The organism is Mesorhizobium sp. M0571 (genome assembly GCF_040320985.1).
GTDB lineage: Bacteria > Pseudomonadota > Alphaproteobacteria > Rhizobiales > Rhizobiaceae > Mesorhizobium.
Genome location: NZ_JAMYQT010000046.1, coordinates 1 through 40,734, shown reverse-complemented (window position 1 = coordinate 40,734; position 40,734 = coordinate 1). Strand labels below are relative to the sequence as shown.

General features: G+C 62.2%; 36 protein-coding genes and 6 pseudogenes. 26 read left to right on the top strand and 16 right to left on the bottom strand.

Features of this window, described 5'->3' with window-relative positions; translation table 11 throughout:
• Positions 1–223: 223 nt before the first annotated feature.
• From NKI85_RS30915 to NKI85_RS30905, 3 genes and pseudogenes are all read left to right on the top strand, one after another.
• A complete protein-coding gene (locus NKI85_RS30915) occupies positions 224–562 on the top strand; it encodes a DUF3363 domain-containing protein (RefSeq protein ID WP_352779874.1) in 339 nt (112 codons plus the stop codon).
• Positions 511–983: pseudogene (locus NKI85_RS30910) on the top strand (DUF3363 domain-containing protein); the annotation flags it as partial. The gene NKI85_RS30915 and the pseudogene NKI85_RS30910, both read left to right, overlap by 52 nt.
• Positions 967–1,314, top strand: coding sequence for a DUF3363 domain-containing protein (locus tag NKI85_RS30905; protein ID WP_352528446.1), 348 nt, complete (start codon positions 967–969; stop codon positions 1,312–1,314). The pseudogene NKI85_RS30910 and the gene NKI85_RS30905, both read left to right, overlap by 17 nt.
• Positions 1,315–2,129: 815 nt before the next feature.
• Here the strand turns inward: NKI85_RS30905 and groL are convergent.
• From groL to NKI85_RS30880, 4 genes and pseudogenes are all read right to left on the bottom strand, one after another.
• Positions 2,130–3,773 (bottom strand): chaperonin GroEL, encoded by a 1,644-nt coding sequence (gene groL / locus NKI85_RS30895; protein WP_352779873.1) that lies wholly within the window; start codon positions 3,771–3,773, stop codon positions 2,130–2,132.
• Between the two features lie 66 nt (positions 3,774–3,839).
• A pseudogene (hemA, locus tag NKI85_RS30890) lies at positions 3,840–4,844 on the bottom strand (5-aminolevulinate synthase); the annotation flags it as partial.
• A gap of 155 nt (positions 4,845–4,999) precedes the next feature.
• Positions 5,000–5,242, bottom strand: coding sequence for a hypothetical protein (locus NKI85_RS30885; protein ID WP_023718664.1), 243 nt, complete (start codon positions 5,240–5,242; stop codon positions 5,000–5,002).
• Positions 5,243–5,316: 74 nt separating this feature from the next.
• A complete protein-coding gene (locus tag NKI85_RS30880) occupies positions 5,317–5,922 on the bottom strand; it encodes an SCO family protein (RefSeq protein WP_352779871.1) in 606 nt (201 codons plus the stop codon).
• A gap of 196 nt (positions 5,923–6,118) precedes the next feature.
• On the opposite strand from NKI85_RS30880, the gene NKI85_RS30875 reads away from it, so the two are divergent.
• From NKI85_RS30875 to NKI85_RS30835, 9 genes are all read left to right on the top strand, one after another.
• Positions 6,119–6,817: a carboxypeptidase regulatory-like domain-containing protein gene (locus NKI85_RS30875; protein ID WP_502896218.1), complete on the top strand. Its 699-nt coding sequence runs from the start codon at positions 6,119–6,121 to the stop codon at positions 6,815–6,817.
• A gap of 90 nt (positions 6,818–6,907) precedes the next feature.
• A complete protein-coding gene (locus NKI85_RS30870; RefSeq protein WP_352579018.1) occupies positions 6,908–8,053 on the top strand; it encodes a metallophosphoesterase family protein in 1,146 nt (381 codons plus the stop codon).
• An 11-nt stretch (positions 8,054–8,064) separates the two neighbouring features.
• Entirely contained in the window at positions 8,065–8,526 is a 462-nt protein-coding gene (locus NKI85_RS30865; RefSeq protein WP_352779868.1) for a c-type cytochrome, read from the top strand.
• A 146-nt stretch (positions 8,527–8,672) separates the two neighbouring features.
• Positions 8,673–10,115 (top strand): cbb3-type cytochrome c oxidase subunit I, encoded by a 1,443-nt coding sequence (locus NKI85_RS30860; protein ID WP_352528450.1) that lies wholly within the window; start codon positions 8,673–8,675, stop codon positions 10,113–10,115.
• Entirely contained in the window at positions 10,112–11,776 is a 1,665-nt protein-coding gene (locus tag NKI85_RS30855; RefSeq protein WP_352749402.1) for a cbb3-type cytochrome c oxidase subunit II, read from the top strand. The genes NKI85_RS30860 and NKI85_RS30855 overlap by 4 nt, the downstream gene beginning before the upstream one ends.
• Before the next feature lie 151 nt (positions 11,777–11,927).
• Positions 11,928–12,152 (top strand): hypothetical protein, encoded by a 225-nt coding sequence (locus NKI85_RS30850; protein WP_352528399.1) that lies wholly within the window; start codon positions 11,928–11,930, stop codon positions 12,150–12,152.
• A gap of 154 nt (positions 12,153–12,306) precedes the next feature.
• Positions 12,307–12,429 carry a hypothetical protein gene (locus NKI85_RS30845; protein WP_352450399.1) on the top strand — a complete coding sequence of 41 codons (123 nt, stop codon included), beginning with the start codon at positions 12,307–12,309 and terminating at the stop codon, positions 12,427–12,429.
• Positions 12,430–12,459: 30 nt separating this feature from the next.
• A complete protein-coding gene (locus NKI85_RS30840; RefSeq protein ID WP_352528400.1) occupies positions 12,460–13,188 on the top strand; it encodes a sulfite exporter TauE/SafE family protein in 729 nt (242 codons plus the stop codon).
• A gap of 56 nt (positions 13,189–13,244) precedes the next feature.
• Entirely contained in the window at positions 13,245–15,371 is a 2,127-nt protein-coding gene (locus tag NKI85_RS30835; protein WP_352779875.1) for a heavy metal translocating P-type ATPase, read from the top strand.
• Positions 15,372–15,379: 8 nt separating this feature from the next.
• On the opposite strand, the gene NKI85_RS30830 is transcribed toward NKI85_RS30835, so the two are convergent.
• From NKI85_RS30830 to NKI85_RS30815, 4 genes are read right to left on the bottom strand one after another with little or no spacing between them, the layout of a single operon-like run.
• Positions 15,380–16,648, bottom strand: a complete 1,269-nt coding sequence (locus tag NKI85_RS30830) for an NAD(P)/FAD-dependent oxidoreductase (RefSeq protein WP_352528402.1) — start codon at positions 16,646–16,648, stop codon at positions 15,380–15,382.
• A gap of 6 nt (positions 16,649–16,654) precedes the next feature.
• Positions 16,655–16,996 carry a c-type cytochrome gene (locus NKI85_RS30825; protein WP_352528404.1) on the bottom strand — a complete coding sequence of 114 codons (342 nt, stop codon included), beginning with the start codon at positions 16,994–16,996 and terminating at the stop codon, positions 16,655–16,657.
• A gap of 54 nt (positions 16,997–17,050) precedes the next feature.
• Positions 17,051–17,377, bottom strand: coding sequence for a thiosulfate oxidation carrier complex protein SoxZ (soxZ, locus tag NKI85_RS30820; RefSeq protein WP_352779867.1), 327 nt, complete (start codon positions 17,375–17,377; stop codon positions 17,051–17,053).
• Positions 17,378–17,392: 15 nt separating this feature from the next.
• Positions 17,393–17,839, bottom strand: a complete 447-nt coding sequence (locus NKI85_RS30815; protein WP_352779866.1) for a thiosulfate oxidation carrier protein SoxY — start codon at positions 17,837–17,839, stop codon at positions 17,393–17,395.
• Positions 17,840–18,122: 283 nt separating this feature from the next.
• Between NKI85_RS30815 and NKI85_RS30810 the strand changes: the two are divergent.
• From NKI85_RS30810 to NKI85_RS30800, 3 genes and pseudogenes are all read left to right on the top strand, one after another.
• Positions 18,123–18,465: pseudogene (locus tag NKI85_RS30810) on the top strand (sulfite exporter TauE/SafE family protein); the annotation flags it as partial.
• Between the two features lie 537 nt (positions 18,466–19,002).
• Positions 19,003–20,322 carry a DUF2130 domain-containing protein gene (locus NKI85_RS30805; RefSeq protein ID WP_352779865.1) on the top strand — a complete coding sequence of 440 codons (1,320 nt, stop codon included), beginning with the start codon at positions 19,003–19,005 and terminating at the stop codon, positions 20,320–20,322.
• 223 nt (positions 20,323–20,545) lie between these two features.
• Positions 20,546–21,013: a Ros/MucR family transcriptional regulator gene (locus NKI85_RS30800; RefSeq protein WP_352528412.1), complete on the top strand. Its 468-nt coding sequence runs from the start codon at positions 20,546–20,548 to the stop codon at positions 21,011–21,013.
• A 102-nt stretch (positions 21,014–21,115) separates the two neighbouring features.
• Here NKI85_RS30800 and NKI85_RS30795 read toward each other — a convergent pair whose 3' ends face one another.
• The 7 genes and pseudogenes from NKI85_RS30795 to NKI85_RS30765 all read right to left on the bottom strand — a co-directional run bounded on the left by NKI85_RS30795 (position 21,116) and on the right by NKI85_RS30765 (position 27,497).
• A complete protein-coding gene (locus NKI85_RS30795; protein ID WP_352779864.1) occupies positions 21,116–21,541 on the bottom strand; it encodes a DUF309 domain-containing protein in 426 nt (141 codons plus the stop codon).
• A 433-nt stretch (positions 21,542–21,974) separates the two neighbouring features.
• Complete coding sequence (locus tag NKI85_RS30790; protein ID WP_352528416.1) at positions 21,975–23,231, bottom strand: CapA family protein; 1,257 nt, start codon at positions 23,229–23,231, stop codon at positions 21,975–21,977.
• A gap of 69 nt (positions 23,232–23,300) precedes the next feature.
• A complete protein-coding gene (locus NKI85_RS30785; RefSeq protein ID WP_352528418.1) occupies positions 23,301–24,146 on the bottom strand; it encodes a transporter substrate-binding domain-containing protein in 846 nt (281 codons plus the stop codon).
• 1 nt (position 24,147) lies between these two features.
• Entirely contained in the window at positions 24,148–25,314 is a 1,167-nt protein-coding gene (gene alr, locus NKI85_RS30780; RefSeq protein ID WP_352779862.1) for an alanine racemase, read from the bottom strand.
• Positions 25,304–26,034, bottom strand: a pseudogene (locus tag NKI85_RS30775) (ABC transporter permease). Before NKI85_RS30775 ends, alr begins: the two are co-directional and overlap by 11 nt.
• Positions 26,035–26,045: 11 nt before the next feature.
• Positions 26,046–26,705 (bottom strand): ABC transporter permease, encoded by a 660-nt coding sequence (locus NKI85_RS30770; RefSeq protein WP_352528424.1) that lies wholly within the window; start codon positions 26,703–26,705, stop codon positions 26,046–26,048.
• Between the two features lie 13 nt (positions 26,706–26,718).
• Positions 26,719–27,497, bottom strand: a pseudogene (locus NKI85_RS30765) (ATP-binding cassette domain-containing protein).
• A gap of 400 nt (positions 27,498–27,897) precedes the next feature.
• On the opposite strand from NKI85_RS30765, the gene NKI85_RS30760 reads away from it, so the two are divergent.
• Positions 27,898–28,824, top strand: a complete 927-nt coding sequence (locus NKI85_RS30760; protein WP_352779861.1) for a LysR family transcriptional regulator — start codon at positions 27,898–27,900, stop codon at positions 28,822–28,824.
• Positions 28,825–29,201: 377 nt separating this feature from the next.
• Positions 29,202–29,939, top strand: a complete 738-nt coding sequence (locus tag NKI85_RS30755; protein WP_352528426.1) for a hypothetical protein — start codon at positions 29,202–29,204, stop codon at positions 29,937–29,939.
• Between the two features lie 135 nt (positions 29,940–30,074).
• Here NKI85_RS30755 and NKI85_RS30750 read toward each other — a convergent pair whose 3' ends face one another.
• The gene (locus NKI85_RS30750) at positions 30,075–31,040 is read right to left on the bottom strand and encodes a LysR family transcriptional regulator (RefSeq protein WP_352528428.1); all 966 of its coding nucleotides are present in this window, start codon (positions 31,038–31,040) and stop codon (positions 30,075–30,077) included.
• Positions 31,041–31,170: 130 nt separating this feature from the next.
• On the opposite strand from NKI85_RS30750, the gene NKI85_RS30745 reads away from it, so the two are divergent.
• From NKI85_RS30745 to NKI85_RS30705, 9 genes and pseudogenes are all read left to right on the top strand, one after another.
• The gene (locus NKI85_RS30745; protein WP_352779860.1) at positions 31,171–32,604 is read left to right on the top strand and encodes an amidase; all 1,434 of its coding nucleotides are present in this window, start codon (positions 31,171–31,173) and stop codon (positions 32,602–32,604) included.
• A 36-nt stretch (positions 32,605–32,640) separates the two neighbouring features.
• Complete coding sequence (locus tag NKI85_RS30740; protein WP_352528432.1) at positions 32,641–33,939, top strand: ABC transporter substrate-binding protein; 1,299 nt, start codon at positions 32,641–32,643, stop codon at positions 33,937–33,939.
• An 89-nt stretch (positions 33,940–34,028) separates the two neighbouring features.
• Complete coding sequence (locus tag NKI85_RS30735; RefSeq protein ID WP_352779858.1) at positions 34,029–34,850, top strand: ABC transporter ATP-binding protein; 822 nt, start codon at positions 34,029–34,031, stop codon at positions 34,848–34,850.
• Positions 34,850–35,575 (top strand): ABC transporter ATP-binding protein, encoded by a 726-nt coding sequence (locus NKI85_RS30730; RefSeq protein ID WP_352779857.1) that lies wholly within the window; start codon positions 34,850–34,852, stop codon positions 35,573–35,575. The genes NKI85_RS30735 and NKI85_RS30730 overlap by 1 nt, the downstream gene beginning before the upstream one ends.
• 4 nt (positions 35,576–35,579) lie before the next feature.
• Positions 35,580–36,467 (top strand): branched-chain amino acid ABC transporter permease, encoded by an 888-nt coding sequence (locus tag NKI85_RS30725; protein ID WP_352528438.1) that lies wholly within the window; start codon positions 35,580–35,582, stop codon positions 36,465–36,467.
• An 8-nt stretch (positions 36,468–36,475) separates the two neighbouring features.
• Positions 36,476–37,564: a branched-chain amino acid ABC transporter permease gene (locus NKI85_RS30720; protein ID WP_352528440.1), complete on the top strand. Its 1,089-nt coding sequence runs from the start codon at positions 36,476–36,478 to the stop codon at positions 37,562–37,564.
• A gap of 11 nt (positions 37,565–37,575) precedes the next feature.
• Positions 37,576–39,159 carry a GMC family oxidoreductase gene (locus tag NKI85_RS30715; protein ID WP_352528442.1) on the top strand — a complete coding sequence of 528 codons (1,584 nt, stop codon included), beginning with the start codon at positions 37,576–37,578 and terminating at the stop codon, positions 39,157–39,159.
• 8 nt (positions 39,160–39,167) lie between these two features.
• Positions 39,168–40,268, top strand: a complete 1,101-nt coding sequence (locus NKI85_RS30710) for a histone deacetylase-like amidohydrolase (RefSeq protein WP_352528444.1) — start codon at positions 39,168–39,170, stop codon at positions 40,266–40,268.
• Positions 40,269–40,532: 264 nt separating this feature from the next.
• Positions 40,533–40,734 (top strand): annotated as a pseudogene (locus NKI85_RS30705) (ABC transporter permease subunit); the annotation flags it as partial.

Below are 40,734 nucleotides of genomic sequence, written 5' to 3'. Positions count from 1 at the left end.
GCGACGGTGAGCGCCGCAACGGCCGCCCGTCACATCCGTGCGGCGGTTGCCGGGAGACAGCCCGGCATGTTCGCTCGGATGCGTGAGGCGTTCGTCGGATAAACCCGGCGCCGTTTCGCAGCATCATTTTTGAAGCGGCTCGCATGGAAAGCCGCCGCCGTAGCGCAGGCAAGCGCTCCCCACACCGGGCCGGTGGGTCATCTCCGACAGGACCGAAAGCACGTTGCGAGGACTCGGCGAGCGCAACGACATTATCAAGACCATGCAGCGGGCGCTGGAGGAGCACGGCCTCGCCCATGAGCGTGGCGCGGCGCAATACGAAATGCACCGGCGGACCATCACCGAGCCGGTCGTCGGCCGTGTGCTCGCCAAGCGCCTCGCCGGCGACGAGATGAGCGATAAGCTGTCGCTCGTCATCGATGGCATCGACGGTCGCACGCATTATGTCGAGACCGCGGATGCGGCAAAGCTCGACGACATCCAGCGCGGCCATATCGTGGCGCTTGATCCATCCTGCCGAAGGAGGAGCCGCGTGCGGCCGACCGCAACATCGGCAGCGTAGCCGGCGAGGACGGTGTCTATCGGCCGAGCAGACACCTGGAGGCGATCCGCGAGACATTTTTGGAGCAGGGCAAGGACCCGGATGCCTTCGTCCGTTTCCATGTTCGCCGTCTCGGAGCACTGCGCCGGGCCGGCCACGTCGAACGCACCGACGAAGACCACTGGCGCGTTCCGCAAGACCTGTCCGAGCGCGGCATCGCCTACGATGCCCGCAACCGCGGCAAGGACTTCTCCGTCCGCGTGCTCTCGATGCTCGATCTGACGCGCACATCGGCAGCGACGGTGCCACCTGGCTCGACCGGGAGCTTACGGCCAGGACCCCTGTGCCGCTGGTGAGGTCAGGCTTTGGTCTCGACGTCGACAACGCTCTCGACAGACGGGCTGCCCAGCTCGTCAGGATGGGCCATGCCGAACACGATGCGACCAGTGGGACGATCACCTTCTCGCGAGACCTTGTTGCCACGCTGGAGCGCCAGGAGGGTCGCGCGCGTCGGCAAGCAAATGGCCGCTGCGTGCGGCCTCACCTTCGCGCCCGTCCGGCCCGGCAACCATGTCAGCGGCACGCTCCTCGGCCCGATCAGTCTTGCCAGCGGGCGCTTTGCCATGCTGGACGATGGGCTCGGCTTTCGGCTCGTTCCCTGGCAGCCAATGCTGGAAGGGCGCATCGGCCAGCACATCACCGGCGTCGTGCAAAACAGCGGCGGCATCGACTGGAGTTTCGGCAGAAAACGCGGCCTGGGGATCGGGATGTGAGGGCCGGTCCAGCCAAACGCCGCAGGTGGGGCGAGAGCGGTAACTCTTGTCTGGCCCGCAATGAGAAGTTCGCGCCATCTGCAGATCTTCGTTGAGGACTGCGGCGATATGGGAAAGAGGATACAAAGCGGCCCTTGTGGGAGGCGTCCACGGCGTGACGGCCGGATTGAGGTGCGCGCCCGAGACGGCCCAACCGCGTAAGCTAGGGCGGTTACAGCGACGCCGAAGCTGAGGCCGATGCCCAGCGACCGCGCCGGCAGCAGCCCGCCAAAGCCGCCTGTCACCACTGACGCGCAGCCGATGAAGACAAGACAGAAGTGCCGAAAAGCTCGGCGGCGAACGCTTTCATGATCGTATCCCTTGGAATTCTGAGGCCGCACTCTTCACGACTCGAGTCGAATTCAATGCGCCGCTACGGCCATGGACCGGCGGTATGCAGCTAGATTTCTACCCTACACGGACGGATAGAATACCAAGCGACGCGCTCGCAGGGTGGCGTCAGACGCTGTGGGGGATTTTATCGATCGAGACCCGATGATCCTGAACTTCGCGCAGGCCCGGGATATTCTCGGCCAGAACGCGCGATGCAGCCCGGTCCTCTTTGGACCGATAGGTACCCCAAAATGAACCGCCCCGACTGTCACTGTCACGTCGGAATCGCCGACCGATGGCCACGGCGCAGCCCGGAGCGCCTCCAGGAGTTGATCCCGAATACTGCTGTTGTTGGCCGCGGTTCGGACGAGTGGGCTTTCTCTAGCAGTCGCCAGCGGCGATCCAGTCCGGACACTTCGGTGCTTCCGCCGCCCGCAATGCGCTCAGAAATCCATATCCATGTCGTGATGATGATGCTCGTGACCGGGAAGCTCCGGCGGCGGCGGGCCAGGCCCTTCGGCCACCATGACTTCCGTTGTAAGGAGAAGGCCCGCAACCGAGGCCGCGCCCTGGAGCGCCGTGCGCACCACCTTGGCCGGGTCGATGATGCCCTTTGACACCAGATCCCCGTACACGCCCGATTGGGCATCGTAGCCATAGGCGTTGTCGTCGTTTTCGAGGATCCCGGCGATGACGACCGAGCCTTCCAGGCCGGCATTGATCGCGATCTGCCGAGCCGGCCAAGTGATCGCCTTCCTGACGATCGCGATGCCGACCTGCTGGTCCTCGTTGCCGCCCTTGAGCTTCTTGAGCGCCCTGCCGGCGCGCAGCAAGGCGACCCCGCCGCCCGGGAGAATGCCCTCTGCGACCGCGGCTCTTGTCGCGTTCATCGCGTCATCGATGCGATCCTTCTTCTCCCTGACCTCGACTTCGGTGGCACCGCCGACCCGGATCACGGCGACGCCACCGGCGAGCCTGGCCAGCCGCTCCTGGAGCTCCTCGCGGTCGTAATCGGAGGTGGTTTCCGCAAGCTCGAGCTTGATCTCAGCGATGCGGGCCTCGATGCTTGCCCGCTTGCCGGCGCCGCCGACGATCGTGGTGTTTGCCTTGTCGATCATCACCTTCTTGGTGCGCCCGAGCATATCGAGGGAAGCATGCTCGAGCTTGATGCCCAAATCCTCCGAGATCACCGTTCCGCCGGTCATCAGCGCGAGATCCTGCAGCATCGCCTTGCGGCGGTTTCCGTAGGCCGGCGCCTTGACTGCTGCAACCTTGAGAGCGCCGCGCAACTTGTTGACCACCAGCGCCGCAATCACCTCACGCTCGACATCCTCGGCGATGATGAGCAGCGGCTTGCCGGCCTGCACCACCTTCTCCAGCAGCGGCAGTATTTCGTTCAGGCTGGAAAGTTTCTTCTCACTGATGAGGACATAGGCATCCTGCATCTCGACCCGCATCTTTGCGCGATTGGTGATGAAATGGGGCGAGATATAGCCGCGGTCGAACTGCATACCCTCGACGAATTCGAGTTCGGTTTCGAGCGACGTCCCGTCCTCGACAGTGATCAGGCCGTCATTGCCGACCCTCTTCATGGCGTCGGCTAGGCAGCGGCCAATCTCCCTATCGCCGTTGGCCGAGATGGTGCCGACTTGCGCAATCTCGACGTTCGAAGTGACCTTCGTGGCGTTGTTCTTGAGTTCCGCGACGACGGCTTCGACCGCTAGATCGATGCCGCGCTTCAGGTCCATGGGATTCATGCCAGCGGCCACCGCCTTGGCGCCCTCCCGGACGATCGCATGCGCGAGCACGACGGCGGTGGTCGTGCCGTCGCCGGCCTGATAGGAGGTTCTTGTTGCGATCTCGCGCACCATCTGGGCGCCCATGTTCTCGAACTGGTTGTCGAGCTCGATTTCCCTGGCGACGGTCACGCCGTCCTTCGTGACCCGCGGCGCGCCGTGCTCCCTGCCGATCGCGACGTTGCGCCCTAGCGGGCCAAGCGTGACGCTCACCGCATTCGCCAGGGTGTCAATGCCGCGCAGCATTCTGTCGCGAGCCTCGAACGAGAACATGATTTCCTTGGCAGCCATTTTCCTTGAACCTTAAGACCCAATCTTCGGGGAACGTCCGGGCAAGGCGAAGCCTCATTCGGCCGCTCAGGCGAGATTGTCCCGTGGCAGCCCGAGCCGATTCCAGACATCGGACAGAGCTGCCGCGAGCCGATCAATCATGATGTCCTCATGACAGGGTGTCGGCGTGATGCGCAGCCGCTCAGTTCCCTTCGCCACGGTCGGATAATTGATCGGCTGGATATAGATGTCGTGCTCGCTCAGCAGCAGGTCGCTCGCCGCTTTGCAATGCGCCGGATCGCCGACTGCGACCGGAACGATATGGGTGTCGCCCAGGATGACCGGCAGCGCAGCGGCCCCCAGCGCCGCCTTTACCCGCCGGACGCGGTCCTGCTGGCGCTTGCGCTCCCACTGCGAGGTTTTCAGATGCCTGATCGCCGCTGTGGCCGCGGCGCAGATCGCCGGCGGCAACGCGGTGGTGAAGATGAAATCCGGAGCATAGGAACGAACCGCATCGATCAGCACAGCACTTCCCGTGATATAGCCGCCGAGGCAGCCGAAGGCCTTGGCGAGCGTGCCTTCGATCACATCGATCCGGTTCATGGCGCCGTCGCGCGCAGCGATGCCGGCGCCGCGAGGGCCGTAAATGCCCACAGCATGGACCTCGTCGAGATAGGTCATTGCGCCGTAACAATCGGCGATATCGCAAATGCGATTGATTGGCGCGACGTCGCCGCCCATCGAATAGAGACTTTCGAAGACGATGAGTTTTGGCCGATCCGGACCCGCCGCCTTCAACAATTCCGCGAGATGATCGACGTCGTTGTGGCGGAAGATGCTCTTCTCCTTACCGGACCGGCGGATGCCCTCGATCATCGAATTGTGGTTGAGCGCATCGGACAGGATCAGACAACCGGGGATCAGCTTGGCGATGGTCGAGATGCCAGTCTGGTTCGACACATAGCCGGACGTGAAGACCAGTGCCGCCTCCCTGCCGTGGAGATCGGCAAGCTCGCCCTCGAGCTCTACGAGCGGATGGCTGGTGCCGGAGATATTGCGCGTCCCGCCGGCCCCCGTTCCCAGGCGGGTACTCATCGGAGGTCCAAATCGCCGCGGCGCAATGACGTTCTTTACGCCGCCAGGTTTGCCGGTGTGCAACGCTGTGGGTTCCGCCATCGCCCGATTCCCCTGCTTGCATACGAATTATGTCGAAGCGCGATCCGCGCCGATCCCGCTCGCATCGTTCTTCACGACCCGCGTTCAGGAAGGTCGAAGTTGAGCTGCAACATTCGCGCTATGTTTATCAGAATCGTCTCGCAGACCTTATCTTGATTAGGATCCAGATATTTGACAGTCCAGTTTGCCCCGTTCTCCTTGGTTTCGAGCCGCTGAATCACAAAATCGGTGACGTCCCCGCATCCCGGCTCCTTATGAAGATCCGCGAGGATCAATGCCTTAAGCTCCGAAGCTTCCTTTGTATGTCTTTGCATGGCCGCTCTCCTTCCGGAAGACAACTTCTATGGATCGATCAACTGCAAAATCATGATCTCCGTCAGGGATCGTGTCATCGCACCAGTTCACGCAACCTAGCGGCGATGCCGCTGCTTGGTGTGTCAGAGTCTAGCCCCTCCACGAATTGCCCCTGCGGGTTCATGATGTAGATGTGGGTGCCGTGATCCATTAGGTAGTCGCCACCGCCCGCTTCGCCCTGGCGCGCCACGCCATAGGCGCCATATGCCTCCGAAACCGCAGCGATTTGTTGTGGGCTGCCGGTCAGCCCCACGATGCGCGGATCGAACGCCGCGGTAAAGCTTCCCATCACCTCAGGCGTGTCGCGTTCGGGATCGACGGTGATGAAGAGCGGTTGCAGTTTTGCGGCGTCGGGGCCGAGTTCCTCAATCGCCGCGGCGATTTCGGACAGAGTCGTCGGACAGATGTCGGGACAAGACGTATAGCCGAAGAAAACCAGCAGCCATTTGCCGCGATAAGTGTCATCGGTGACCGTCGTTCCGTCCGGCGCCGTGAGCGTGAAGGGGCCACCGACCGTCACAGGCGCCGTGTCAGCTCGCACGAGCGGTTGGCAGATCGACAGGGCCGCTGCGAATATGATGCAGAAGAGGGTATGCGGACCGTAGGCCCAGGGGCGGAGGAGTCCATGCCGTCGCTTCATCAAGTACCTCCGGCACTTCGAGAATGACGCGCCAAAACCCCCGCGTGTGTTTGTGATTAACAAACTCGCCTAAACCGCCCCACTTTATCATATTTTGTTGCTGGATGGCTAGACATGGCACTGGTTTGGCTCTATTTTTAAAAGTTGCCCCTCATCTCTCTTGAAGGAGGTGGCTTTTATGACGATTCGCGAATTGATGAGCGGACTAGCGGCCATCGCTTTCGTGGCGGCAATGTCCGCGCCTGCGCAAGCCTACGAAGTGGGTCCGGTCACGGGAGGCGGAACGATCGAGGGTACGATCGTCTACCGCGGCGATGTGCCGACAACAAAGATCATCCCCACCAAGAATATCGAGGTGTGCGGCGACCCCCGCGAGGAGCCGCTGATCGAAGTCGGCAGCGATCAGGCCGTGCTGAACGCGGCGGTGCAGCTGGTCGACGTGGCACAGGGAAAGGCCTGGCCGCAGCCCGGAAAGCTGCCTGAGCTTAACAACCTCAAATGTCGCTTTGAGCCCGCGGTGCAGATGATACCGGCCGGATCGTTGGAGGTGGTCAACAGCGACCCAGTGCTCCACAACACCCACGGCTATTATGGCAAGCGCACCGCCTTCAACGTGGCGTTGCCCAATAAGGGCCAGCGTATACCGGTCGAACTGAAGCGTGCCGGCACTGTCCGCATCGATTGCGACGCGCATGGCTGGATGGAGGGCTGGGTCTATGTGGTGGACAATCCTTACTACGCGGTCACCGGCGCCGATGGCAAATTCAGCATAACCGATGTTCCGCCGGGGGAATACAAGCTCGTGGCGATCCATCCCTTCACCGGGCCCATCGAGCAGCCTGTAACGGTAGAGGAGAATAAGGCCACCAGTCTGACGATTGAACTGAAAAAATAACAAAATGGGCGACCCACTGATTCAACAGGGTCGCGTTCCTGCGAGAAGACCGACGCTTTAAGAAACGGTCTGCACTGAGGAGGAACCCTGATGTCTGACGAGCTTGACCGCATTCGGCGCGAAATGCATGCGGTGCTGCAGCAGCCTGGCGTACGCCCCGACGACTCGCTCCAAATCACCCGCCGCACCTTCATTCACAGATCGCTGCTGTTCGGCGCTGCTTCCGTCGGCCAGACCTTCGCGTGGTGGCCGCTGCTCAACACCATCGACGTCGCTCACGCCGCCGAAGCGCCCTTCAAGTTTGCCTGGATTTCGGACACCCATCTCTACGAGAGATCCCTCAACACGCGCTTCGTCGACAAGGTGGTGCGCGCCGTGCAAGAGGTCCAGGCCATGGATCCGCCGGCCGACTTTCTGATCTTCGGCGGCGACCTGGCCCAGCTCGGAAAGATCGAGGAACTTGAGCTTGGCGTTGAGCTCCTCAAGGATCTGACGATCAAGAAATACTACATCCCGGGCGAGCATGACTGGTATCTGGATATGGGCAAGAAGTGGGGCGAGTTGTTCGGCCAACCCAACTGGACCTTCGATCACAAGGGCGTGCGCTTCATTGGGCTCGATACGGTCAGCCGGGGACCGGACTACTGGACAGCGAAGAAGATGACGCCAGAGGAGCGCATGGGCCATATGGCTACCCTCGACGGCACGGTTGCCGGCGCGTGGGCCGGCGTCGGCCGCGACCAGCTCGACTGGATGCAGAAGACACTCGCCGACTGGGATAAGTCCAAACCGATCGTCATCTTCAGCCATAATCCGCTGTACGAGTACTACCCGCCCTGGAACTTCTGGGTGCGCGACTGGCGCGAAGTGAATGACGTGCTGAAGCCTTATACCAAAGTCACCAACATCCACGGTCATGTGCACCAGGTGCTCTACAACGAGATCGGCAGCATGCGCTCGATCGGCATGCTGGCGACCTCCTGGCCGTGGCCGTATGCGCCGGAAGGCCTGCCCAAGCTTACCAAGCCGATGATCCGTGTCGATCCGGGCGATCCCTTCGACGGGGTCGGTTGGGAAACCGTGAACGTCAACGCCGACGATAAGGTCGATGTCGAGTACATCATGTGGGGCCGCAAGGAGGTGTTCGTCCAGTCGCCGGAGGACCACGACAAGAGCGTTGCGGAGGTCATACGGTCACGCATCGCCGACAAACAGTACCCATGGGCAAATCCATAAGGGCGGTGGCTATGATAAACACATCGACATTCCTGTGCATTCTGAGGCGTTCCAGCGTCGCCGGAGCAGTCGTCGCAGCTGCCGTCGTCGGGCCGGCCAGTGCCAACAAGGATCCGGTGACGCCAAAGCAGCTGAAACTCTATCAAGAAGCGTTCATGGAGGAGGTCAGGAAAGGAGACCTCCTGTTCCATGGTGATGCGGCGATGAAGGAGCAATTGGGCGTCAAGCTGTCGAACACCGGGTGGGCCTGCGCCATGTGCCATCCGATGGCCTCCGATACCCACCCGCAGGCGTTCCCGAAGTTCCAGGCGTCGATGGCCAAGTTCGCGACACTGCGCGACATGATCAACTGGTGCATCGAGAAACCGAGCCAGGGCGAGAAGATCGATCCCGAATCGGAGGCGATGAAGGCGCTCGAGGCGTACATCACCTGGTCGAACAGCGGCTCGGTGTTGGTGCCAGGCAAATACTAGTCTCGTCGATAGCCGGGGGCACCGGCTTCAGGGAGCGCGAAGCGAGTCCGCCATCGGAGTGATACCTCGATGGGGAACGGTGGGCTTAAAGCAGTCGTGCGGCCCGGGAACCGCGCGGGAAGGGCTATGCGTTGGCAGAGACTGCGATGGTGCTGCGCGGCAAGTTCGCGAATGTGGACCTGGATGCGCTGGTCGACAACCGGGTCGTGCGGACCTGGCTTTATTTCGGCATGTTCTGGCTGATGGTGACGCCATCCGTCGGCGTCATGATTTCGGGCACCTTCAACTACCCCGACTATCTCGGATCGGGGAACCTCGAGCTCACCTTCGGCCGGCTGCGCCCGGTCCACGTCAACGGTGTCATCTTCGGCGCCTTCTCGACGCTTTTCATCGGCCTTTGCTACTATCTCGTGCCGCGTCTGTCGGGGGTGCGGGTGATATGGTCGGAGTGGTCGGTTCTTCTCGCATGGGTCTGGAACGTCGCAACGCTTGCCGGTTTGGTCGGCTTGCTGCTCGGCGACAGTGACGGTTTGGAAGCCGGAGAGCTTCCGCTCTACGCGAAGGTCGCATTCTTCATCGTGGTGGCTGTTGCTACCGCGCAGTTCCTGATCACGATCAGTCGAAGGCTCGAGCCGGCGATCTATGTCGCGCTATGGTACCTGATCGCCACTTTCGTGTGGACGACAATGAACTTCGTGCTTGGAAGCTTCATCCTGCCATACACGATCTCGGGCATCAACAGCGCCGCCTTCCATGGCCTCTATCTCCACTACATCGTCGGGCTGTGGATAACGCCCGCGGGCTACGTGATCATCTACTATTTCCTGCCGGTCAGCGCGCGAAATCCGCTCTATGCCCATAAGCTCTCGCTGGTAGGCTTCTGGTCCCTGGCACTGTTCTACCCGTTCGTCGGCATTCACCATTACCTCTACAGCCCGATCGCGGACTGGGCCGAGACCTTGGCCATCGTCACGTCGATGCTGCTGATCATTCCGGTGTGGACGGTGCTGGTGAACTTCTTCGGCACCATGATGGGCAGGTGGCATGAGTTCGGCAGGAACTTGCCGGCGAAGTTCCTGATCATGGGCTCGCTCATGTATCTCGTCGGCTGCTTCCAGGGCTCGACCGAGGCGCTGCGGCAGCTGCAGCAGCCGACCCATTTCACCGATTTCGTCATCTCGCATTCGCATCTCACCGTGTTCGGCACCTTCGTCGTCTGGGCGATGGGGGGCCTCCTCTATACTTGGCCGCGGCTGTTCGGGCGCGAACTCTGGTCCTTCAAGCTCGGCAACTGGTCGTTCTGGCTGATCACCGTCGGCATCACGACCATGGGCCTGGTCCTCACAGCGGGCGGGCTGCAGCAGGGTTATCAATGGATGAATGGGGTCGAATGGCTCGACTCGCTCGTCTGGATGAAGCCCTACTGGCTGGCGCGGACCCTGGCAGGCATCAGCATGGATTTCGGTATGTCGCTGCTGGTGGTGAATCTGATGCTGACCGCACTGACCAGCCCGGCGACTGAGGCGCGACGCGCCCGCGGGCCGGTGGAGGCGCCTATCCCGGCCCCGGCGGGAGGGCCCGCGCAGTGAACGTTCGCTTCTTCGCGCTGTTCGCCGGCGTCTTCTGTATCACCCTTGCGGTGATCACGCAGGGCGTGCTGCCCTTCGTGGAGCCGTCCTCGCGAACTACGCGCGTGACCTCGGTGGTGCGCACGGATTTCGGCCAGCTGAAATGGACGGTTTCAGAGGCGACGGACTACACCGAGCAGCAGCGTCGCGGCCGCAACATTTACCTGCGCGAAGGCTGCTGGTACTGCCATTCGCAATTCGTGCGGCCGGTGACCGGCGAGATCCGCCGCTGGGGACCGGTCAGCGAGGCGGGCGAATACGCCTATGACGTGCCGCACCTGTTAGGCACACGCCGGATCGGACCGGACCTGACGCGCGTCGGCCTGAAATACAGCGACGAATGGCACCTGGCGCACTTCTACAATCCGCGGATGCTGGTGCCGGACTCGATAATGGCGCCGTATCGCGGCCTCTTCCACGAGCCCGATGCAGCCGTCCGTATCGTTGACGACGGAGCTGGCAATCGGACCCTGGAAAGGACAGAGGCCACCAAAGGCCTGTTCGACTTCGACAGCAAGCAAGCGATCCAGCTGACGCCCAATGCGTACGGGTTGCTGTTCGTGCCGCTGAAGGCGCGCGAAAGAAAGCCGATCATCCTGACGCCGAACGACGAATACACAGGCGAAACCGTCAGCATCGCGGCGGAGACGGAATCGCTGGCGGCGCTTGTTTCCTACGTCCAGAAGCTCGGCACGAACCGGGGTAAATGGCGCGATCTTTTCGAGCCGCAAAGCCTGGAGGTCATGGATGCGACGATGCCGCGCTCCGAGGAATGGATTGCTTATGGCAAGGAAGTCTATGAGCGCCGCTGCATCGGTTGCCACGGTGCCAAAGGCGACGGCAACGGGCCGGCCGCCACCTTTATGTTTAACCAGCGGCCCAGGAACTTCACGTCCGCAGTCTTCAAGTTCAGATTGACAAAGGAGCCCCTGCCCACGGACGGCGACATGCTGCGCACCATTACCCGCGGCATCCGCGGCACGGCAATGCCCCCTTGGTACGAACTGCCGCTCAACGATCGGCTGGCGGTGATCCAGTACATCAAGTATGAGCTAGCGGTTGACCGTTCCAATCCCGCCAGTCCTTACGCTTTCTTCGTCGAGGAACCGCCTGGCCCACCGTTGTATATCGGGCGCCCGCCGACCCCGTCCCAGACGATGCTGGACCGTGGCAAGGAGGTTTGGCAGGTGGCGAAGTGCTGGGAGTGCCACGGCCAAGGTGGCAAGGGCGACGGCGAGAAGGCGGCCGGCCTCAAGGATGATATCGGGTTCGCCACCGTGCCGGCCGACCTCACCAGCGGCCAGTTCAAGTCTGGCCCGGCCGTCGAAGACATCTTCCGGACGATAACTACCGGCCTCAGCGGCACGCCGATGCCGTCCTATCGGGATGCCTTTCCGGACGAGGACCGGTGGGCGCTTTCCTATTTCGTGGTGGCGCTTTCCGCCTATAAAGACCCGCTCTCGCTGCAGCCGCTGTCGATCAAGAAGGAGGCCCGCGCGGCGCTGAACGATCTGGAACTGGTCGCTGACAAGCCGGAGCGAGCCTATGTGCCCGATCCGTCGGTGCCGGCGTCCGGCCCGCCAGCTCCGCCTGGCGAGGAACAGGCGCCCGCCGGAGGTTAGCGCATGCTCGGTTTTGAAGTCACCGGACCCTATGCGGGCGCCATGCTGATGAGCCTGGCGGCCCTGTTCTTGTTCATCTGGGGCGTCCTGTCCGGCGCGTTGAGCGGCACCGATAAAGCCGCCAACGGGTTTTTTGAAAGGGAAATGGAGAATGAGCGATCTGCAGAGCAGCGATCCGGAGAGCCCGACGCATCCGGAACTGGATGTGCGTCAAAGCTCGCACCCTGAACTGGAGGACTATGCCGGCGGCCTGATACAGGCGCGTGTGGGATTCATTCCGCTATGGCTTCTCGTCGTGTACGTGCTGCTGTTCGCCTGGGGGCTGTACTACATGTATGCTTATTGGGGCGGGCTCGGGCCCGGCCGTCTGTTCTAAGTAGGCGGTCCGCAAAGGCTGGTAAGACAGGAGTGATGGAGACCATGATAGCCAAAATTCTCCTTGGGGTCGCCGCATTGAACCTCCTTTTCCTGTGCTTCGAGCTGGCGATAAACGTGCTTCGTCTTTATTTCGGCTGACATAGGAGCAGCGGATGCTACAGGACACCGTCTTCAAGCTTGCTGACGCCGGCTTGCCGCAGATGCTTGGCTTCCTCATCTATGGCGGCTGCACCGTCGGCTTTATCCTCTTTCTTTTATATCTTGTGCGGCAATAGCGCCGCGTCCGCGCCACTGCGCAAACGCCAATGATCTACTACCTCGTGATCTTCACCGCTGGATTTGCAGGCAGCTTTCATTGCATCGGCATGTGCGGCGGCTTTGCCTGCGCGCTGGGCCGCGATCAGCGAGGGGGAGGCGCAACCGTCCTTCGCCACCTGCTCTATAATACCGGCCGATTGACAACCTATTGCTTTCTGGGCGGGCTCGCGGGCGCGATCGGTCAGGTCATCTGCAGCACGCAAGGTCTAACGGCGGCGCCGCTCTTGAACGGCTCCCTCGACATCGCCCAACGAATTCTCGCAATCGTCGCTGGCCTGCTCATGATTGCCATGGCGTTGCAGTTCTTCGGCTTGCTGCAGGTCTTTCATCGCCTTGCGATCGGATTTGGCGGCAGCACATTTGCATTGTCCCTGCGCGGTCTGTTGACGGCCCGGAGCAGCGCCGCACCGCTCGCCTTTGGCGTTTTCAACGGCTTCCTGCCATGTCCCCTGGTCTATGCCTTCGCCGCCCAGGCGGCGAGCACCGCCGGAGCGCTTCCCGGGTTTCTCGTCATGGCATCGTTCGGACTGGGAACCTTCCCCGCGATGTTGATGATGGGCGGCGTTGGCCGGATACTCGGGCCAGCCTGGCGGCGGCGCGGCGTGCGGCTGGCTGGTGGCTTTATTCTTTTGCTCGGCGTCATCACGCTCGGCCGTGGTCTCCTGCCTTCCGACGCGCATATCGGCCTTGCCTGGCTGGGCGGACATCCCGCATGACTGCGCATGGCAATATCCTCTGTAGCCATTGTTCGCTGCCCGTCGGCCTGCGCCCGATGGAGCGCAGGCTCAACGGTGAGGCTTGCGCGTTCTGCTGCTACGGCTGCTGCATCGCCTTTCAGGTGAAGAGCGGCAGACACGAAGAGTGGGAAGCCGCCTGGCTTCTGATCCGGCTCGGCGTGGGAGGCTTTCTCTCCATGAATATCATGATGTTCAGCCTCCTCCTCTATTCGGACGCGTTCACCGGCGTCGATGCGGGCGTGCTGCCGTGGATTCACTTTTTGCTCTGGATCTTCGCCACGCCGGCGGTGGTGGTTCTCGGCGGACCCTATCTGCGCGACATGTGGCTCAATGGCATTCAGGGACGAGTGACGTCGTCGGCACTCATCGTGCTTGGCGTCGCTGCCGCTTACCTCTATTCGGCATTTGCCGTGTTCGAGGGCAGCACGCATGTCTATTTCGACACCGCCGTGATGGTGCTGATGCTATTCACAGTTGGCCGCTATCTCGAGGCTGTTGGCCGCGCCAGGGCGGCGCGCGACCTCGAACCACTTCTGGCCGCAGAAAGCGAGAGCGCGACCGCGGTCGATGGCGCGGCAGAGATCCGCCGTCCGGTGCGGGAGGTGACGGCCGGCATGCTGGTGCGGGTCCGGCCGGGCGAGCGCATTCCGGTCGACGGCGTGGTTGTCGAGGGGGAATCGAACACCGATGAAGCCGTGATTACCGGAGAAAGCCGGCAAGTGACAAAGCGCGCCGGCTCCAAGGTGATTGCCGGTAGTATCAATATCGACGGCCCGCTCCTGATCCAAAGCAGCGGTGACGGAACCGCAACCCGCTGGGCACGGATTTGCCGGTCGGTGCGCGAAGCGCTGGGCCGTCGCAGTCCAACCCAGCGCCTTGCCGATCGCGTCGTTGGCGTGTCCGTGCCGCTCGTCCTCGCCCTCGGCGGGCTGACGATCGTTTACTGGGCCCAGTCATTGCCGTTCGATCGGGCGTTGCTGACTGGCCTCTCGGTGCTGGTGGTTGCCTGTCCTTGTGCCGTCGGCCTCGCTGCTCCGATGGCGATATCGCTCGGCATCGGCCGGCTGGCGCGGCACGGCTGCCTCGTCCGCGACCCCGGCGTGCTCGAGACCCTCGCGCGTGTACGGTTGCTCGCCTTCGACAAGACCGGCACTCTGACGGCGGGCAAAGCGCGTCTCGTCGGCGTCGACCGCGAGGAGGTCGGCATCGACGAAGTACTGGCGCGCGCCGCCGGTCTGGAGCGCCATTCCGAGCATGGTCTGGCGCGGGCCATCGCGGCAGCCGCCGCTCAGCGGTGCATCTCGCCGCTCGTCACCCGCGAGGTCCGGACGGTTCCCGGCCGTGGCATCCGCGGCAGCGCCGAAGGCCGGCCCGTGGCGGCAGGGAACGGCAGATTGATGAATGATCTGGGCTGGCCGCTTCCCCCCTCGCTGGCCGAGCGTGCGCGGTCGCTGGAGGCGAGCGGTCATTCGGTGGTCTATGTCGGTTGGGGCGAGCGGGTTCACGCCGTGCTGTCGCTCGATGATTCGCCGCTTCCCGAGGCGCAGGCCGCGATCGCGGCCCTGCGTGAGCGCGGGCTCGACGCCACGCTGTTGACCGGCGACTTGGCGCAAGCGGCGGAGCGGATCGCGGCCCTGGTCGGGATCAAGGACGTCCAAGCGGGCCTTTCGCCGGAGGCCAAACGGCTGGCCCTGGATCGACTCCGCCATGACCACGATTCGGTGGCGATGGTCGGCGATGGACTGAATGACGGGCCGGTTCTGGCCGCCGCAGATGTCGGTATTGCCGTCGGCTCCGCCACCGATCTCGCCCGCGAGACTGCGGCGCTCGTGCTGCCTGCGGACGGGTTGTGGATGCTGCCCTGGATCGTCGACGTGGCCCGCGCGGTCCGCAGGACCATCTTGACCAACCTTATGTGGGCGTTCGGCTACAACCTCGTCGCCCTGACGTTCGCAGCATTCGGACTTCTGCAGCCAATCCTTGCGGCGGCGGTCATGGCCGGCTCGAGCATCCTCGTGGTGGTGAATTCGCTGCGGCTGGAGCGGCTGCCCGATCCTGTTGCAACGCTGATCCCGGAGCAACGATCCGGCGCCGAGGCGGAGCGCGCCCAGGATGGTGCCGGCATTTCCGCAATGGCCGGCCCGGCCGTCGAGCGGAGTTGAGTTACGTTTCAGCCAAACACGTCGTGCGTGAAGGCGTCGTACCAGCCTTCCGCGGCGCGCGCAGCCTGCCGGCGGATATCGGCGCTCTCGCCCACCTTGCTGACGAAGCTGATGACGCTCTTGAGCTTCCCGTCGACGGGCTTGAAGCTGATGGCGTTGCTGAACGCATCGTCGGGCGCGAGATAGGTGTAGCAGGTGTTGAACAAATGCGCCGGGAAACGCGCTGATCCGGTGAGATCGGCCGCGATGGCAAAGGCGCAGGCTTTGGCCTGGCTGTTGGCGCAGAAGGCGGATTTCGGCATATCTCCGCCGATGATCGCGTCGCCGACCAGATGGACGCCGGGCTGCAGCGCCGATTCGAAGGTGACCGGATCGACCGGACACCAGCCCGACTGATTGGCGAGCCCTGCCTGCTGCGCCAAGCGCCCGGCCATTTGCGCCGGGATGACATTGGCCACCGCGGCCTTGAATGTTGCTCCCGCGGTGATCACCGACCGGGTCTTCGCGTCGATCGCCGTGACCCCGCCGGTGAACTGGGCCGGTAGCCATTCGATCATTCCCGGATAGTGGCGGTTCCAAGCGTCCTGGAACAGGTCCTGCGCGTTGAAGCTGTCTTTCGAATCGAGGATCAGAATTTTGGCCTTGGGTTTGCTGCGCTGGAAATAGGAGGCGATGAGCGAAGCGCGCTCATAGGGGGCGGGCGGACAGCGAAACGGATTCGGCGGGACGACGATGACGAATAGGCCGCCCTCCTCCATGCTTTCCAGTTGCTGGCGCAACAGCTTGGTTTGCGGCCCTGCATTCCAGCCGTGCGGCATGATCTCCATCGCAGCTTCGTCATAGCCCCTAAGCGCCCGATCCCTGAATGCGATGCCCGGCGCAACAACGAGACGGTCGTAGCTGAGCTTCGAACCGTTGTTCAGCGCAACGGTTTTCGCCGCCGGGTCAATTGCTTCAGCGGACTCATGAACGACGGTGATGCCGTATTGCCTTGCCAGCGCTTCATAACCATGGCTGAGCGATTTGAACGGGCGGAGCCCGGCGAGATAGAGATTGCTGAAGAAGCAGGTCGTGTAGCTCTGCCGCGGTTCGACCAGGATCACCTCGATAGCCGTGGCGCTGACGGCGAGATATCTGGCGACCGTTGCGCCGCCGATACCGCCGCCGATCACGACGACACGCGCCTTGGCCTGGCCCCGCGCCTTCGGCTGGTTGAGCGCCGTTAGCAACGCTGCTCCAGTCAGGCGGCCGAACTCGCGACGCGTCCAGAATTTCATGGCGCGCTACTTTCCCTGCGCTGCGACATAGCGCGCGACGCTCGCGATCTCCTCGTCGCTGAGCGACAGCGCGATAGCGTGCATGATGTGATTTGGACTCTCGCTCGCCCGGTAGGCAAGCAGGGCGTTGGTGAGCCTCTCCTCACCAAGCCGGATGATGCTGGGAACGCCTGTGCCGCCGCCATCGAGGCGATGGCAGGACGCACAGGTCGCGGCGAGTTGAGCGCCTTGATCGGCCCCCGCCGCCGCGCCGGATTGGCTGACGAGAAGCACGAGGCCCGTGGCAATCGCAGATCTCGCGACGGGGCGCATGCTGAATACCCGTCTGTTTCGGAGTTTTCCGGTCACGCTCCCACTCAACTTGTCACGCCATAATTCGCGCAGCTCGATTGCGTCGCCACCTCAACCGACCGTGAGCCGGTGCGACAACGTGTAGACGGCACCACCGTCCTCCTCCCAGACGAAATCGAGCCGGCCGCTCTCCGTCGCGCGCAGGGAAAATTCGAAGAACGGGTTAGCCGAAATCGCCTCGTGGAGATCGACGCTGAACACCACGGATTGGTTGTAGCGGCAGACAAACCTGTTGATGATCTTGCGCGGGATTACATTGCCTTGATCATCATGGCGTAGCCCTGTTTCCATCTCATGGCTGATGATGGTCTTGACCTGACAAAACTCTCCCTTCGCGGCAGCGCTCGGCACGATCACGCGTGGTGTCGGGGTAGTCACTGTCTCTCTCCGATCTCAGGCACAGCCATCCGTGGCGACACGGACCCACGTCGTGGTCATCAGCAAATTGCCGTCATTCATTTCGGCGACAGCGACGACATGTTGCGGTTTGGCAAGACGGATGCGTGTCGACACGCGAGGTAGACTGCGTTGTGGGACGAAATGGAAACTGGCGACTTCGATAAGCGGGTTTCGCGGCGCGAACACGCGCATTTGCCTCACATGGTCGGCCTCAGTCATGGGGCTGTCGATGTAAAGACTCATGGGTACGGTATAGCCGGTCGGGAAGTCCCTCGGCATTATCAGGTGAAGGCGATCCGATACCGTGGCCGTCCGTCCGGTGAGCTGTTCGACGAGATCCAGCGCTTCATCGTTCGCACGCGCGCTCTGCGGCGAGAAGAGCGCGACTCCGGCAAAGCCTGCACTCCCTGCGATCAACACATCGCGGCGCGTCAAGCTCATCGTCCCGGTCTCCAAACCCTGCCACCTCTTTAGGCCACCTTAAGAACACATCGGCGGCCGCAGGCAGCGCACTCGGACACATGAGTGCGGCAGCTTCTGCTAAATTTAGCACCGACAACCGCTGGGAGCAATCTCGCGGAAGTGCCCATGGACGTCCTTTAAACCAATGCATTCTGTTCAATAACGATATTCAACTATTCAACTTGCACGATGGAGTTTGCGGCGGCCTAAAACCAATAGAAGCGTTGGAAGTTCCTGCTCGACCGCTTCCAGCGAGAGATATCTCGCCGCCATCGGCCTGCTTGGCACAAGTGGATAGCCTCGGTACGTCATCGGAACCGGTCAATGCGAGCGAGTTCCTGATTGCCCTTTCGGTCTCGTTTAGATTCCTCGCCGCGATTCTTACCGGCCGTTGGGAGCACGCCGGCGGTTTCTGCGACTACCTAACTTCGTTTGCCGGCCTGATCGCTGGAGGCGTTTTTGCGGACCGCAGTCGGGATAGATGGTCACAGGCATTGCGGGAAAGAACGCTCTTGCGGGTTGTCGGATCTCTGATCACACTCTTGGCCTGCTATCAGATGCTCGAATTAACTGGAGCGCTCGAACCGCGCCAGCGCAATGTCTGATTTACAAGCATGCGCGACATTCATGATAAGGCTGAAAAAGGACGGGTTAGGGTCATGGACGCCGGTTCCGTCGAACGCCCGGTTTCTGGAAAGGAAATCGGCTCCCGAAGGTCTCGAGTGGGTCAAAGGCGTGAATTTGACGACATCACGGTCTCAATCAGCGCGGATAGAGATTTCAGTTTCGAACGGAAACGGGAAGCTGAAAGAGCTGGCGGAATTGCCGGTGCAATGAAAGAATCAGCCCAGCGAACTTTCAGCTCCGTCCAGGCGAAAAGGACGGAATTCGGCATTTGCATGCGATCTCGACATTTCGGAAATACACGTCGAGGGTAATCGACCTGCCTGGCAATCGAGTCATGCTGAGGTTGCCGCCGCTCGCGCAGGCGATCATTCCACAAAACAAGTTTAAGAAGCGGCTCCCCTAGCTTTGCGGCGGGGATAACCCATAAGTTCACTCTTTGTTCTTTTCCGAAAACGCGTGGCGAGATATAGTCTGGCGTGGTCCTAAAACAGATTCCTCAGGGAGGCAGCGCGCAGATGACCATCCAGCCCACCAATACCATGCTGCAGGGGGACAGGATTCCCAATGAACCGACGATCAGCTGCCCAAGCTGCAAGACGGAAATCAAGCTCAATGAGTCGCTCGCCGCCCCTTTGATTGCCGCCACGCGTGAAGAATACGAAATGCGCCTGACGCAGAGCAAGGCATCGATGGCTGCCAGAGAAGAGGAGCTCAAGCGCCAGCAGGCCGAGATCGCCGCCGCCAAAGAGGAGATTGCCAACCAGGTGGCAGAGCAAATCAAGCTTGAGCGTGCCGGGATCGCGGTCGAGGAAGCCCGCAAGGCAAAATTGCTGCTTTCGGTAGACCTGGAGGACAAGGATAAGAAGCTTGCCGAGCTGGAGGCGACGTTGAAGGCGCGCGACGAAAAGCTCACCGAGGCCCAGCAGCAACAGGCGGAATTCCTGAAAAAGCGGCGTGCGCTTGACGATGAAAAGCGAGAGATGGCGCTGACCATCGAAAGGAAGATCCAGGAAGGATTGGACGCCGTTCGCCTCAAGGCGAGGTCGGAAGCCGAAGACGGCCTTAAAATGAAGGTTGCGGAAAAAGAAGAACAGATCGCCGGCATGCAGCGTCAGATTGAGGAGCTGAAGCGCCGTGCGGAACAGGGTTCCCAGCAGCTGCAGGGTGAAGTGCTGGAGCTCGAGCTGGAAGCCCTCATTGCCAGCCGGTTCCCGATGGACATCATTGAACCGGTTGCCAAGGGTGAGTTCGGCGGAGATGTTCTGCACCGCGTGGTCGGTCCGGCCGGCCAGCCATGCGGCGCCATTTTATGGGAATCGAAACGCACCAAGAACTGGAGCCAGGGTTGGCTGGGGAAGCTCAGGGCCGATCAGCGGGCCGCAAAGGCGGATATCGCGCTGATGATCTCGGAAGCGCTGCCTCCCGGTGTGGAAACCTTCGATCTTCTGGACGGGGTCTATGTCGCCCATCCCAAATGCGCGATGCCGATCGCCATCCTGCTCCGGCAATCCCTTATCGAGCTGGCGAACTCCCGCCTCGCCCAGGACGGCCAGGCTACCAAAATGGAGCAGGTCTATGGCTATCTGACCGGTCCGCGGTTTCGCCATCGCGTCGAGGCCATCGTCGAAAAGTTCTCTGATATGCAGGAGGACCTGGCAAAGGAACGCAAGGCCACAACACGCCTGTGGGCCAAGCGGGAGGCTCAAATACAAGGCGTAATCGAGTCGACCGTCGGGATGTACGGCGATTTGCAAGGTATCGCTGGAAAGGTGATGCAAGAAATTGAGGGCTTGGAGGTTCTGGCCATCGAAGCATCTCTGCCCGATGCCGAATAGGCAATCGGCATGCAGCCAACAGAAAAACGATTGGCAATCTGGAACGGCTTGCCAGACGAACAGGGGACGGACCAACACGCGCACGACGCGGGATGCGTTGCCATGACCGCTGTGCAGAACAGGCATCGCAATAGTGCCCAATGCATTCGTTGCGTTTGGCGCCAACCGCCACTATGAAACGGACAATTTCGCCGACTGTCTTTCAAGCCGCCAGGAGAGTTTCGTGACAGAAGAAGCTGAAAGCAATGCCGACAACCTGATCGAACTCACTGCCGACGTCGTCTCGGCCTATGTCTCGAACAATCCGGTTCCGGTCGGTGACTTGCCGGCCCTCATCAGTCAGATCCACGCCGCATTGAAGGGCACCGGCGGCGGCGGTGCTGCGCCGGATAAGTCCGGGGCTCTCAAGCCTGCCGTGCCGATCAAGAAATCGGTCACTCCGGACTACATCGTCAGCCTTGAGGACGGGAAGAAGTTCAAGTCGTTGAAACGCCATCTCGCGACCCACTACAACCTGACGCCCGACGAATATCGCACCAAATGGGCCCTGCCAGCGGACTACCCGATGGTCGCGCCGAACTATGCCGCAGCGCGCTCGGCATTGGCCAAGACGATGGGGCTCGGCCGAAAGCCGAAAGAACCGGAAAAGGCGGCGCCGGTGAAGCGGACGCGCAAGAAGACCGCGGCCTGATTGCTGCAGATCCGTCGGCCTATGTAGCCCGGACACAAAATAGGCGGGAGTAACCAGCCTTCCACAGGCGAAGCTGGGCTGAACGGTACCAAGGGTTGCCGATCAGACACTCTCAAGTTTTGGTGCGAGAATAAAATCGAAAACGGGCTCGGGCTGGTCAGGCTTTGGCTCTGGCAAAATGGCCCGGGTAGTTACGGCCGCTTCGGCATATTCTGCAAGCGCGGCAGGTGTCATCCCGAGCGCAGTCTCAAAGAGCCGGCTCGGCACCGTCACCACCTGACGAAAAAGCGCGGCAGCTTTTGTCGCATGGCGCACGGCAGCGACCCGCTTTCCCTCGCGGATTTTCACCCCGGCTGCGGCCAGCAGGATCAGTCCTTTGAAGAACAGGCGGTGCTGCGTGCTTCGTTTCGCAGCGTGCCAAAGAGGCTCCCAAGCCTCATGGGCTTCCCAGTAATAGCCGTGGTTGAAAAGGTCGATTCCCCATCGAAAGACATCCGAGCCCAGTGCTTTCGCAAGGGCGATGGTCACGGGCTCGTTTCGGTAGCTATGGCCCAAGGGGTCACGTACCGGATGTGGATGTTTGCCAGGCAGGTACGCATAGGTCGGAAAACTCTTTTCGGGCAGCAGGCGAGGACGAGACATCGGCCCAGCAAGCATGAAAGCGCGTTGATGGCAATTCATGTCACATGGAGCTGACGGCATAGGCTTCATCTATCAGAGCTGAGGCCGTGGATGGGGCTGAGTTCCGGTTTCTGGAGATTTTCCTCCCAATTTCAGACTGCCTTTTTATGCGACTTTCGAAGCACAAATGAGGAACGTAGCCTGTCGCCATTGGTGGTTTGGAGAAGAATCGGACCACGGAGGCCGATAAAGGTCTGATGTCCAACAGGAGCGGTTAAGAGACGCCTGGATGTGAACGACATCGGAGTCCCCGCTCGGTTGTGCACCGAATTCCGGGAGATCAAAGCGAGCCTTCCGCTCGCAAGCAGCCACCTATCATTTCGTGACCCCTTTCGACTGCGATTGACACGCCGTGCGACCGTGAGCGGGCTGCCAAGTCCTCGATCATCTCCGTTGCTAGCCCTTTCGGGGCTGGAACCGGAACGATCCGCTCATGATAGTTGTCAGCGTCCAGCCTTTCGCCGCCGATGACAATGGGATGGAGATCGATCGACTGAAGGCGAGAGCTAGCATCGAAGCGGCACGTCGCGACAACGCTCTTCCAAACGTCCAGCGCACTCCACACCACCTCGCCCTCATTGAGATGGAAGAGAAAATTACCCAGCCCGAAGAAGATTGGTGCGCCGCGATAGATTTCCACAGGCTGCAGGACAGGAGCACCATGACTGACGAACACCCCTGCCCCGGCATCGACGCAGGCGCGCGCGAGCGACTGAACCCATTCTGGAACCTCCCGCCAGTTGGGCTCCCAATGATGATGGTGGAGGTAGGCGATGACGAAGGCACCCTCCGCGGCGGCCCGACGGATCGTCGAGAGGTGACTTTGCAGGCTCGCCTCGTCCACCAGGATCTGGCGCCTGTTCTTCGAGGAGCAGCAAAAGATCGTTCCGTAAAAATCGATCTCGTCAGTCGATTGAAGGTCAGGCGGATCGTGCGGCTGGGCATAGTTGCCCCGTTCCATTGGACTGCTTTGGAAGATGTCCTGAATGCCGGTCAGGCTCGCAAACACCTTGGGATCGACCTCAAATCGCCTCGAGACGTCAAGCCCGTTCACGCCGGGCCTCGCAGGACGTCGGTCCGTCGCGTCGGCTGCGTACATAGTCGCTGGGCCGGGTCCCGCGTCCATGGCAACAAGCGCCACCCGTCTCGTGCCGAAGGTTTTCATTCCCGGCCGACGCGCATCCGCGGCATCGACACCGATGCCAGCGTGAAGGAATCCTCTCTCCGCCACCTCTTCGAGCGTCGACAGAACGCCGGGGGGGCCGAGGTCGAAGGCATGGTTGTTGGAAAGCGCCAGGGCGTTGAACCCGATGTCCTTCAGCGCATCCAGCACGGCAGGTGCCGAACAGCCGAAGTAGGAACCCTTCATCGGCCATCCACCATGCCGGCCGAACACCGTCGTCTCGAAATTTGTAAAGGCGATATCAGCTTGCCGGATCAGCGCCTTGATCGCGGCAAATCCGTCGTCCGAGACCTGCCGAACATCATGATGAATGAGAGATTGCCCGGTCAGGACGAGCGTGAACGGTAAAGACATAGTGGCGTACCTTGGAGATGAATTTAGGAAGTGGCGGCCCTAAGGCCGCCGGAAGTCGCTGGGGAGCGGTCACTTTGCGAGCTGCGGGGAAATATCCACGCCGAACCACTTCTGGCTGATCCTGCCGAGCGCGCCGTCCTTGACGCTCGCTTCGATGGCCTTGTCGAAGGCTTCGACGAGATCGGCGTCCTCCTTGCGAAGACCGACACCGACGCCGGGGCCCCAAGTGCCGCCTGAAAGCTGCGGGCCGAAAAATTCGACCGCCTTCCCCTCCGGCGTGTCGAGGAACCGCTTCCACACCAAACGGTCTCCCAAGCCTCCGTCGATACGTTCGGATGTGAGGTCGAGCTTGATATTCTCCTGGCTGTCATAGCTGCGCACCTCCGCAAGATCGCCGAAGAGTTCCTGGACGACCGCCTCCGAATTGGACGAGCGAAGGACACCGAGGGTCCTGCCCTTCAGGTTTTCCCTCAGTTTTTCGATGATCTCCTTCTTCGCCGCGTCGATGTCCGTCAGGTTCAGTTTCGCATTGATGTCGCTGGGGGGCAGGCCGAGCCCCCGGCGCATGACGATTTGGTTCGGCGCCGCCGCATAGGGAATGGAGAAGGCGATCGATTTCTTGCGCTTTTCCGTGATCGACATGCCGGCGATGATCGCGTCGTATTTCTTCACGAGAAGGCCGGGGATGATCCCATCCCAGTCCTGGGCGACGAAGGTGCATTGCAGCTTCATCCGAGCGCAGAGCTCGTTGCCGACGTCGATGTCGAAGCCGACGAGCGCGCCGTTCTCGTCGATATAGTCCCACGGCGGTGAGGCTCCTTCCGAGGCAATGGTGATCCCTGTGCGCTCTCCGGCATGGGCGAGGCTGGCAACCAGCAGGAAAGCCGCGAGGGCGCAACTCAGATGTCGTTTCATGTTATTCCCCTTCTTCTTGGTTCGGTTTCGATTGTGGTGCGACGTCTATCCGTCGCAGGCTCTCCCGCAGGCCGCAGGCGACGCCCGTTTCGTCCGTGTTCCAGGCTTCGGCGAGTTCCGGCAGCGTGATGCGGTCCGCGCAGGAAGAGCCGAGCAGGACCGCTTCGTCCCCGAGCATCGCTTCGGGAATATCCGTGACATCGATGCGAAGATGTTCGAGATGGATGGGCGGCACGATGGGCGCGCGCCGTCGCTTGACGAGCACCGAAGCCGAGGAACCGAGGTATCGCGGCACCCCATGCCCCCAACCGATCCCCAGCACCGCCAGACGCATGGCCGGGTGGTATCCCGGCAGGCCCGGAGGCGCCCCCATGCTGTCGTGGCACGTTTTGAGCGCGACGATACGCGCCTTGATCGCCGACAGGGCCGGGCGGATGGGCAGGGTTCGGCTCCCGGTGCGAGAACGGGTCATTCCGAAGAGGAGCGCACCGGGATCGACCGCATCCATGTCGAATTCCGGGTGGTGAAGCAGGCTTTCGCTGCTTGAGACCATGACGGTTGCGGGAAGGCGCCCCTTTGCCTTCAGCTCTTCGAGAAGCGGCGTCAGGCGTGCAACCTGCGCCAGCGCCGAGGAGCCGGCGTCGCCGAACTCGTTGAGATGGGCATAAAGACCGTCAACGGCGACATTGCCTTCAGAAGCGCACAGATCGATCAGACGTTGGAGGTCGGAAGGAGCCACACCAGCGCGCCAAAAGCCCAGATCGACCTTCACGAAAACCTTGAGCGACGCGCCGGTCGCAAGCCAGCCGGCCAAGTCCTCCTCACCGGAAATCGAAATCGTCAAATCGAGATCCCGGGCAAGATCGACAGCGTTCGGCCCAATGCCCGGATACATGAGGATGGGTTTTCCCGGCGCCGCTTTTCGTACGGCCAGAGCGTCGGCGATCGACACCACGCCGAAGGCGTCGGCGCCCGCCGCGGACAAGAGAGACGCGACCTTCCCCGCCCCGCATCCATAAGCGTCCTGTTTCAGGCAGGCGAAGACTTTTGCGTCGGGGTCGATCACCGCCCGGATGGCGCGATAGTTGGAGGCGATGGCCGACAAGTCGATTTCACGCCATGCAGTCTCGCAGAGCGGCAATGGGTTTTGACGAGGACTATTGTTCATGGGCCACCTGCTGCAGGGCGACCCGACAAGGGTGTATTTTTACCCGTGGCGCGCCATTCAACCGGGCTTCCAGCGCATGGAAGAAGCTGGTCAGGAGGAATGTTAGGCCGAGATAGAGCACGCCGGCGGCAATGAAGATCTCGTAGGGTGCAAAGTTTCCGAAACCAGTTTTCGCGAAAGGCCGGTGATCTCCAGCAAGGTCACGGTGCTGGCGAGCGACGTCGCTTTCACGAGGCTGATAACCTCATTGGCATAGGAGGGAAGCACGCTTCGAAAGGCGATTGGGAAGATGATCCGGCGCTTGATCTGCAACGGCGACATGCCCACCGCTTGCGCCGCCTCGATCATCCCAGTGGCCACGGCCTGGATCCCGCCGCGAAAAATCTCCGCCGTGTAAGCAGCGCCGTTCAGGGAAAAGGCAAGCAGGCAGCACCAGAAAGGATCGCGCAGCAGGACCCACAGGACGCTCGAGCGAATGGCCCCGATCTGGCCGAGGGCGTAATAAATGATGAAAAGCTGGACGAGCAGCGGCGTGCCGCGAAACACATAGGTATAGGCGAGTACAGGCAGGGACAACCACCGCCGAGACGACGCGCGCATGAAGGCCAGAGGTACAGCAAGGACGAGGCCCGCAAGGAGCGATGCGAATGTCAGGAGGAGCGTCAGCGGAATGCCGCGGGCTAGAGTGACCGTGCTGGCGAGGAGAAGCGTAATATCCATGATAACGTTCCTCAGTGTCCGGGAAGGGCAAAACGCCGTTCGAGCAGGTTGAAGACCAACAACGCAAGACTCGTCAGCGCGAGATAGAGGGCCGACGCGGCGAGATAGAACGTCAGCGGCGCCCGCAACGAGCCCGCGCCGATGGCGGCGACTCGCATGATGTCCGTCAGCCCGACGATCGAGATCAGCGACGTTTCCTTGACAAGAGAGATCGACTGGTTAGCAAGTGCCGGCAGAGCGATGCGCAGCATCTGTGGAAGGATGACCAACAGCCAGTTCTGCCACGGATGCAGCCCGAGCGAGCGGGCCGCCTCGATCTGTCCCGTCGGTATGCTGAGCACCGCTCCTCGGAAAATTTCTGCCGTATAGGCGCCGAAGACGACGGTGAGGGAAACGACCCCGGCGAGGAACGCGTTGACCTCGACATAACGACCGAAGAAGGCGCTGATGGCGACCGTTCCGCCGAAATAAATCAGCAGGATGATGATGAGTTCGGGCACGCCGCGAATGATCGTCGTGTAGAAACCGACCACGAGGCTTAACGCCCTCCACCGCGACAATCGCCCAGCCGCGGCAAGCAATCCGAGCGCCATGCCGAGCACGCCGCTGACAAGCGCCAGCAGTACGGTAGTCTTCAGTCCGCTGACGAACTGCACCACGAACCCGTCCATGCGCGAACTCCTTCTATCGGTGTGAAGCGAGAAAGCCGCGAAGGCGGCTGGAGACGGGAGAGGTGAAGAATTCCTGCGGCGGGCTTTCCTCTTCGATCAGCCCGCGGTGCATAAAGGCTGCCCGCGTCGATACCTCCCGCGCGAAAGCCAGTTCGTGGGTGACGATCACCATCGTGCGCCCTCCTCCGCAAGCGCAGCCATGACGCGCAGCACTTCGCCCACCAGTTCCGGGTCCAACGCAGAGGTCGGCTCGTCGAAGAGCAGCACGCGTGGCTCCATCGCCAGCGCGCGGGCAATCGCCACGCGCTGCTGCTGGCCGCCGGAGAGATGGCGGGGATGGGCGTCCGCCTTGTCGGAGAGCCCGACCTTGGCGAGGTAGTGACGCCCGAGATCGGCGGCCGCATTGCGCCGGATACCCTTGACGAGGATGGGGCCTTCCGTGACGTTCTCAAGCGCCGTCTTGTGGGGCCAGAGATGAAAGTTCTGGAAGACCATGCCCATCGACGTCCGGATCCGCTGGACCTGCCGATGGTCGGTGGCGCTGGACTGGCCTCCCCGCTGCGATGCAGCTCGGATCGCCAGCTTCTCACCGTGGATCCAAATGTCGCCGCGGTCGGGGACCGTCAGGAGATTGAGGCACCGGAGAAGCGTGCTCTTGCCCGAGCCGCTGCTGCCAACGATCGAGAGAATCTCGCCTGGCCGGACGTTGAGATCTACGCCACGCAGGACATCGTTGCCGCCAAGGCGCTTTTCGATGCGCTCGGCGCGGATGCCGTGCGGCTGGTGAAACATCGGACCGCTCGGCATCAGGCACTCCGCGCTGCAGACTGCGTGCCGCCGATACGAGCCACGGGGAATGCTGGACACGGCAAAGCCCTTGCTGCGCGCATGGAGCGGCACCACCCTTTTGCTTTCGGTTGTCGATGTGTAGGAGCGCCCCTTTGCTCCGGTGGCGCCGAGCGCCTTCGGAACGACGTCTTAACCTCAGAATTGCCTGCGAGCTTCCCGAGGTCAATTTATAAGCGAAATTATTTTTCGATAAGTTCAGCTAATATGGTCCAATGTCGTCTCAACGCGAATGACCGTCCCCTAGCGCTGCAGCAAGCAATCGGCGTGGCGCAATCGGCATAACGGTATAAGTTGATCTTTGTACGGGAAAGGCGGCAATCGGCAGCCGCACGGAAGCCTCATCATGGTGGAAATCTCGAAAACAGGCATCACGCTCCGCCAGCTTCAGATCCTGCGCGAGGTCGTCAGGTCGGGCTCGGAGCGGGCTGCTGCCAAGGTGCTCGAAATCACCCAGCCGGCCGTCAGCCAGCAAATTCGGATATTGGAGGGTCTGCTCGGAGTGCAATTGTTCGTGCGTGACAAGGGGCGGCTTCTTCCGACCGCCCAGACGATGACCCTTTTTCGCGATACCGACGCAACCTTCGTTCAGATGGAGAGGATTGCCAAGACGGTCGCGTCTCTCAAGGGTGTCGATAGCGACACGATCAGCATCGCGGCGCCGCACGTCTTCTCGCTCCGACTTCTTCCGGAGGCTTTTTGCAAGCTGCGCTCACGTCAGCCGATCGCAGGGATTGTTCTCAAGTCGGGCACCTACCCGGACGTGGCGGACCACGTGCTGGAGGGACGCGCCGACCTCGGAATTGCGCGGCTGCCGCTGGACGGCAACGTCTTCGACTGGTGCCCGGCGACTACCGCAACCAATGTTTACATCTTCCCCCGTGGCCACCGGTTCACCCAAAAGGACATCATCAGGCCGGAAGACCTCGTAGGGGAACCGCTTGCGGATGTCGAACCCCGGATGCAATCCCACCTCATGAATGAGAACGCCCTGAGATACATGGGGGCGGAACCGCATCTGGCGATACAGGTCGATGTCATCGGTCAAGAGGTCAGTTTCGTCGCCGCAGGCCTAGGCATTTCAAGCAGCAACACCTTTGCCGCCCGGCAGTTTGCGTTCTTTCCTGTAGAAGTCCGCCCCTTTGAGCCAAGCGCGCTCTATCATTACGTCGTGTTCTGGCAAAAAGGCCGGCGGTTGGGCACACTGCTTCAGGAAGCAATGAATGTGCTCGTCGAGTGCGCGCAGGACCGGCCGGAACGTCCTGATTTGTAAAGCCGCAACATCCTGCCTTGAGGGGATTCGAATCGCAGACCGTGTAGATGCAGCAGGTCGAAACCGGCCTCGGGTCATTTTGGACTGCATCTTTTGCGACGTTCAGCGAAACAGCGCCATAACGGCTTTGCTCATATCCCACTCATTCGCCGTCCGCGATAGCCTCGTCGTCGCGACGATCCTAGGCTGAGTCACCGTCCAAGCCGTGCCGGTGCTATTTGGTTGCGAGCCGTAAGATTTTCGCGAATTCTTGAAAAATCCTTCCAGCGCTTTTTCCGACTCTGCAGAATGCCGGCTTGAGGGGGATATGAGCGACTCATCGACACCAGATGGACTCATGCTTCGCCCCGTGCCGCTTACCTCGGTACGGGAGAGAGATGGTCGTCCGTATACGCGATTTGACGACGTCGAAGAGGAAATCGCCGAAGTCCTTCAGCGAGGCTATGCTTGGTGACCCAAAGGCGATCTTCTACCTCGTCGACCAGGCAGGAATCGAGGGAACCGTCTCGAAACGAGCCGACAGCAAATATCGCAGCGACCCGACGTCGAACTGGCTGAAGACAAAGAGCTGGACGATCGACGAATTTGAGCTGCTCGGCGTCAAGCGCGAGCGAGGCGAGGCGGCATTCGCCTGTTTGGCCGAGCCGGGCACCGGGAAATACCGCGGTTCTGCCTTCATCACCTTCGGCCGCGACATGAAGGATCGGCTGTGGAAACGCGTCCCGGAGCATGCTGGGCCGAGGCCAGAGGCCGTCAAGGAGAGGCCGGCCGCGGAGTGGGTCAAACCTGGTGTAAAGCTACGCGTCAAGCATCTTCGTGGCGACCACAGCCACATAAGTCATGCGTCACTGCTGGGTTTCGGGATGAGACTAGAGAGGCCGGCCGGCGCGGATCATGGCGCGGGCGATCGCAAGCTGCGCCTCGCGCCTTGGCGTTTCGCCCCCCGGTCTTCCAGCTTGATCGCGGCTTGCCGACGGGCCTGGGAAATACCCCGAACGTCAATTTCGGTCCGGGGTCCGGCTCAAGCCCATCAACCCAACGAACGTGTGTCGGTCCGTGATCTCGTCGATTGCACAAAGGCGATTACACTGGCGATCGAGCATTGGTGCCGGTGAAAACGTAGGCGCGCACCGAAGAGTTGTCGCTATGCTGTCCGTCGATCTCAAACATCTCGATCAGGAATCTGCCGCCTCGGGCGCGGTTGCAACGCTAGCCGGTCTCTGTAGTTGCGCGCAACGCGCGGGGGCGGCTCAGCCATCTCTGGCGACTAGCAGGAAAGGTTCGCGCTCCGGTGTCGTCACCGAAAAGCCCGCCGGGCCGACTGCGGTGAAAAAGCGATGGAATATCTCGATGAAGACACGCACGAAGAGCGGCTTTGCCGAGCCGTACATGTCGGCGACGATCAGTGTCGGCGGCGGCAATTCATCGAAGATCGGCTTGCGGACGATGTCGTCGCCATCCGCGGTGGCACGGCCGATCGGCCGCATGTTGAGGACGGCCATGCCGAAGCCCGAAGCGACGGCCGAGCGGACCGTTTCATAGGAGCGCGTGCGAAAGCGCACTTCCGGCCGTTTCGCCAGCACGTCGAACAGGGTCAGAAGATAGGTCGCCGTGTGCGGCAGGTCGAGCAGCACCAGCGGCCGTGCCGCCAGTTCCGCCAGCCAGATGCCGTCGCGCGCGGCGAGGGGGTCGTCCGCATTGAGCACGGCATGCGCCGGCACTTTGCAGATGCGGGTGACGCTGTCGATGCCGATCGGGCCGATGTCGTAGAGAATGGCGAGATCGATATGGCCGGCGACAAGCCGTTCCTGCAACTGGACCTGGTCGGCCTCGACAAGGTCGATCTCGACATCGCCGACGCTGTCGAGATAGCTGCGCAGCATCTCCGGCATGAACAGGGCGCCGAACGGCTCGAAGCAGCCGATGCGCAGGACCTTCGGCATGCGCCCGCTGAGATCGCCTATCGACCGGTTGAACTCCGTTTCCGCCGCCAGCATGATGCGGGCGGCGGCGACGAAGCGTTGGCCGGCCGGCGTGATGGAGACGCCGCGCGCCGGCCGCCTGTCGAAAATGCGCGCCCCCATCCCGGCCTCGGCCAGCGTGATCGCCGCCAGGATGGAGGATTGCGAGATGTAAAGCGATCTGGAGGCCGCCAGCACGCTGCCGAGGCGGGCGACTTCGCAGACATAGCGCAACTGCCGGATGGTCAGGTTCATGGCTCTTGTTACATTAAATAACGAATGTTCCCCACAACAATACATTTTATAGTGACGAAGAAACCCGCCAGATTGCCCGGGCTGACAAGGCTGCCGGAAGAGCGGCCATGGAGTGAGGGGTTCGAACTGCATGCCGAATGGGATTTCTCCCATTGCCGACGCCGATGAGCTGTGCCGCCTGAGCGCTGCGGAGCTTGCCGCCGCCTACCGCGCTGGATCGCTGTCGCCCGTCGAGGTGACGACGGCGGCGCTGGCTCGCGCCGAAGCGATCAATCCGCTTTTCAACGCCTTCACCATGATCGACCGCAAGGGTGCGATCGAGGCCGCAGATGCCTCCGAGAAACGCTGGCGGGCAGGCGAGCCGCTGTCCGCCGCCGACGGCATACCCACGACGCTGAAGGACATCGTCTGGGTCGAGGGCTGGAGCGTGCGCTACGGCAGCAGGACGACGACTTCTGCCGCCTATGACAGGGATGCTCCCGCCGTTGCCCTGCTGCGCAGAGCGGGCGCGGTCTTCATCGGGCAGACAACGACGCCCGAATTCGGCTGGAAGGCGATCACCGACAGCGGCCTCTACGGCATCACGCGCAATCCCTGGAATGCGCAAAAGACGCCCGGCGGTTCTTCCGGCGGAGCGGCAGTGGCGGCCGCGACCGGCGCCGGCGTCTTCCATCTCGGCACCGATGGCGGCGGCTCGATCCGTATCCCGGCCTCGTTCACCGGCATCGCCGGACTGAAGCCGACCTTCGGCCGCGTGCCGGCTTATCCGTCGAGCGCGTTCGGAACCGTCGCTCATATCGGACCGATGGCGCGGACAGCGCTTGATCTTTCCGTCATGGCCGACGCCATGTCCAGCCGCGATATCAGCGACTGGCAGCAGGGCGTGGGAACGCTTTCGCCGCTTGGCAGGATCGAAGACACTTTGCAGGGCGCCCGGATCGGCTACTGGTCGAAGCCGCCGTCAGGAGCGCTGGATTCCGGGATGGCCGCCGCCGTCTCTCAAGCCTTGACGTATCTCGATGCGTTTGGCGCGACGGTCGAGCCGATTGATCTTCCGGGTGGCGATCTTCTCGATCTTTTCCAGCATCACTGGTTCACCGGCGCCGCGGCGCGGCTGGCGCTGGTTGCGCCAAGCGAACGGGCGGGCATCGATCCGGGCTTCCTGGAGATCGCGCGCGCGGGGGCGGCGTTCGACGTCCAGGCGCTCGTCGCCGCGCAATTGGAGCGCACCGAATTCGGCGCCGCCATGGACCGGCTGCTCGACGCCTATGATTTCATCGTTTCGCCGGGAACATCGGTGCCGGCGTTCGACGTCGGACTTGAAGTGCCCTTAGGAAGCGGCCTGTCGTGCTGGACCGAATGGGCGGCGTTCAGCTACCCGATCAATCTCAGCCAGCAACCGGCCTGCGTCATCCCTTGCGGCATGACCGCGGCGGGCCTGCCGGTCGGCTTCCAGATCATCGGCGCGCGCGGCGACGATGCCCGCGTGCTGTCGGCGGCGGCCGACCTGGAGGCCGCTTTTCTGCCCATAACCCAAGCGTTTCGCCTGAAGGATTTTGCGTGAAAAGACCATAACCAACGCCAAAAAGGGAACTTTGCCATGATGAACAGACGTGCAATGCTGCAAGGCGTGGTCGGTGCGGGTGCGGCCGGAGCCGCGCTTCTTGCCGACATGAACAATGCCGCAATCGCCCAGGATGCCACGCCAATTCCGGTTGGTTCGGCCCTGCCGATGTCCGGCATCGCCGCCGCCGACGGCATCGAGTTCAAGAACGGTCTCGAGCTTGCTGCCGAGGAGATCAATGCGGCGGGCGGCATTCTCGGCCGGCCTGTCGAGATCCACATCGAAGACACCAAGGAAATGGGCGCCGACCTCGTAAGCCAGTCGATGCAGCGCCTGATCGACCGTTTCGAGGCGCCGGTCATCATCAACGGCTACAATCTCGGCACCAACATGATCGAGATGGACGTCGCCGCCGACAACGACGTCATCATGATGCACTACAACACGCTGATTTCGCACAATGAGAAGTTCAAGACCGACCCGGCCCGCTATTACAGCTCCTTCCAGGGCGACCCGCCGGAGTTCTGGTATGGACCGGGCTGCCTGAATTTCCTCAAGACGCTTGCCGCGGACGGCAAATGGAAGGCGCCGAACAAGAAGATCGCCATCATTCCGTCGGCCAACGAATATTCGATCGTCATTGCCAACGCGATCCGCGACAAGGCCGCCGAATACGGCTTCGAGGTCAGCCTGTTCGAGACCGTTCCGTTCCCGACCAACCAGTGGGGACCGACGCTGGCAAAACTCCGCCAGGACCCGCCGGCGGCGATCCTGGTGACGCATTTCCTGCCGCAGGACCTGGCGCAGTTCATGGTCCAGTTCCTCGCCGAGCCGATCAACAGCCTGATCTACATGCAGTACGGACCATCGCTGCCGGCTTTCCGCGAGATCGGCGGCGAGGCGGTCAACGGCGTCGTCTATTCGACGGTGATCGGCTGTCTGCCGGACGATTTCTCTAAGCCGTTCCGCGAGAGCTACCGGGCCAAATTCGGTCCGAACTCCGCCTACATCACGGGATCGCAGACCTATGACGGCCTGTGGATGTGGGCGCTTGCCGCGGCGATCGCCGGCGGTCCGGGCGAACCGATGAACAAGGAGCAGACCACCAAGGTGGCCAATGCCATGAAGCGCCTGGTCTATCGCGGGGTCAACGGCACCTATAGGGCCGATCCGGCCGGCCAGTCGGCCTTCTGCTATCCGACGCAGGTGGCCGATCCGTCGCTTGGCATGCCGCACCAGTTCCTGCAGCATCAGGACTACAAGACCGATCCGAAGCTGATCGCGCCGGTGCTCTATGCGACGGACAGTTTTATCCTGCCGCCATGGATCAAATGAGCCGAGCGTAGAAATGAAACCAACGAACCGGCCGGGTTTTGCGCCCGACCGGTTGCCACCAGGTAGAGAAAAAATGCCAGGCAAACGAGATGACTGAGGCCGCGGGCCCGATGCTGGTTTGTGACGGAGTGGTCAGACGGTTTGGCTCGTTGGCCGCCGTCGACGGCGTGTCGATGGTGGTCAATCCGGGCGAGATCGTCGGCATTGGCGGGCCGAACGGCGCCGGCAAAACGACCTTCTTCGACGTGGTGACCGGGATCACGCCGGCCAGCGGTGGCCGCGTGCATTTCGGCGACACCGACATATCGGCCTTTCCGGCCGACCGCATCTGCCAGCTCGGCATGGCCCGCACCTTTCAGCTCAATGCCGCCTTCGACAGCCTGACCGTCCGCGAAAACATCGATATCGCCGCCTATTTTGGCCGGCAGCGGCGAAGGCTGGCTGGCTTCCGCCTCGGCGAGGATGTCCGGCAGGCGACGATCGAGGCGCTGGACTTCGTCGGGCTTGCGGCCAAGGCCGACGAGACCGTGGCGCGGCTCCCGGTGCTCGACCGCAAGCTCCTGATGATTGCCGGCGCCATCGCCACCCGGCCGAAAATGCTCTTCCTCGACGAGCCGGTCGGCGGGCTCAACGTCGCCGAGATCGACCACATCATGGCGATGGTGCTGAAACTGCGCGACCAGGGGCTGACCATCGTCCTGATCGAGCACGTCATGCGCTTTCTGCTGGCACTCTCCAATCGTGTCATCATCATGCATCATGGCAAGGTGATCTTCGAGGGCCGGCCGGACAAGGTCGCCGAGGACCAGACCGTCGTCGAAACCTATCTCGGCCAGGGCACGCAGAAACGACTGAAGAAATTCTTCGACAACCAGGCCGCTGCGAACCCTCTCACAATGGGGATGCCATGATGGGCGCAGCCGCAAAACCGCCTGTCCTGCAGCTCGACAACATCGTCTCCGGCTATGACGGGCTCGACGTGCTCAAGGGCATTTCGCTGACCGTTCATGCCGGTGAGTTCGTGACCGTCGTCGGCCCGAACGGCCATGGCAAGTCGACGTTGCTCAAGACCATCTCCGGCCTGGTGCCGCTGCGCGCTGGGCAGATAGGTATCGACGGCCAGCGCCTGTCCGGCAAGCCGCATGAGACGGCGATGCTGGGCGTCGCACACGTGCCACAGGGCGACATGTTGTTCGCGCAGATGAGCGTGCTCGAAAACCTCCTGATGGGCGCCTATCTGGCACCGGACAAGGCGGAGATCACGCGCCGGCTGGACGAGGTCTACGCACTTTTGCCGAAGCTTGCCGACCGCCGCAACCAGATCGCCTCGAGCCTGTCCGGCGGCGAACGGCGCATGGTCGGCATCGGCCGCGGCCTGATGATGGGCGGGCGCATCCTTCTGATCGACGAGCCGTCACTCGGCCTGGCGCCGCTGATCATCGACCAAGTCTACGGCGTCATTGCCGAACTGAGCAAGGCCGGTCGGACCGTCCTGCTGGTGGAGGAGAACCCTGCGCGGGTCGAGGATCTCGCCGACCGCCTGCATCTGCTCGACGACGGCGCAATCGTCTGGTCAGGCAAGCCCGCCGAGCTGATGGCGCGCGACGAGCTCCTCGCAACCTATCTTGGAGGCTGACGCCATGGTCGATGTGCTCATGGCCATTCTCGTCGCCGGCTTCACCTCGGGCGCGCTCTATGCCCTGGCGACGGTCGGGCTGTCGCTGGTCTGGGGATCGATGGGCATGCTCAACATGGCCCATGCGGCGATGCTGACGCTTGGCGGCTATGTCGCCTTCACGGTGATCACCTCGCTCGGCCTGCCGATCGCGATAGGCTTCATGGGCGCTATCCTCGTGGGTGCTGTGGCCGGCGCCATCCTCTATTTCGCAATAGTGCGCAACCTGTTGAAGAACGACAAGTCGACATTCGAAGCCAATGTCATGATCGCCACGGTCGGCATCGGCATCGCGCTCGAGAACGCCATCCTCCTTACCTATGGTGGACAGCCGCTGAAGCAGCCGGTTTCGATCGCAGGCACTTTTCGCGTCGGGCCGCTGACGCTGCCCTGGCAGAACCTTTTGATCATCGCGGTCGTCGTCGTCATGATGGTGGTGGTCTCGCTGGCGCTCGGCCGCACGCGGATGGGCCGGGCGATCCGGGCGACGGCGCAGAACCGCGACGCGGCCCAGCTCATGGGCGTCGCCGTCAACCGCGTCTATCTGCAGGTGCTGATGCTATCCGGCGCGCTCGCCGGTATCTGCGGCGTCATGGTCTCGTCAATGACGCAGCTGTCGCCGCCGCTCGGCAATGACCCGATGCTGAAGGCCTTCATCATGTGCGTGGTCGCCGGTCTCGGCAATCTGCCGGGCGCCGTCGCCGCCGCGCTTGGCCTGGCGCTGCTCGAATCCTTCGTCCAGTATGCGCTCGGCGCCCGCTGGGGGTTTCCGTCGCTGCTGTTCGTTGTCATTGCCGTGCTGATCTGGCGACCGTCCGGCCTTTTCGGCCGCGCCGAAATCCGGCGCATGTGAGGGGCATCATGACAAAGACACGTCCCATGTCGCGTTCCGCCATGTCCCGCTCGGCCAGGACCGATCTTGTCATCAGTCTGGTGCTGATCGCGGCGGCGATCGCGCTGCCGTTCCTGGTCGACAGCCGCTACATCCTCGGCCAGATCGTGCTGGCGCTGTTCTATGCGACGATCGCCTCGCAGTGGAACCTCCTGTTCGGCTTCTCCGGCATCTTCTCGCTGGCGCAAATGGCGATCTTCGCCTTCGGCGGCTATGCGACGGCGATGCTCTGCTTCTATTTCGGCTGGAACGTCTGGGCAGCACTTGTGCCCGGCGCGCTGGGCGCGGTGCTGTTCTCGCTGGTCGTCGGCCTCGCCTGCCTTCGCCTGACCGGCGTCTATGTGGCGCTGCTGACGCTGGCGATCGCCCAGACGATGTATCTGCTGATCGTCACCGACACCGAATGCTTCGTCATGGTAGGTTCCGTCTGCCGTCAGTTCACCGGCGGCGCCGTCGGCTTCGCCCGGTTCGGCGATCTCGGCACCAGGGCCTTGCTGCGCGCGCAGTGGCTGGTCGGCAACTACGCCATCATCGCGGTGCTGTTCGCGCTCACGATGGTGTTCACCTACGCGATCGTCAAAAGCCCGATCGGCCTTGCCTTCCGGGCGCTGAAGGATAATCCGGACTATGCGGTGGCGCGCGGCGTCAACCGCTTCCAGGCACAGCTTCTGGTCTTCGGCATCTCCGCCTTCTTCACCGGGCTGGCCGGCGGTTTCTATGCCGCGCATTTCCAGGCGATCGGCCCCGGCGTGCTGTCGATGTCGCAATTGATGTTCATCATCGCCATCGTCGTGGTCGGCGGCGTTGGCACGTTCTGGGGGCCGCTGGTGGGGACGGTGGTACTGGTGCTGGCCGACGAACTGATGCGCGAGAGCGGCGAGTTCCGCACGCTCGGCCTCGGCCTGATCATCGCGCTGTCGGTGGTGCTGATGCCCAAGGGGCTGGTCGGCCGCTTCGGCGATCTCGTCCACTGGCTCACGCGACGCCGCGCCAAGTTGACTGACGCAAAGCCAATAGACAGCAACATTGTGCAAAGCCCGGCCCCGGCCGGAAAATGAGAGACTTAACGATGTTCGATACGATCATAGTGGGTGCCGGCTCGGCCGGCTGCGTGCTGGCGAACCGGCTCAGCGCCGATCCTGCCCGCAAGGTGCTGTTGCTGGAGGCCGGGCGCGAGGCGCCGCTTGCCTCGGACGTGCCCTCGGACTGGCCGACCATGTTCAACACCGCCGTCGACTGGGGCTATTACACCGAGCCGCAGGCAGGCTGCCGCGGGAGGCGGGTGTTCTGGCCGCGCGGCAAGATGATCGGCGGCTCCGGTGCGCTGAACGCCATGATCTATATTCGCGGCCTGCCGTCCGACTATGATGGCTGGGCGGCCATCGGCTGTCCCGGCTGGGCGTGGGCCGACGTGCTGCCGGTGTTTAAGGCCTGTGAAAGCAATGCCGAACTCGGCAACGACCCGCTGCACGGCGCCAACGGGCCGCTGCATATCGGCAATGTCGGGCATATCGATCCCAACGAGCTTGCCTGGATCGATGCCTGCAAGGCCGCCGGCTACAAGCAGAACCGCGATTTCAACGGCGTCGAGCAGGAAGGCGTCGGCCTCTTCCAGTTCACCATCAAGAACGGCGAACGCTGGGGCACCAGCAAGGCCTATCTGCGCCCAGCGCGCGAGCGCCCCAATCTGACTGTGAGAACCGGGGTGCTGGCGACGGGCCTAATCGTCGAGAAGGGCAGGGTCAGGGGCATCCGCTATCTGGTCAATGGCGTGCCGGAGACCGCTTTTGCCGACAGTGAGGTGGTGCTGTCCTCAGGCTCGATCGGCAGCTGCCAGCTGATGCTGCTTTCCGGCATCGGCCCAGCCGACGAGCTCGCCCAGGTCGGCGTTGCCCCCGTGCACGACCTGCCGGGCGTCGGCAAGGATTTGCAGGACCACATCAACATTCCGATCACCTTCTATACGAAGGACAAGATCGGCGTCGGCGCCTGGACCGACGAGACGCTGCAGCGCGACTTTCAGGAATGGCAGACATCGCGCAGCGGTCCGCGTTCCTCGCCCTGGGTGGCGGCCGGCGGCTTCGTCAAGAGCCGGCCCGATGTCGAACCGGATTTGCAGCTTTACGGCGCCATCAGCCCGCATCGCGACTATGTGCGGTTCCTGTCATCGAAGCCCGGCATCACGCTGCACACCACGCTGCAGCGGCCGGACAGCCGCGGCGAAATCCGCCTGCGCTCGGCCAATCCGGTCGAGTATCCGGCGATCGACCCGCGCTATTTCATCAGCGACGAGGACGGCTCCGACATCGCCACGCTGGTCGAAGGCATCCGCATCAGCCGCCGGATCGCGGCGCAGTCGCCGCTTGCCGAAATGCTGGTCGGCGAAATCACGCCGAGCGCCGAATGCGAGAGCGACGCCGAGATCGCTGAGTACATTCGCGGCCACTGCACGACGCTCTATCACCCGACCAGCACCTGTCGCATGGGCACCGATCCGATGGCCGTCGTCGACCCCACGTCGATGAAGGTGCACGGGCTGGACGGGCTTTGCATCGCCGACGCCTCGGTCTTTCCAAAGATGGTCTCGGGCAACACCAACGCGCCGACGATCATGATCGCCGAACGCGCGGCGTCGATGATCCTGGCGGGGTGAGGCAAGAGATGACGACGGGCTGGAATTTCCACGAACTTTATCTCTGGCACGAGACCGGCAACGCCGCGCAGTTCTTTCAGCCGAGCCTGACCATCGAGCCGGGCGAGCATGCGGAGAATGCCGCGACCAAGCGCCGGTTCCGCAATCTGATGGAGGTTTCAGGCCTCACCGAAAAACTGTCGATGATCGCCTCGGTCCCGGTGAGCGAGGACGATCTGGCGCTGTTCCACGACCGCGATTATGTCAACCGCATCAAGCTGCTCAGCGACGGGCACGGCGGCGATGCGAGCTATCTCACCCCCTTCGGCCATGGCAGCTACGAGATCGCCTGTCTGGCTGCAGGCGGCACAGCAGCGGTGATGGATGCGGTGTTGAGCGGCGATGTCGGCAATGGCTATGCGCTGGTGCGGCCGCCCGGCCATCATGCCGAGCGCGCGCAAGGCATGGGCTTTTGCCTGTTCGGCAACGTTCCGGTCGCCATACTGAAGAACCGGGCCAAGCATGGCTTCGGGCGGGTCGCCACCGTCGACTGGGACGTACATCACGGCAATGGCACGCAGTCCGCCTTCTATGGCGACCCGTCCGTGCTGACGATCTCGATCCACCAGGATGGGCTCTATCCGCATGACAGCGGTTTTCACAAGGAACGCGGCGATGGTGGGGGCGAAGGCTACAACATCAATGTGCCGCTGCCGGCCGGGTGCGGCCACGGCGCCTACATGTCGGTCTTCGAACGGATCGTGCTGCCGGCCCTCCATCGCTACAAGCCTGATCTCATCGTCGTGCCATCGGGCTTCGATGCCTCGGCGGCTGATCCGCTGGGGCGCATGATGTTGCACAGCGGCAGCTACCGCGAGATGACGCGGCTGCTGATGCAGGCGGCGGACGACCTCTGCGGCGGGCGGCTGATGATGTCGCATGAAGGCGGCTATTCGGCCGCCTACGTGCCCTATTGCGGCCTGGCGGTGATGGAGCAATTGTCCGGCATCAGGACCGGTATCGACGACCCGTTCCTGCCGGTCTTCGAAGCCTATGCCGGCCAGCCGCTGCAGCCGCACCAGACAGTCGCTATTTCCAAGGCGGAGAAACTTTTAGGCGGCATCGCCTAGAATTCGGATTGGACTGGACGATCATGGTCGACTACCAAGGCGAATTTCCGTCGCCGCCAGCCCTCTGACGAGCTCAGCCCTTATTCAAGCTTGAGCCGGCCACTGTGCAGGCTCAAATCATGGACACGCAACCACCGATACCGCCATTCGCTGATCGTGACGATTTGAGAGAAGTAGAAGCCCGCAGTTTCGGAGGAGAACAAGGCCCTGCTCGACGACGTGAACAGGGTGCTCAAGGAGCTGAAGGACGACGGCACGCTGGGCAAGATTTCGCAGATCAGTCAACTGGCCGACCTCTACGTATCCTATGCCCGGAGTGTCCCCGTCGTGCTCCAATTGTTCGTCGCGTTCTACGGGCTTCCGTTGCTAGTCGGCCTGCTCGAGGTCGAAGACTTCGTGACGCCAACGGTAGCTGCGATAGTTGGACTCAGCCTCTATCACGGAGGATATCTGTCCGAGGTCATGC

Excerpts from the sequence above, each read along its gene's own strand:
- NKI85_RS30745 (WP_352779860.1), top strand. The coding sequence starts at position 31,171 with ATGCCGAATGGGATTTCTCCCATTGCCGACGCCGATGAGCTGTGCCGC.
- NKI85_RS30770 (WP_352528424.1), bottom strand. The coding sequence starts at position 26,705 with ATGGACGGGTTCGTGGTGCAGTTCGTCAGCGGACTGAAGACTACCGTA.
- NKI85_RS30830 (WP_352528402.1), bottom strand. The coding sequence starts at position 16,648 with ATGAAATTCTGGACGCGTCGCGAGTTCGGCCGCCTGACTGGAGCAGCG.
- groL (WP_352779873.1), bottom strand. The coding sequence starts at position 3,773 with ATGGCTGCCAAGGAAATCATGTTCTCGTTCGAGGCTCGCGACAGAATG.
- NKI85_RS30755 (WP_352528426.1), top strand. The coding sequence starts at position 29,202 with ATGGTCGTCCGTATACGCGATTTGACGACGTCGAAGAGGAAATCGCCG.
- NKI85_RS30805 (WP_352779865.1), top strand. The coding sequence starts at position 19,003 with ATGACCATCCAGCCCACCAATACCATGCTGCAGGGGGACAGGATTCCC.
- NKI85_RS30720 (WP_352528440.1), top strand. The coding sequence starts at position 36,476 with ATGACAAAGACACGTCCCATGTCGCGTTCCGCCATGTCCCGCTCGGCC.
- NKI85_RS30760 (WP_352779861.1), top strand. The coding sequence starts at position 27,898 with ATGGTGGAAATCTCGAAAACAGGCATCACGCTCCGCCAGCTTCAGATC.
- NKI85_RS30875 (WP_502896218.1), top strand. The coding sequence starts at position 6,119 with ATGAGCGGACTAGCGGCCATCGCTTTCGTGGCGGCAATGTCCGCGCCT.
- alr (WP_352779862.1), bottom strand. The coding sequence starts at position 25,314 with ATGAACAATAGTCCTCGTCAAAACCCATTGCCGCTCTGCGAGACTGCA.
- NKI85_RS30815 (WP_352779866.1), bottom strand. The coding sequence starts at position 17,839 with ATGAGCTTGACGCGCCGCGATGTGTTGATCGCAGGGAGTGCAGGCTTT.
- NKI85_RS30845 (WP_352450399.1), top strand. The coding sequence starts at position 12,307 with ATGCTACAGGACACCGTCTTCAAGCTTGCTGACGCCGGCTTGCCGCAG.
- NKI85_RS30750 (WP_352528428.1), bottom strand. The coding sequence starts at position 31,040 with ATGAACCTGACCATCCGGCAGTTGCGCTATGTCTGCGAAGTCGCCCGC.
- NKI85_RS30860 (WP_352528450.1), top strand. The coding sequence starts at position 8,673 with ATGGTGCTGCGCGGCAAGTTCGCGAATGTGGACCTGGATGCGCTGGTC.
- NKI85_RS30905 (WP_352528446.1), top strand. The coding sequence starts at position 967 with ATGCCGAACACGATGCGACCAGTGGGACGATCACCTTCTCGCGAGACC.
- NKI85_RS30725 (WP_352528438.1), top strand. The coding sequence starts at position 35,580 with ATGGTCGATGTGCTCATGGCCATTCTCGTCGCCGGCTTCACCTCGGGC.
- NKI85_RS30730 (WP_352779857.1), top strand. The coding sequence starts at position 34,850 with ATGGGCGCAGCCGCAAAACCGCCTGTCCTGCAGCTCGACAACATCGTC.
- NKI85_RS30710 (WP_352528444.1), top strand. The coding sequence starts at position 39,168 with ATGACGACGGGCTGGAATTTCCACGAACTTTATCTCTGGCACGAGACC.
- NKI85_RS30885 (WP_023718664.1), bottom strand. The coding sequence starts at position 5,242 with ATGCAAAGACATACAAAGGAAGCTTCGGAGCTTAAGGCATTGATCCTC.
- NKI85_RS30740 (WP_352528432.1), top strand. The coding sequence starts at position 32,641 with ATGATGAACAGACGTGCAATGCTGCAAGGCGTGGTCGGTGCGGGTGCG.
- NKI85_RS30715 (WP_352528442.1), top strand. The coding sequence starts at position 37,576 with ATGTTCGATACGATCATAGTGGGTGCCGGCTCGGCCGGCTGCGTGCTG.
- NKI85_RS30865 (WP_352779868.1), top strand. The coding sequence starts at position 8,065 with ATGATAAACACATCGACATTCCTGTGCATTCTGAGGCGTTCCAGCGTC.
- NKI85_RS30735 (WP_352779858.1), top strand. The coding sequence starts at position 34,029 with ATGACTGAGGCCGCGGGCCCGATGCTGGTTTGTGACGGAGTGGTCAGA.
- NKI85_RS30850 (WP_352528399.1), top strand. The coding sequence starts at position 11,928 with ATGAGCGATCTGCAGAGCAGCGATCCGGAGAGCCCGACGCATCCGGAA.
- NKI85_RS30790 (WP_352528416.1), bottom strand. The coding sequence starts at position 23,231 with ATGTCTTTACCGTTCACGCTCGTCCTGACCGGGCAATCTCTCATTCAT.
- NKI85_RS30785 (WP_352528418.1), bottom strand. The coding sequence starts at position 24,146 with ATGAAACGACATCTGAGTTGCGCCCTCGCGGCTTTCCTGCTGGTTGCC.
- NKI85_RS30840 (WP_352528400.1), top strand. The coding sequence starts at position 12,460 with ATGATCTACTACCTCGTGATCTTCACCGCTGGATTTGCAGGCAGCTTT.
- NKI85_RS30835 (WP_352779875.1), top strand. The coding sequence starts at position 13,245 with ATGGAGCGCAGGCTCAACGGTGAGGCTTGCGCGTTCTGCTGCTACGGC.
- NKI85_RS30880 (WP_352779871.1), bottom strand. The coding sequence starts at position 5,922 with ATGAAGCGACGGCATGGACTCCTCCGCCCCTGGGCCTACGGTCCGCAT.
- NKI85_RS30870 (WP_352579018.1), top strand. The coding sequence starts at position 6,908 with ATGTCTGACGAGCTTGACCGCATTCGGCGCGAAATGCATGCGGTGCTG.